Origin of the sequence: Epibacterium sp. Ofav1-8, assembly GCF_022348185.1 — a bacterium.
Lineage (GTDB): Bacteria > Pseudomonadota > Alphaproteobacteria > Rhodobacterales > Rhodobacteraceae > Epibacterium.
The window spans coordinates 1-55,446 of record NZ_JAKRFD010000006.1 but is presented as its reverse complement, the minus strand read 5'-3'; the positions used below and the strand labels follow the sequence as shown (position 1 = coordinate 55,446).

Here is a 55,446-nt window from a genome sequence, read left to right as displayed (position 1 = left end):
GGATCGCCCGGGCATCTGCACGCACGTCGATTTCTGCGCCAAAGGCCTCGGCGATGCAATCGGCGGTAATATCATCATGGGTCGGCCCGATCCCGCCAGAAGTGAACACATGGTCGTAGCTTTCGGACAGAATACGCACCGCCGCGACGATGGCAGGGGCGTCATCGCTGACCACGCGCACTTCTTTGAGGTCAACACCATGCTTGGTCAGCTCGCCCGCGAGGTAGTGCATATTGGCATCGCGCGTGCGGCCCGAAAGGATTTCATCCCCGATCACAAGCATGGCAGCGGTGGGATTGGGCATGGCGTGTCTCCTGTGGGATTTCCGGGGTCTGGCAAAAGGATAGCCACCCCCGTGGCCGGTGCAAGCAGTTCCCTGCGGATCAGGCTTTGACAGGTGGCAGTTTATGGCTCATCAGCTGGCCTCATGAGATTTGCCACGCCCCTGATCCCCGCGACACTGATCAAACGCTACAAACGCTTTCTCGCCGATTGCCGGCTGGAGGACGGGCGCGAGGTGACGGCCCATTGCGCCAATCCGGGCTCCATGATGGGGCTGGCGGAGCCTGGGATGCGGATCTGGCTGGAGCCCAATGACGACCCGAAGAAAAAGCTGAAGTTCGGCTGGCGCCTGGTGGAACACGGCAGCGGCGATTTCACCGGCGTTGATACCTCTGTGCCGAACCGGGCGCTGAAGGCGGCGCTGGAGGCAGGTCAGATCGCCGCACTTGCAGACTATTCCACCGTGCGGGCAGAGGTGAAATACGGCCAGAACAGCCGCATCGATTTCCTGCTGACGGGCGAGGGCCTGCCTGATTGCTATGTCGAGGTCAAAAGCGTGACCCTGTCGCGCCAGCCCGGTCTGGCCGAGTTTCCCGACAGCGTCACCGCACGCGGCGCGAAACATCTGCGGGAACTGGGCGACATGGCGGCGGCCGGGCATCGGGCGGTGATGCTCTATCTCGTGCAGCGCACGGATTGTGATCGCTTCGCACTGGCTGGTGATATCGACCCGACCTATGCCGCCGCTTTTGAGGAGGCGCGCGAGCGCGGCGTCGAACGGTTGGTGATTGGCACCCGCATCACACCCGAAGGCGTGGACGTCGGCCAGCCCTTCGCGGGCTGACCACGTGTCTCAGGCTGCGTCCTGCTGCGGCTCCGGCTCCGGCTCCGGTGCCGCGGGCTGGATGAGGGTGCGGGTCGGGAAGGGGATATCCACACCTTCGGCATCCAGTGCCTCTTTCACCTTGCGGGTCATGTCGGCCTTGTACTGAAAATAGTCACCGGCATCGACCCAGACCCGCACCAGGAAATCCACCGAACTGTCATTGAGGGTGCTGACCTGAATGAACGGCTCCGGATCGCTGTGCGAGCGTGCGTCGGCCATGATGGTGTCGCGGATGGTGCGCTCGGCCACCGCGAGGTTCGCGCCATAGCCGACACCAAAGCTCCATTCGGCGCGCCGGGTGGGGTATTCGGAATAGTTGGAGATGGTATTGCCCCAGACCTCGGCATTGGGAATGATGACCTTCACGTTCGACAGGTCGGCGAGGACGGTGTTGTTGAGGGTAATTTCCTTGACCGTGCCCATGGTGCCGTTGACGTCAATGAAATCACCCAATTTGAACGGGCGGAACAGGATGATCATCACCCCTGCCGCCACATTCGACAGCGCACCCTGCATCGCCAGACCGATCGCCAGCCCCGCAGCACCGATCGCCGCAATGATCGAGGTGGTCTGCACGCCAAAGGTGTTCAGGACAATCAGAACCGCAAAGCCGAGAATGCAGTAGCGCACCACGTTTCCGAGGAAGTGGAACAGGGTCTTGTCCAACCGCGCATGGCTGTCGCTCAGGGCTACGATACGGCGCTTGGCCCAGGATCCCAGGATGAACCCCACAAAGAGGATGAGCGCAGCGGCGACCACGCTGCCCAACACGCTGGCAAGAAACTCCAGCGTCACCAGATCGGCGAGCGTCCTGCCGCTGTAAATTTCGGTCTGCATTACACTGTCGAGGCTTTCCATGCGGTGCTCCTTGATCCCTGCTATTCACGTCTTTTCAGCGTGAAAACGCCGGTCAGAAGGGAAAGTTCCCCAAAACCCACCCGCAGACAGAAGCGCCCCCTCTGGCCCTTTGGGTCAGAAACGCTTACATAGCGGCAGAGAGACCTGTGAACACGCGACGGAGCATGCCCCGATGAGATCCAAGAACGGCCGCACCACCAAGGATGGCATCCGCATCTACGAGCAGGCCGACTTTGCCGGCATGCACGCAGCCGGTGCCCTGGCGGCGCGGATTCTGGACGACATCGCCGCGCATGTGTTTCCCGGTCAGACCACCGGCGAGATCGACCGGATCATCACCCAGATGGTGGAGGACGCCGGTGCGACCTCCGCGACCATCGGCTACAAGGGCTACCAGCACGCCAGCTGCATTTCGATCAACCATGTGGTGTGCCATGGCATCCCCGGCGACAAGAAACTGAAGGATGGCGATATTCTGAATATCGACGTCACCGTCATCGTCGATGGCTGGTTCGGTGACACCAGCCGCATGTATGTGGCCGGAAAATTGCCCCGCAAGGCCGAGCGTCTGATCCAGATCACCCATGACGCCCTGATGAAGGGCATCGAAGTGGTCAAACCCGGCAACACCTTTGGCGACATTGGCCACGCGATCCAGTCCTATGCCGAAAGCCAGCGCGTGAGCGTGGTGCGCGATTTCTGCGGCCATGGTCTCGGACAGGTCTTTCACGCCCCGCCCAACGTCCTGCACTATGGTCGCCCCGGCACGGGTCCGGTTCTGGAAGAGGGCATGTTCTTCACCATCGAACCGATGCTGAACCTCGGCCGCGCCGAAACCAAGGTGCTGGCAGACGACTGGACCGCCGTCACCCGTGACAAATCCCTGTCGGCACAGTTTGAGCACTCGGTGGGGGTCACCTCAGATGGGGTCGACATCTTTACCCTGTCGCCCAGCGGCCGGTTCCATCCGACATACGACACGGACTGATCCCTGCCCCGGCGGGTTGTGCGCAGACGCGCCCGTGGGTCAATCCAGCCCAAGCCGCAGCGGCAGATCGGCCATGTCGTGAAAAACCTCGGCCCCTTCGGCCGCAAGCAGATCACCGGCGTCGTGGGCCGCATAGCCGAAACACTGCATGCCCGCGCGATACGCGCCCCGCGCGCCAGTCGCGCTGTCCTCGATCACCACGCACTGCCGGGCTTCCACGTCGAAATGCGCCGCCGCTGCGAGGAAGATGCCGGGGTCCGGTTTTGCAACCTTCATTGTATGGGCGGAAAACATCGCGTTCGGATGAAACCGATCCCAAAGCCCATGTGGACCGAGGGTGATCCGCATCTTTTCCTCGCTGCCGTTTGACACCACGCAGGTCGGAATGCCGGCAGCATCCAGACGGTGCAGGACCGTCATGACGCCCGGGATCAGCGGCACGCCCTGCCGCAGGGTCGCATAGGCGATTTCGTAAACCTCCGCGATCCAGGTCTCCGGCAGGGTTGCCCCCATCTCGGTTGCCTTCTTGGCAACTTCCGGCATCGCAAGCCCCGCAAAGGTGGGCAGGCTGACCTCGGTGGTCATCGCCAGCCCGCGCGACGTGAGATCCTCGGCCAATACCGCGTTGAACACCCGCTCGCTGTCGACCAGGACCCCGTCACAGTCAAAGATCACAAGATCGGGGCGCGGATAGGTCTTGGGCATCGGCGGGTTCTTTCCGGGGTGGGCTGACTGGATCAGTGCGGTGACACGGGCGCGGCGGCCCAGAGGAGTGTAATATGGGTGTCGCCATATTTGCGACTGTCTTCAAGCTCATAGCCTTCGGGAGGTGGCATCGGAGTGTTTTCCTCCCAGACGATCAATGCGTCCTCGGCCACCCAGCCGCCGGCCCGCGCCACGTCGATCGCCGCCTCGCCCAGCGCCTTGCCGTAAGGCGGATCCAGAAAGATCAGACTATAGGGGGCATCCGGGTTTTCGCCCAGTTTCAACGCGGACCGACGGATAAGCCGCGCGCGATCGCGGGCGCGGCAGAGGTCGATATTCTTGGTGATGAGCCCCTGTGCGACCCGCCCGTCATCGACAAAGGTGACGGACTCGGCGCCGCGCGACAGCGCCTCCAGCCCCAGCGCACCGGTGCCCGCAAAAAGGTCAAGCGCCCGCGCGCCATCGAAGTCGATCTTGTGAGTGAGGACGTTGAACAGGCTTTCCCGCACCCGATCCGTCGTGGGCCGCAGATGCGCCCCCGCATCCCCCTTGCCGACGCTCGCCAGGGCCCGGCCGCGAAAGTCGCCCGCGATGATCCTCACGCCTTCAGGAGCGGCTTCAGATCCGCCTCCGGGTTGGACACCGTCGCCTTGTCCGCGGTCTTGCCCGCCTCGATCAAGCGTTTGGCCACCATATAGGCACGCGGATCGTTCATCGCATCCACCGCCACCAGCTGGTCACCCTGATAATACCAGAACGAGACCTGGCGGCCCTCGCCCTGCCGCGTGACGACGGTATCGTACCCTGAATTCAGCCCGGCGATTTGCAGTTTCACGTCATATTGGTCGGACCAGAACCACGGCGTCGCCACATAGGTTTTCTCCGCGCCAAGCATGTTCTGCGCCACCACTTCGGCCTGGTCGATCGCATTGGGCACGCTTTCCAGCCGAATGCGCTGGCCCTTGTAGGGGAAGGAGGCGCAATCCCCCGCCGCCCAGACGGACGGATCAGAGGTGCGCCCGAATTCATCGGTGCGGATACCGTTCTCGATCTCGATCCCCGCAGCCTCCGCCAGCTCGGCGGCAGGCGCGATCCCAACCCCGACCACGACAAAGTCCACATCCAACGTGCTGCCATCGCTCAGCACCGCGCGGGTGACTTTGCCCGCCTCGCCTTCCAGATGGTTGAGGCCGATACCTTCGCGGATTGCCACACCGTGATCGCCATGAAGCTGGCGGAAATACTCCGAGGTCTCCGGCGCGGCCACCCGCTGGAGAATCCGATCCGCCATCTCCACCAGTGTCACGGAGACCCCGCGCTTGGCGCAGACCGCCGCCGCTTCGAGGCCGATGTAGCCCCCGCCGACGATCAGCGCCCGCGCCCCTTCCCGGACATGCGGCGCCATGGCATCGACATCCTTGAGGTCGCGCACAACAAAAACACCGTCGAGATCCCCGCCGATCGAGGCTGGCAGACGACGCGGATGCGACCCGGTGGTCAGCGCCAGCTGGTCATAGGCGATGACCTCGTTGCCGATGTGGATTTCTTTGCTTGCCGTGTCGATCGCATCCACCCGGGTGCCCAGACGCAGGGTGATGTTCTGCTCGGCGTAGAAGCTCTCGGGGCGCAGAAACAGCCGTTCCAGCTCCATCTCCCCCAGCAGATACGCCTTTGACAGAGGTGGGCGCTGATACGGCAGGGCCTCCTCGGCGCCAATCAGGGTGATGTCACCGTCAAACCCGCTATTGCGCAGCTTGGCCACCAAAGATGCGCCTGCCTGCCCTGCGCCAATCACTGCGATATGCGTCATCTGCCCTCTTGTCTCCTGATGCAGTTCCAGTACCGTCTGCGCAGGACCCTACATGCAGGGCCGGTTGCGACGCAATTGCGCAAAGACGTCGTGACGCATTTGAAATGAGCACAGAGGATGGACCTGATGATTGCCGTTGGAGACAAGCTGCCCGCCGCCACCCTGACCCGGTTGGGGGATAACGGTCCCGAACAGGTCGAGATTGCCGACCTCGCCAAAGGACGCACCCTGGCGATCTTTGCGGTCCCCGGCGCCTTTACCCCCACCTGCCACTCGGCCCATGTGCCGAGCTTCATCCGCACCAAGGATCAATTCGCCGCCAAAGGCATCGACGAGATCATCTGCGTCGCGGGCAACGATCCCTTCGTGATGCAGGCCTGGGGCGACGCCACCGGCGCGACCGCTGCGGGAATCACCATGCTGGCCGATGCCGAGTGCAGCCTGACCGAAGCGCTTGGCATGCGGTTCGACGCGCCGCCCGCCGGATTGATCGCCAGATCGAAGCGCTATGCCATGATCGTCACCGATGGTGAGGTAAAAATCCTGCACCTCGAAGAAAGTCCGGGCACTTGTGAAGTGTCTGCTGGCGAAGCACTGCTGGATGCGTTGTAATCACATCAGATCACGAATACGCCAGCAGACCTAAGGCCTTGAACGAAGACGAATGACCGACGCGCAAAAGCCTGCGATCCACCCCGCCACAATCATGGCGGAGGTTATGGATGAGATCGACGCCGCCCGCGCCTTCGTGGCGCGGGATGATTCCTTTGACAGTGCGCAAGCGCTACGGGTGGCGTTGCGACGCCTGCGCAGCGGGCTGACCCTGTTCCGTCCGCTGCTCCCGCCCGATCACAACAAGGCACTTCTGGAGGAGGCCAGATGGTTGGCGGCCGAGGTCACCCGGCTGCGGGACCTCTATCTGCTCTGGCAGGACACCCTGACCCCGGCGCGGGTTGCGTTGCCCGACAACAGCGCCCTGCAGGCTCTGGAAGAACGGGTGCTCGGCCGGATCGACGCAGAACGCACGGCCTTGCGCGCCTTGCTCGACGAGAGCCGCGTGCGTGACCTGATCGCCCGCGGCAGCGACATGCGCGATCCCGCCTTCTGGCGCCCGGCGGCGGAGAGCCGTGAGAAACTGGAGACCCTGTGCCTGGAAACGCTGGAGTTGCGGCTCAATCAGGCCATGAAGCATGGCGAAACGCTGAAACGTCTGGACAGCCAGGCCCGTGACAGCTTTCGCAAGAGCCTGCGCAAACTGCGCGCTACGGCAGAGTTTACCCAGGCGCTGTTTGCCTCCAAGAAAACAAAGGCGTTCCTGAAACAACTGAAGAAGCTTCTGGACTCCATGGTGGCAGCCCGCGATGCCAGTGCAGTTCGGGATCGGCTTGAAGAACTGATGGACGATATGGACGAGGGCTCTGGCGAACGCCATATCGCACAGGAGCTGATCAAGGCGAAAGAGGCAGGCGTTGGTCTCGACCACAAACGCCTGCAAAAGATGTGGCGCGCAACGGTGGGGCTCCCGCTTCACTAGCACCGTCGGGGCTGTCCGCGCCACGGTACGAGATCTGCCCGCACATGCCGCTGCGGGTTATCCCTCCTGCGAAGCGCCACAAAAGGCAGCGAGGGGCGCGCTCCCGCCCCTTTCCTCATCAGCCGGAGGCTGCTGCAAAAGCGTTGGGCCCGGCGGGGGCCGCGCCAAAGGCGCGGCCCCCGCCCCCCCGCGATGCGCAAAGCGCAGCGCAATACCTCTTGCCGCGTCCAGGCACCGCGGATTGGGATGCGGCCAGCGCCATTTGTCTCAGACCAGACCATCCATCTTGCGGGCAAGTTTCGCGTCCAGCGCGCTGAGCCCCTCGACGTCATGTGTCGTCAACACCACCGTGACGCGGTTGTAGACATTGCTCCATTCCGGGTGGTGGTTCCATTTCTCAGCCCAGATCGCAGCTTTTGTCATGAATGCAAATGCATCGACAAAATCGTCGAACTTGAAAGTCTTGCGGATCGCATCCCGTCCGTCTTCCAGTTGCCAGCCGGTATCAAACAGCGGCTTCAGCAAGGGACCTCGGGTCTCCTCGGAGAGTTTCTCGGTCATTCCTGTTCCTCCACATATGTTCTTTTGAACGGACCATACCGGGTGAGGATCTCGATCTCCTCGTCCACCGCTGCCCGTTCCGCCTCGAGATATTGTTCGACCGCAGCCCGAAAGCCCGGATCCGCAATCCAGTGCAGGCTGTGCGTCTCCGCAGGAAGGTAGCCCCGCGCCAGTTTGTGTTCGCCCTGCGCGCCTGCCTCGACCCGCGCCAGCCCCATCTCGATGGCGAGATCGATGGCCTGATAGTAACACAGTTCGAAATGCAGACAGGGATGATGCTCGGCGCAGCCCCAGTAGCGGCCATACAGCACGTCCGACCCGATGAAGTTCAGCGCCCCTGCAACCGGCACCCCGTCCCGTTCGGCCAGCACCAGCGCCATATCATCCGCCATCGTCTCATGCACGATGTCGAAGAAGGCCCGCGTCAGATATGGGCTGCCCCATTTGCGGCTGCCGGTATCCTGATAGAACTCCCAGAAGGCGTCCCAGTGTTCCGGTCGCAAATCAGCGCCCGTGTAGGTCTCGATGATACCGCCAAACCCTTGCGCCTGCCGCCGTTCCTTGCGGATGTTCTTGCGTTTGCGGGAAGACAATGCGGCAAGGAAATCGTCAAACGTCTCATACCCGTTGTTCAGCCAATGAAATTGCTGGGTGCTGCGACTCAGTAGCCCGATATCGGATCCGTTTTTGACTTCGCGCTCGGTGCAAAAGGTCACATGCAGCGACGATAGCTGATTGTCAGAGGCAAGCTGCACCGCCCCCTGCACCAGCGCGGAGGTTCCGATCTCCTCATACTCCGGACGCACGAGAAACCGCCGCCCCGTCGCCGGCGTAAACGGCACTGCAATCTGCAACTTCGGATAATATCGACCACCGGCCTGCTCGTAGGCATGTGCCCAATTGTGATCGAAGACATATTCACCCTGACTATGCCCCTTGGCATAGAGTGGCGCGCAGGCGATCAGGTCACCTTCGAGATAACAGGCCAAATACTGCGGCTGCCACCCGGTTTCCCGACCGACAGAGCCGCTCTGTTCCAGCGCACTCAGGAAACGGTGGGTTGTGAACGGATCATAAGGACGGCCACCGCGCGCGGCTTCGGGGCAGGCGCAGGCGTCCCAGTCTGACGCATCGATCTGCGACAGGCTGCTCAATACCTGAATTTCCACGCGCGCCTGATCCATTCCGCCTCACACTGCCTCTCCCCTATTTGGGCGCAGGATCGAGCTGATCAAGCACCGAAAGCAGAAAGATAATTTTCAAACGTCACGTTGTCCACGTAGCCTGATACGTCTGCCTCCTGCACGGGCGCGCCAATTGTCCAGCACAGCACCGGCACGCCCGACGCCCGCAGCTCCTGCACCCGGGGGCGGCGAACATCTTTGGCCTCATGGCTGACGAAGCATGCGCCCACGCGGTCAAAATCGGGAATGCCCCGCAACTCCAGACATCGGGCGGGCGCCAGGGGGGCCCAGTCCGTCGGATCAAAGGCGCTGGTGGTGAGACCGCGCGGCATATCCGGCGCCAGGCGCGCCACTTCAGCCATGCTGTGCGGGTTGAAGGACATCAGCGCCACGGGCCCGGGGTAGTCCCGGAGATCCGCGATCGCAGCCGCCTCGAGCTCTCCGACATCGGGTCCCATCTCACCGCCGACGTCCTTCACCTCGACAAGCAGCGGCACCCGCCCCGAAACCAGCTGCAACACTTCGGCAAAGGTCGGAATGGTCTCGTCACGACTGTGGTTCAGCCTGATCCTGGACAGGGCTTGTGCGCTGCGGTCTCTCACCGGGCCATCCTCGGCGGTCAGGCGGTTGAGCATATGGTCGTGAAAGACCATTGCCCGCCCGTCCGATGACACTTGCAGGTCGATTTCAATCCCATACCCAGCCGCGATGGCCGCGCAGATTGCTGCGCGGCTGTTCTCGGGACAGTGATCTTGCAGCCCATGCAAGGCGCGGTGGGCGATCGGCTGGCGCAAAAAGGCCGCAGGCAGGCATGGGGCAGACATGACCGGGGTCAGACCTCGATTTCGAATACGCCGTCGATTTCGACCGCCACACCAAGGGGAAGCGACGGCGAGCTGACCGCAGAGCGCGCATGCCGCCCGGCGTCGCCGAGGATTTCGACCAGCAGGTCAGAGGCGCCATTCACGACCTGCGGCTGTTGGGTGAAATCGGCGGTGGAGTTCACAAAGGCCCCCAGCTTGACCACGCGTTTCAGCTTGCCCAGATCGCCACCACACGCCGCTTTGACCTGCGCCAGCAGCGACAGCGCGCAGCGCTTGGCAGCCGCCTGCCCTGCGGCAACATCGAGGTCATCCCCGAGGGTACCGGTGATCAGCCCATTTTCGTCGGCAGAGATCTGGCCGGAAACATAGACCATGTTGCCGGACACCACGAAGGGCACATAGTTGGCCGCCGGCGCCGGGGCATCGGGCAGGGTCAGACCAAGAGATTGGATTTTGGCGTCAACGCTCATGGGGCGGGCTCCTTTATCAGAATTCAGCAGTCATTGGCGCGGACGCTACAGCGGAAGGCAGCACCGGGAAAGGGACAAATGCGACCCCTTCATTCAGCTTTCCGCGAACCGTTCAACTCTCGCGGAAGGCCTTCACAAAATAGTCTGCGAGCGGCTTCACCAGATAGGCCAATGGCGAGCGATCCGCCGTGCGAATAAAGCTTTCCACCGGCATGCCCGGGATGAGGACCGTGCCCTCCGGCAAACGATCCATCTCGCCGTCGTCCAGCTCGATCTCGGCGCGGTAGTAGGACATCCCGGTGGTGTCATCCTGAAACGCATCGGCCGAGAACAGCGTTACGGTCCCAAAGAGCTCCGGCGTCTGGCGTTGATCCAAGGCGGGCAGTCGAATCGATACCGCCTGGCCGACATGGATCTGGTCGATGTCGGTGGGCGCAACCCGTGCCGCGATCACCAGCGGGCGATCCTGTGGTACGAGGTAGAGCACCGGATCCGCCGGTCGGATCACCGAGCGGGGGGTGCGCACGCTCATCCCATAGACAACGCCGGAGACGGGCGCCGTGATGTCCAGCCGTCCGAGCCGGTCAATCAACGACCGTCGCGTCTCGATCAGTTCCAGTTCCTGATACCGCAGGTCACGCAGACGGCTGATCGCCTGCTCCCGCCGCTGCGTGCGCAGCTTCAGGGTTTCGATTTCCAGTTCGGTGATCCGGCCCCGGGCCTGGGCTTCGGAGGCGATCAATTCGCCCAGCGTGCCCTGGAGGTTGGCCTGATTGCGCCGCAGGTTCAGCACCACAGATGCCTGCGCAAGCCCGCGATCCAACAGCGATTGCTGGTTGCCCAACTCTTCCTCGATCAGGACAAGCTGCTCACGCGTGGCCGCCTGCTGGGCCAGCACCCCTGTGATCTGATCCTCGGTCTGGGCGGCACGCTTTTCCAGCTGCTCCACCTCCCGGCGCACGGACTCGCGCCGGGCCCTGAACAGCCGGTCCTGACCTGCGACCAGCTCAGCCACCTCGGGGCGCTCCCTGGCCAATGCCAGCAGCTCCTCATCAAAGGAGATCTCTTCTGCCTCGTCCCGCTCCGCTTCCAGACGTGCGCGCCGGGCCATCATCTCGAACAGCTGGCCTTCGGTGATCGTGAGTTGCGAGCGCAGATCCGCGGCGTCCAGTCGCAACAGGGTCTGCCCTTCGGTGACCAGATCGCCTTCGTCCACCAGAATGTCGGCCACCACGCCCCCGTCAATATGCTGGACAACCTGCCGATTGCGGTCGACCTCGATCTGTCCGGAAGCAACGACGGCCCCCGCGATGTTGGAAAACACCGCCCACGACCCGAAGCCCCCCAACAGGACAAGAACCCCAATCACACCGGCGATCAACGACCCGCGCACGGACCAGTCATGTGCCTCGCGCCCACTCATTGCGCGCCCCCCTTGCCGGCTGCGCTGCCGCGCGGTGCGCGTGCCTGTTGAATGTCTCGGTGGTTGGAGACCATCTTGCGCAGGACTTCCTCCTTGGGTCCAAAGGCCGACATCTGCCCCTGCTCGATGACCAGGAGTTTGTCGCATTCCTGGATCGCGGCCGGCCGATGCGCCATGATGAGAACCGATTTACCCTGCGATTTCAGATTTTTGATGGCGTTGTTCAACGCGATGGACCCGTCATTGTCGAGGTTGGAATTGGGTTCATCAAGGATGACGATCACCGGGCTTCCATACAGCGCACGCGCCAGGCCGATACGCTGCATCTGGCCACCCGACAGACGCCCACCGCCGGCACGGACCGGCGTGTCATAGCCTTCTGGCAGTTTTACGATCATATCATGCGCCGCAGCCGCCTTTGCGGCGGCCACCACGGCCTCTGCATCCGGTTCAGACGCCAACCGCGCAATATTCTGGGCGATCGTGCCGTCAAAAAGCTGCACGCGCTGCGGCAGATAGCCGATGTGCGCGCCCAACACTGCCGGATCATATTGGGACAACGCCGCCCCATCGAGCCGAACCGTCCCCGCTGCCGCCCGCCAGGCTCCCGTCAGCACACGGGCCAACGTCGACTTGCCGGACCCGGAGGGGCCGATGACGCCGATCGCCTCGCCGGGCTCCACCCGAAAGGTCACATTGCGCAGCAGGGGTCGGGTCTCTCCCGGTGCGGTCGCGGCGATCGCTTCCACATCCAGCAGAGCACGAGGCTGCGGCAATGCGGTGCGCGCAGGCTCGGGGGGCGTTTTGCCCAGCAGGGTTTCGAGGTTCTGCCACCCTTTGCGCGCGCGCTGGACCAACGGCCATTGCCCCAGGCCAAGCTCGATCGGCGACAGGGCGCGCCCCAGAAGAATGGACCCTGCGATCATCGCCCCCGGGCTGACCTCACCCTGAAGGGTCAGATAGGCCCCCAACCCCAGCATGGCGGATTGCAGGAACAACCGCAGCGTCTTTGTCAGCGTGCCAAAGCCACCGGTCACATCCGACGCGGTGACACTGTCCGCCAGCGCCTTCCCTCGGGCCGTTTGCCAACGTCGAAACGCCGCCTCTCGCATGCCCATGGCCTGTATCATCTCGGCCTCGTTGCGAATTTCTTCGGATTGCAGCATCGCCCGATGGCCACTGGTCATTGCAGCCCGTCCTGGTGCGGTGCTCAGAAACTGATTCAGGACAGCGATCGCAATGAGCACGCCGCCTCCGCCCAGTGCCAGCAACCCAAGCCAAGGGTGAAACAGCGCAATGCCGGCCAGAAAGATCGGGGTCCACGGCAGATCAAATGCCGCCATCAGAACCGGCGAGGCGATCAGTTTCTGAATGCTCTCAAGATCGCTCAACCCGGTCTGCGCCTCCGGATCGGCAGCAACCGCCGAGCGCCGGATCATGGCATCAAACACCCGGCGATCAAGTACCGCCTGAAACCGCGCCGCCACCCGGCGCATCACGCGCCCGCGCACCGCATCCAGCAGCCCCATCATCCCGTAGAGAAACACCACCAGCAATGACAAGGCCACCAGCGTCGCCTCGGACCGGCTTCCCAGCACGCGGTCGTAGACCTGCATCATATAGAGCGGTCCGGTCAGCATCAGCAGGTTCACAAATGCACTCAGACCGGCGACCGCCCAAAACAGGCCCCGGCTCTGGCGGCGTGCGGCCAGAAGTTCCTCTCGCCCCGCGTTTGTAAGTGTATTGTTCATATCGTCCCAGTAGAGCGCGCGTTCATACCCGTTATAGAGTCTCGGTTTCGTTTTCAAAGAGTGACTGGTATCTGTTCCAAATCTGTCACATATAGAAGCTTTGCTGAGGTTTGGTCTGGGATCAGGCTCAGGGATCGCTAATTGACCTCTAGGACTCATGTGGCCCGGCGCCGGTCGCAACTGGAAATTGGTAGGCATGATTGCACTGTTGAAAAAACCCTTGACCGCGCTGGCCCTGTCCGCGGCGGTTCTGACCTCCGCCTGTGCCACACAGGATCCGGCAGCCAAGGCTGCGGGAGAGATATTCGATCCGTATGAAAACACCAACAGATCGATCCACCAGTTCAACAAGGGCCTGGACCGCTATGCGTTCCGTCCGGCCTCCAAGGGGTATGTGGCGGTGGTACCGCCGGATATGGTCACTGCCTTTGGCAATTTTGCCGAAAACCTGTCCAAACCCGGTGATGCGGTCAATTTCCTGCTGCAAGGCAACCTGAAAGGCGCCGGCCAGGCCCTGGGGCGTTTTGCCGTGAATACCGTCTTTGGCATCGGCGGGCTCGGCGACCCGGCCTCCGAATTCAAGATTCCCGAAGCGCGCACGGATTTCGGCGAGACCCTGCATGTCTGGGGCGCAGGCGAAGGCGCGTATGTGGAACTGCCGGCCTATGGGCCGTCGACCACGCGCGACGCCGTTGGCATTGTCGTCGATTTCTTCACCAATCCGCTCAGCCAGCTTGAGAACAATCCCGCCGAGGACCTTCAGGTCCCGGCAGAGATCGTGGACCAGCTTGGCAATCGCGGTACATATTCGGACACGATCGACTCGATTCTTTATGACAGTGCGGACAGCTACGCGCAGAGCCGCCAGATCTACCTGCAGAATCGCCGCTTCGAGCTCGGCCAAGAGGACGTCAACTCGGAAATCGATCCGTTCGAACTAGACACCGGAGGGTTCTAACCATGCTTCGCCGCCACTTCCTAGCAGCTCTCGGCGCTGCGGGTGCTGCCTTTGCTGCGCCGCAGCCCGTTCTTGCCCTGAACGAAAACTCCGCCTCGGCCCTCATCAACAGCCTGGTGGGCGACATCAACAACGTGATCGCCTCCGGCAAGTCGGAGCGGGCGATGTACGGCGATTTCGAGCGTATTTTCCAGCGCTACAGCGACACCTCCTATATCGCCGCCTACGCGATGGGTGTCGACGCGCGGCGGGCCACCAATGCGCAGAAACGGGCGTTTTCCAACGCGTTCCAAGGCTATATCGCCCGCAAATACGGCAGCCGCTTTCGCGAATTCATCGGCGGCCGGCTGGAAGTTTCCGGCGTCAAGAAGGTCAAGAGGTGGTACGAGGTTTCCTGCGTGGCGTACCTGCGCGGTCAGTCCCCGTTCGAGGTCACGTTCCACGTCTCCGACCGCTCCGGCAAGGATCTGTTCTTCAACATGTTCATCGAGGGTGTGAACCTCCTGCTGACGGAACGCACCGAAATTGGTGCGATGATCGACCGCAACGGCGGCGACATCGACAAGATGATCGCGGATCTGAAGAAACTGAGCTGACCCCATCAGTTTTCAAATGGCGGAGCCCCGGAAGAGAGATCTTTCGGGGCTCTTCTGTATCGGCGTCCCGGCACCGGTAGCGCCGGGTGTATCAGCCGTGGTCTTTCAGCAAGCGCTGCTTTTGCCGGGACCAGTCTCGCTTGGCTTGCGCCTCGCGTTTGTCGTGGTTCTTCTTCCCTTTGGCGATGCCGATCTTGATCTTCGCCATGCCGCGATGGTTGAAATACAGAACCAGCGGTACAAGCGTCATGCCTTTGCGCTGCGTCGCATTCCAAAGGTTCGCCATTTCCTTGCGCGACACCAATAGCTTGCGGCGGCGGCGTTCGTCATGCTTGAAGACCTTCGCCTGCTCATAGGGCGCTATGTAGGAGTTCACCAGCCACAGCTCTCCCTCCTCGACCGCAGCATAGGACTCCGCGATATTGGAGCCACCTGCACGCAGGGATTTGACCTCGGACCCTTCGAGCACGATGCCGCATTCGAGATCCTGCTCGATGGCATAGTCGAACCGCGCGCGACGGTTTTCCGCTATGACTTTGTAGTTCGGGTCTGTCTTTTGCTTCGCCATGGGGCGCAGATGTAAGTCGCCCTGTCGTCACACGCAAGATCAACTGAGGCACAAAGCAGGCCCGCGGTGCCGCAAAGAGCGGCCTGAGCCCGCGGTCACGGTTGCTTATGACTTCTCAGCAACGTGAAAACACCACTCGCCACAACGACGACAGAGCCAAGGATCGTCATCAGATCCGGACGCTCGCCAAAGACCATGACGCCCAGCGCCATGGCAAACACCAGACGTGTGTAGCGAAACGGCGCCACCACGGAAATTTCCCCCGTCCGCATCGCGCCAGTGAGCGCCATATAGGCCAACACGCCCACACTCACCGCCGCGGCAAGCGCGCCGCTCTGCCCCACGGTGGGCCAGACCGCGCCACCGGTCCAGATCAACAGGATCGCCCCGGCAATCACCAGCATCGCAAAGCCAAAAATGCCCAGTTGTGCGTTGCTCATGGTCTTTGGCGCTGCCCTCGTGGCCAGATCGCGCCCCGCAAACCCAAGCATGCCTGCGACCGCCAACAATGAGGTCGCTTCAAAGCCGCTCATTCCCGGACGCAGGATCATCAAAACACCGACAAATCCAAGACAGATTGCAAGCCAGCGCCGCCAGCCCACCGTCTCGCCAAAAAAGACAACCGCACCGGCGGTGACCACAAGTGGCGTGGCCTGCAAAATGGCCGAGGCCAACGACAACGGCGCGAGCACGATCGCCAGCGTGAAAAACAGCCGTCCCGAAACCTCGGCCACACAGCGCCACAACAGCGGGCGCGTGCAAAAGCCCGGGTGCCACAAGGAAGCCCCCTGCGCACGCGCCATGGCGGCAAAGATCGCCATGCCGCCCAGACCAAAGACAATCAGCACCTGCCCCGTGGGCATCGCGCCTGCTACCGATTTGATGATCATATCCTCGACTGCAAAAGCCGCCATCGCCAGCGCCATCAAAAGGCTGCCACGCAGGGTGTCCCGATCCATAAAAAATCCCGAAATTGAATGACCTTATCTACAATGGTACGCGCTGGAGCAGGCAAAGAACAAGCCCGCGGCGTCAATCTGCCGCGCGGAACAGACCCGCGTTCCGGTAGTGATGCATGTTCAGGAAGGCCGCACCGGTCTCAAGGCTGCGGTACCCATGCGGTTGGTCAGCGGCAAACCTCAGCCCCTGCCCCGGCTCCAACGCGACCCAATCGCCGCCCCGCAGCACCTCCATCCTGCCCTCCAGCACAAAAACCTCTTCGGTGACGCCGCTGTCGTGGGGCTGCGAGTCATGGCTTTGGCCGGGTTTCAGGCTGACATGAAACGTCTCCGCCCCAAGCTGTGGATCAAAGGGAAAGACGATCTTGACCGAGATACTGCCGGGAAACTGCACCGTGCGATAGACCTCGCCGCTCATCCCCGAGGGGCGCGTACTCTCTTCGATCAGGGCCGTCAGGGGCAGGTGAAACCCTTTGGCGATCTTCCAGAGCGTGGCGATCGTCGGGCTTGATTCGCCACGCTCGATCTGCCCCAGCATGGCCTTGCTGACGCCGGTAATCTCGGCGGCACGTGACAGGCTCAACCCCGCGGATGCGCGAATATCCCGCAAGTTCAACGTGATGCTTTCGTCGCTCATGCCACTCCCTCTGGTTCGAGTGGCCAATATTCCACCGCTCGAAAGCCACTCCAAAAAAGGCTTGTGCGTTATAGCGCACGAACTGTAGTGTGCGCTATAACGCACAATACCTACCCCAGCCATCGCCCGAGGAAAACCCGCATGCTGAGCAGATTAAAACTCTCCCATCTCGCTGCGGGAGCGATCGTGGTGCTGGTGGGCTATACGAGTTCTGTCGCGATCATCTTTCAGGCCATCGAGGCGGTGGGCGCGACACAGGCACAAGCCAATAGCTGGCTGGTGGTACTGGGGCTTGGAATGGGGCTGACCAGCCTGATCCTATCGCTGTGGTTTCGGATGCCGATCCTCACCGCCTGGTCGACACCCGGTGCCGCGCTCTTGGCCACTGGCTTAAACGGCGTTCCGATCTCCGAAGCGGTGGGAGCGTTTCTGTTTTGCGGCGCGTTGCTGACACTCACTGGCCTCACCGGTTGGTTCGAGCGCCTGGCCCGACTGATCCCGGACGCGCTGGCCAATGCCCTTCTGGCCGGAATCCTGTTCCAATTTGGGCTTTCGGCCTTTGCAGCGCTTGGCGAGGATGCGGCCCTGGTGGGCGTCATGGGGGCGACCTTCCTCGCTGGGCGGGTCATGTTTCCCCGCTACACCATTCCCGCCGTGCTGGTGGCTGGCTGCCTCTGGGCCGGTTTCTCGGGGTCGTTTGGCGATCTGGAGGCCCTTGATCTCAGCATCAGCATGCCGGAATTCGTCGCACCCGCGTTTTCGCTCCCTGTTCTTATCGGCGTTGGGCTGCCTCTCTATATTGTCACCATGTGCTCGCAGAACATGCCCGGCGTGGTGACCTTGCGCGGCGCAGGCTACACGCCACCGGTTTCCGCCAGTCTGACCGTCACCGGACTGGCCTCGCTGCTCCTTGCACCCTTTGGCGGCTTTGCTTTCAACCTCGCCGCCATCACCGCCGCGATCTGTGCCGGACCGGAGGCGGATGATGACCCCAAGAGCCGCTATCTCTCCAGCGTGGTTGCAGGTGTGCTATACTGCCTCGTGGGTCTCGGCGGCGCGACGGTCATCAGCCTGTTCCTGATTGCGCCCAAGGCGTTGATCGCCACGGTGGCAGGGCTTGCGCTCTTGTCCACCATCGGCAACAGCCTCTCCGCTGCGCTGTCAGACAGCCGGGGACGCGAGGCGGCTCTGATCACCTTCATGATGACCGTCTCGGGTGTCAGTTTCTTTGGAATTGGTGCTCCGTTCTGGGCCTTGCTGATGGGGCTTGCGGTGAATCACCTGTTCAATCCATCGAAACCTCACCCCGTACGCGCCTGACCGGCACCCTGACCATCTTTCGCAAATCCACGAAATCCCAGCCTCAAGAGCAATTTCGTGACCACAACCCGCCCCGACATGTTGCCTTTACTGCGCGAATAGTGTCCCTGTGGGCAAAAATATAGGGAACCAGCATTATGCCGATGTACCGATCAAGAACCTCCACCCACGGTCGCAATATGGCGGGCGCACGCGGCCTCTGGCGCGCCACCGGCATGACCGAGAGCGACTTTGGCAAGCCGATCATCGCGATCGTGAACTCCTTCACCCAGTTTGTGCCCGGCCACGTCCACCTCAAGGATCTCGGCCAGATGGTGGCCCGTGAAGTCGAATCCGCAGGCGGTGTGGCCAAGGAATTCAACACCATCGCGGTCGATGACGGCATCGCCATGGGCCATGACGGCATGCTCTACTCCCTGCCCTCGCGCGAGGTGATTGCCGACAGCGTGGAGTATATGGTCAACGCCCATTGCGCCGACGCCATGGTCTGCATCTCCAACTGCGACAAGATCACGCCGGGCATGATGATGGCAGCCATGCGCCTCAACATTCCGGTGATCTTCGTCTCCGGTGGCCCGATGGAAGCGGGCAAGATCGACATCGAATCCCTCGATGCGAAAAAGGTCGATCTGGTCGATGCGATGGTAGCCGCGGCCAGTGACAAGCTCACCGACGAAGAGGTGCTGCATATCGAGGAAAACGCCTGCCCCACATGCGGGTCGTGTTCCGGCATGTTCACCGCAAACTCGATGAACTGCCTGGCGGAGGCGCTGGGTCTGGCACTGCCGGGCAATGGCTCCACACTGGCAACCCACGCGGACCGCAAGCATTTGTTCCTTGAGGCCGGGCGCAAGATCGTCGAGATCACCAAGCGCCACTATGAGCAGGACGAAAAGGGCTTGCTGCCACGCGAGATCGCCACCTTTGAGGCCTTCGAGAACGCCATGAGCCTCGATATCGCCATGGGCGGCTCCACCAATACGGTGCTGCACCTCCTCGCGATTGCCCACGAGGGCAAGGTGGACTTTACAATGCAGGACATCGACCGCCTCAGCCGCAAGGTGCCGTGCCTGTGCAAGGTCGCTCCCAATACTGAAAACGTCCATATGGAGGACGTTCACCGCGCCGGTGGGATCTTCTCGATCCTTGGCGAATTGAGCCGCGCCGATCTGCTGCACAACGACGTCTCGACCGTGCACAGCCCCACCATGGGCAGCGCCATCGCCAAATGGGACATTGCCGTCGCCAACAACGCCGAGGCCGAAGAGCTGTTCAAGGCCGCTCCCGGTGGTGTGCGCACCACACAAGCCTTCAGTCAGGCCAACCGGTTCAAGGATCTCGACACCGACCGCAAAGGCGGCGTCATCCGCGCCAAAGAACATGCCTTCAGTCAGGACGGTGGTCTTGCCGTGCTGTTCGGCAACATCGCGCTGGATGGCTGTATCGTAAAAACCGCCGGTGTGGATGCCTCAATCCTGAAATTCACCGGCACCGCCTATGTTTGCGAAAGCCAGGATCAGGCGGTCAATGACATTTTGACCGGCAAGGTCAGCGCAGGCGACGTGGTGGTGATCCGCTACGAGGGTCCGCGCGGCGGGCCGGGCATGCAGGAAATGCTCTACCCGACGTCCTACCTGAAATCCAAAGGGCTCGGCAAAGAATGCGCGTTGCTCACGGACGGGCGTTTCTCCGGCGGCACCTCTGGCCTCTCGATCGGACATGTCTCGCCAGAAGCTGCCGAAGGCGGCACCATCGGTCTGGTCGAGCATGGCGACACCATTGAAATCGACATCCCCAACCGTTCGATCCATCTGGCGGTGGATGAGGCCACTCTGGCCGCGCGTCGTGCCGCGCAGGATGAAAAAGGCTGGAAGCCCGCAGCAAAACGCAAGCGCAAGGTTTCCACGGCGCTCAAAGCCTATGCGATGCTTGCCACCTCAGCCGCCAAAGGTGCGGTACGCCAGGTGCCCGAAGACGAGTAAGGCGCTCCTTTGATGCAACACAAAAGGCCCCTCGCGATCTGCGTGTAGGGGCCTTTTTGATTGGACTGCTTCCCCTGCGACGCAGGTGCGTGATCAACACCCCGCTTGATCTGCTAAAATGTCACCTCGCAACAAAGCGCACGCCGGGCGTCAGCCCGGCGCCGGGCCCAACGGGACCATATCATTTCAATGATCGCAGGACGGGCGGGAGCTCCCCCTGCCCCCTTTATCAGTCGCCCAGTTTGGCGTGCAGCTCATCAAGGTCGATCTCACCGATGGGCATTTTATTGGCCGGGTTCTCAAAATCATATTTGAAAGCCTCAAAGTCGCGCTTGTAGATCTCGTAAACCAGATGCATCGACAGGTCGTCGAAGTACTCCTCGACCGGATGAGCGCGCTTGGGGCCGTGACCTTCACTCTCGTTGAAGCGCGGGATCGACGCCAGATCCACCGCATGCGGTGTCTCAACCGCGTCGAGCACATCCTGCATGCCGTCGTTGAACCTCTCGGTCCAGATCACCTTGTCGTAGCGCCCGCCATTCACGATGAAGGTGGACACATGACCCGACGCCGCTGACCAGTGGATGTCCGGATCCATCGGACGGCGCCAGCGGATGGTATCGCGCGCAAACAGCAGAAAGCGCCGAAAGCTCTTGATCTGGTCGAACTCCTCTTTGCCGTCCTCGCCACCGACTTCGATGCCGTATTCGAACATCAGTTTCGGCACCAGATTTCCCCGATAGCGTTTGCCATTGCGCTGGATGCCACAGATCTTGTCGAAGAAAGAACTCAGTATGCGGGTGTAGGGATTGCGCACGCAGGTGAAGGCATAAGTTGCGTGCCCCTTCACATTCGTCTCGATCCGCGGCTTGCTGGCGTCCTGCGCCCATTTGTGCAGCCCGGCGGTCGCGTCATGGATGTCCCCGTCAAAGAACCGGCCGTGATCGGAGTAGAACATGATCTGACCGATCGTGGAACACGCACATTTCGGCACCACGCGGTACACCACGCTTTCGCTTTCTGTCATCCAGGTGCCTGGAAATCCCATCTTTCAGTCGCTCCCCGCGTCACTCTTCCGGCAAGAATGCCCCAGGTGATCGCATTTGCAAAACAATCTGGTTTATTCAGCCCTTGTTCCTCTTTATCAAGGAAACAATCCGACAAAACAGGGTATTGCGTCCCGGACATGGCAAAAATCGCCTATATTCTGCTCTGCCACAAGGATCCGGAGGCTATCATTCAGCAGGCCGAGCGGCTCACCGCGACCGGAGACTGCATGGCGATCCACTTTGATGCGCGTGCAAAGGCACGGGACTATCGCGCCCTGCGTGACGCGCTGGACGACAATCCCAATGTGACCTTCGCCAAGCGGCGGGTGAAATGCGGTTGGGGCGAGTGGTCTTTGGTCCGCGCAACCCTGAACACGCTTCAGACCGCCGTCGCGGAGTTTCCCCGCGCCACCCATTTCTACATGTTGTCCGGCGATTGCATGGCGATCAAAACCGCCGAATATGCCCATGCCTTCCTCGACCGGCAGGACAAGGACTATATCGAAAGTTTCGATTTCTTCGACAGCAACTGGATCAAGACCGGCATGAAGGACGACCGGCTGATCTACCGGCATTACTTCAATGAACGCACGCAGAAGCGACTGTTCTACGGCTCTTATCAGGTGCAGAAATCTTTGGGTCTGACACGGGCCATTCCCGCCGACATCCAGGTCCAGATCGGCAGCCAGTGGTGGTGTCTGCGCCGGCGCACGGTCGAGGCGATCCTGACCATGTCCCGCCAACGGCGCGACGTGATGCGTTTTTTCGCATCGACCTGGATCCCGGATGAGACGTTTTTTCAGACCCTCGTACGGCACTTGATACCGGAAGAGGAAATCGAATGCCGGACGTTGACCTTCCTGTTGTTCAGCGACTACGGCATGCCCGTGACGTTCTACAACGATCACTATGATCTGCTGCTGAGCCAGGATTTCCTGTTCGCCCGCAAGATCAGCCCCGATGCGCGGGAGCTCAAGACCCGCTTGGGCCGGCTTTATGCCGCGCATGACGTCGAGTTTCAGATCTCCAACGAGGGGCGCAATCTCTACACCTTCCTGACCGAACGCGGTCGTACCGGGCAGCGGTTTGCGCCCCGGTTCTGGGAAACCGAAAGCAGCCTCGGACGGGAACGGGAATTGCTGATTCTGACCTGCAAGAAATGGCACGTCGCCAAGCGGATGCTGGACCAGATGCGTGCGCTGACCAACACGCCTGTGATCGAATACCTGTTCAATGAGGAAGGTACGCCACTGCCGGATCTTGGCGGCATTCAACGCACCCTCGAAAAACGCACACGCCATCGGCGGGCGTTGATGCGGATGCTGTTCGACTATTACGAAACCGACAGGCTGATGATCTGCCTCGATCCGTCAGCACTCGACCTGATGCACGACTTCTATTCCGACCGGTCGCATACCCGCCTGTTGCGGATTGATTGCGAGTTTTCAGATGAATATCTGATCGGGCACGCCCACCGCGTCGGCCTTGCGGGCGAGCATACCCCGCCCGCAACCCTGGAACGTCTGCTGCCCACGATCCGCAACGACATCGCCAGCGAGGTCGACCAGATCCGCGACGCTGGGTTTGAACGCCACTGGGCGGTGCAGGAGCGCGCCACGGAACTGGACAATGCCCGCGCCATTGCCCAGTTCCTCGACGTGACGCAGGACACGGCCCTGGAAGTGGCGCGCACACCCTATCTGTTCGCCGACTGATTTATTCGCCAACTGGTCGCTCCGGCCATCTGCGCACAGCCGACGCCGGCCTCACGACAGACGCCACCGCGACCATGTGGGCGCCAAGCCCGGATCAGAGCCCGTGTTTGGCCTTCAACTCGGCGATCACATCCGGATTTGCCGCCATCCATGCATCGAATTTTTCCACCACATCCGGGTGCGTGGCGGACGAAACGTGGTAGTTGGACACGGAATGTGGCAGGCCTTCGTCAAAAACCAGGGCGTCCGCATCCTTGCCAAGATCTGTCAGAACGCGGCGCACAACATCCTGGTTGGCATATGCCCCGTCGATACGACCGGCCAGCGCCTGACGGACCATGCCCGAGAAGTTGGAATTCTCGGTCAATGCAACCGCGCCGCTTTCGATCCGGTCCATCCAGGCAAACGCGGTGAAACCCAACACCGTGCCCAGACGCTTGATCGTGTCCACCGGCTGACCCAGATTTTCGGGCAGCACCATCACACCGTCGATCGCCTCGACCACAGGCTCGGAATAGGTCACGCTCTTGCCCTCCTTGAGGTCGGCAGACCAAAAGGAATTGTCCGGATATTTCAGGTCCACGTCGCCGTTCACCAGCGCCTGCATGAGCCTGGAGATCGGCAGCGCCCGAAAGGTCAGCGTATAGCCTTCGTCCTCGGCAAACCGGTTGAGCACATCCGCCCCAAACCCGGAATAGTTTTCCCCATCCCAGTGATAATGCGGGAGGTATTCGATGTTTTCCACACCGACGACCAGGGTCTCTGCGGAATGCGCCATGGGAACCCAGGACAGGGTCGCAAGGCCGAGCGTCGCGAGCAGCGTTTTCATGATATCTCTCCGTGATGAGGTCTAAGTCACATCAGCAGGGAGTAGCAGTCCGTCGTTACCATCGACTTATGCGCGCCCGGGGGCGAGCCGTAAATTCGGCAATAAAACCAAATAGGACTTTCAAATCAAACCGGCAAACGCGCTGCGGCCGGGCCGCCCCTCAGGGCTTGCGGCGGAACCAACGGCGCAGGCCTCTTGTACGGTCATCAATGGCGTCACCCGCGGCGTAGAAGCCGTCTTCGACGTCATCGAACAGCGGGTCCAAGCGACGGCGCTTGAACCGACGCAACCGCACGAAAATTGCCCAGAAGACGGCGGCGAGCAGCACCAGAATGGAAATAGAAATCCAGTTCACCGGCTTGTCATCCGGCCCGGCAGCGGCCGAGATCGAAACCGCGTTCGGAAACGCCGACAGGAATTCGTTGCGCCAGCCATAGTGCAGGATACGCACCCATTCGGGATTGTCCTTGGTCGAGACCGAGTCGTTGGCTTCGGTATAGAGGTTCGCAGTGTCGAACTTGAAATACGGCGGCCAGCTCCAGCCGGTATCCTCGTTGCGATAGACGATCGCTTTGCCATTCGGACGCACGGCCTGGATGAACTGGACATCGCGATTGTCCAGCGTCGCGCTTTGGGTGTCGGGTTTGGACCAGAAGACACGGGTCCAGTCGCCAAGCTCACGACGCTCCTCATAGGTGTTGACGATGCGCACCACGTCGTATTGCGGCAACGTATAATGCAGGAAGCCTCCGAGCAGGAGCCAGAAGGTCAGAATGAATATCCACTTCACATAGGCCATATCGCCCCTCTCGCAATCCGAACCGCTCTGCGCATTGTCGGGCGAATTGCGCCGCGAAACAATGTCATGGGCCACATATAGCCGGAGTGCCTGGCAGGCTTGGTCCAGGTCAGCACCGGCACACGCTGGATGCAGGTCTCGCGCGTGCCGGTCAAGGTCTTTCAGAGGAATGCGGTGTCACCCAACGACATTGAACTCAGGTCCATAGGGGTATTTGGTGATGTTCTCATTGCCTTCATCGGTGATGATGAGGATGTCATGTTCGCGGTATCCACCGGCACCGGGCTGCCCCTCTGCGAGGGTCAGCATCGGCTCCATCGAGATCACCATGCCGGGCTCCAGCACCGTGTCGATGTCCTCGCGCAGCTCCAACCCGGCTTCACGACCATAGTAATGCGACAGCACCCCAAAGGAATGCCCGTACCCAAAGGTCCTATACTGCAGCAGGTCGCGCTCCTCGAAGAAGCGGTTGATCTTCTGGGTGATCTCGGCGCAGCTGGCGCCCGGTTTCAGCAGTGACATTCCATATTCATGAGCGGCAACGTTGGCCTCCCAGATCCGCAGACTGTCCGCGTCAACTTCCCGGACAAACATCGTGCGTTCCAGCGCCGTGTAGTAGCCGGAGATCATCGGAAAGGTATTGAGCGACAGGATATCGCCGTGCTGAAGCTGCCGTGCGGTGACGGGATTATGCGCGCCATCGGTGTTGATCCCGGACTGGAACCAGACCCAGGTGTCGCGGTACTCGGCATCCGGGAAGCGCCGGGCGATTTCCAGCTCCATCGCATCACGCCCGGCCATTGCCACGTCGATCTCGCGCGCGCCGACCCGGACCGCATCCCGAATGGCGTAGCCGCCCACATCCGCCACCGCGGCACCGGCACGGATCATGTCCAACTCCGCAGCGGATTTATGCATGCGCTGCATCATGGTCGCCTCATAGAGGTCCACCACCTGCGTCGGCGTGAGGAAATGATCCAGCTTGCCCCGCTGCAACAGCGTCAGGTGATCGCTTTCGCACCCCACCACGCGTGAGGGACCGGTCACAGAAAGGATCGCGCGCCAGAAGTTGTCCCGTTGCCAATCCGTATAGGTGATGTTGTCGCAGAACGAACGCCGCCAGGGCTGCCCCGCATCGATGCCGGCGCTGATGGTCACCGCCTGATCCGCCGTCACTACCAGACCATAGGGCCGCCCGAAGGCACAGTAGGTAAAGCCGGAGTAATAAGAGATGTTGTGCATCGAGGTGAAGACGGCCGCCTCGACCCCAAGCTCTGCCATGGTGCTGCGCAGTTTGGCGACTCTGGTTTCATACTCCGCCACAGGGAACTGCAACGGCGCTTTCTCACCATTGTGAAAGCGATACATTTCAGGACGAGCAGTCATGCTGGACTCTCCTTTTGACAAGAAGATCCCGGCGTACAGGATGTGTTTTGGGAATGTGGAACCCGTGGTGCTTCCACGCGCGACGCCATCGCCGGTTCCGCGTGGATACTGTTCGAGAATGTTCCACGCGGCAAGGTTTTTTTCGGTGCCCGCAGCCCGGTCCGCTCAGGCCGTCAGCACCGCAACCAGATCGCTCTCCGGGTCCGCCAGCGGCTCGATCACGTTGAAATGGTGCTTTTCAAAGGCGATGACGTGATCCGCGTCCCAGGCCTCCACCAGCCAGATCGCCTGATCGAGAAAGGCCGGGCGCTCGGCCCCACCGACCCAGACCGTCACATCCGCATCATAGCGGTTCTGCATCTCGACGGGGCTTTCGGCGGCGGCGTCCTCTGCGGTCATGTTGAACTTTTGATTCATGCTGGTCCGCAACAAGGGGCGCAGATCGGACAGCGGCGAAATCGGCACGACGGTTCGAATGCGCTTGCCCACCTCGGCCGGCAGCACGGCCTTGTCGAGCATGCGCGCGACCAGATGGCCCCCGGCCGAATGCCCCGCAAGCGCGATCGGGCCATCGACTTCGCCGGCGATCGCCTGCACCGCCTGCGCCACCTGCTGCGTGATGTCCGCAATCGTCACCGCAGGGCAAAGATCATAGGAGGGCATCGCCACGGCCCAGCCCCTGGCCAAAGCGCCCACCGCAAGATGCGACCACGTGGATTTGTCGAAGTTCAGCCAGTAGCCGCCATGGACAAAGACAAGCACCCCCAAGGGCGCGGATTCGGGCAGGAACAGATCATACCGATGACGCGTTCCTGCCCCATAAGGGATGTCGAGACGGGCACGATCATGCAGGCTGTTACGGAAATCTTCGGCCGAGGCCATCCAGCGCGGCGGATAGTCTGCGGCGCCCTCGATATAGGCTCCGTTGGCATAGGCGTCGTCAAGTTCCATCTTATTCCCTTAATGTGTTAAGTATCTGGACTTATCGCTGTCACTGGACAACATTAGGCCCAACTGCTTTTGATTTGCGAGACTCGAATTTGCGGAGGACACCATGCTAGACGCGACAACCGACCTGAAATCCCTTCTGAAGGATCCCAGCCTTCTGGAGGAGCGCGCCTATATCGGCGGGGCCTTTGTGACGGGCGAAGGCACCTTCGAGGTGACCAACCCGGCGCGCGGCGACGTCATTGCCAATGTGGCCGACGTCAGCCGGATGCAGGCGCGCGACGCCATTGCCGCGGCCAACACCGCGCAAAAAGACTGGGCGAAGTGGACCGGCAAGGAACGCGCGGGCGTGCTGCGCAAATGGTTCGACCTGATGATGGAACACCAGGAAGACCTCGCTGTGATCTTGACCGCGGAAATGGGCAAGCCGCTGGCAGAAGCGCGCGGCGAGATTGCCTATGGCGCGTCCTTCATCGAGTTCTTTGCCGAAGAGGCCAAGCGCGTCTACGGGGAAACCATCCCCGGCCACCAGCGTGACAAGCGCATCACGGTCATCAAGCAGCCCATCGGCGTCGCGGCCTCGATTACGCCGTGGAACTTTCCCAACGCGATGATTACCCGCAAGGCCGGCCCGGCGCTGGCTGCGGGCTGCGCCTTTGTCGCCCGCCCGGCCTCTGAAACGCCGCTGTCGGCGACCGCGCTGGCTGTACTGGCAGAGCGCGCGGGCCTCCCCGCCGGCGTGTTCAGTGTCATTCCCGCCGCGGATGCTGCGGGCATCGGCAAGGAATTCTGCGAAAACCCGATCGTGAAAAAGCTCACCTTTACCGGGTCCACCAACGTCGGTCGCATCCTGCTGCGCCAAGCCGCGGATCAAGTGATGAAATGCTCCATGGAGCTTGGCGGCAACGCCCCCTTCATCGTCTTTGACGATGCCGATCTCGACGCCGCCGTCGACGGCGCGATCATGTGCAAGTTCCGCAACAACGGCCAGACCTGCGTCTGCGCCAACCGGATCTACGTGCAGGCCGGAATCTATGATGCCTTTGCCGCGAAGCTGAAAGAGAAAGTCGAGGCCATGAAGGTCGGCGACGGCCTCGAAGACGGCATCCACTTCGGTCCGTTGATCTCTGACGCCGCCGTGAAAAAGGTCGAGGACCATATCGCGGACGCACGCGACAAGGGCGCCGAGGTGATCCTGGGCGGCAACCCGTCGGAACTGGGTGGCACGTTCTTCCAGCCCACGATCGTCACCGGAGCAACGCCGGATATGGCCTTTGCCCAGGATGAAACCTTCGGGCCGCTGGCGCCATTGTTCAAGTTCGAGACCGAAGACGAGGTGATCGACATGGCCAATGACACCATCTTTGGCCTTGCCTCGTATTTCTATGCCAAGGACCTGAGCCGGGTCTACAAAGTGGCCGAAGCGCTGGAGTACGGCATCGTCGGGATCAACACCGGCATCATTTCAACCGAGCTGGCCCCCTTCGGCGGCGTCAAGCAATCGGGCCTCGGTCGGGAAGGCAGCCACCATGGCATCGAAGACTATCTGGAGATGAAATATCTCTGCATGTCGGTGTAACACCTCAGCAGATCAGGTGGCGGCGGACTCGATCCCCGCCGCCAGACTCTGACACACGCGACGCAGTGCGTCATTCCAGGCAGAGGCCTCGGCTGCTGTCAGATCGTCCCGCAGCACCTCATCAAAGGCCAACAACAACGCGCGCTGCGCCACATACATATGCATCGCGGTCAAACCCAGATGCTGATGCTGGAGCAGAATACGCTCCACCAATGCAGCCAGCTGGCCCTCTTGACCAAGGCTTTTCACACCGCTGACCAGGACCTGGGCAAACATCTCTTTCTGATGCGAGAAGTCCTGCGTGAACAGGTCACGCGTTTCGGGCAGCTCCAGAAACAAGTAGTCATAAAACCTGTCCGTCAGAGCGGCCTTGCGCGCAAACACCTTGCCGATACTGCCCCGCACAAGTCGGGCATCAATCTCATGCAGAATGGCCATGCCCATTCCTGCACCCCCTTATCAGCACAACGATAACGTGATCCGTAGGCTCAAGAGTAGTCAGAATTGGTGAATGCGGCCTTACCCTGCCATCACCAAATCTACAAAAAGTTGTCACAATTGTTTTGCGTCCCGTCGGCAATGCCAAGGCACTGATATTCAACCAACAGGAGCTGCCGATGTCCTTGCGCCTTGTGTGCCTGACTTCCGCCCTCGCGCTGACCGCTGGTTTTGCGCAGGCTGAGAAATCCTTTAACCGGATCGCGTCCTTCCCCGTCATCAAGAACATGGCCGAAGGCGAAGACCAAACCCGTGAAAGCTCGCCAGAGATCATCGACGTCACCGCCGATGGCATGACACTGGTCTACACCGACAGCCCGCTCGGGGTACTCGGCATGATCGACATTACCGACGCCGCCAACCCGGCCCCAAAGGGCAACATCGCACTGCCGGGTGAGCCGACCTCGGTCGCCGTCATCGGCACCATCGCCTACGTCGGCGTCAATACTTCCGAGAGCTACACCCAGCCCTCCGGCCAGTTCATGGCCTTTGACACGACCACTGGCGAAGAGCTTGCCTCCTGCGATCTCGGCGGTCAGCCGGACTCCGTTGCCAAGGCCAAAGACGGGTCCTTCCTGTCCATCGCGATCGAGAATGAGCGCGACGAGGACCTGAACGACGGCGTTATCCCGCAGATGCCGGCGGGCAATCTGGTGATGGTCAACACCACCGAAGGTGGCCTTGATTGCGCCAGCATGAAGATGGTCGACCTGACCGGGCTGGCCGACATCGCCGGTTCCGACCCCGAACCCGAGTATGTGTCGATCAACGGCCTTGGCGAAACCGTTGTGACCTTGCAGGAAAACAACCACATGGTTGTCGTCTCCAAGGACGGCGAGGTCGTCAGCCATTTCTCAGCCGGGTCTGTTGATCTCGACGGGATCGACGCCACGGACGAGCGCGGCGCGCTGATCTTCACCGAGAGCCAGCAGGGCCGCCTGCGCGAGCCTGACGCCGTGACGTGGATTGATGACACTCACTTCGCCACCGCCAACGAAGGCGACTACAATGGTGGCTCGCGCGGTTGGACGATCTTCAACAAAGACGGAACCGTGGTTTACGATTCCGGCGTCGATTTTGAACATGCCATCATCCAGATCGGCCACTATCCGGACAAACGGTCCGATGCCAAAGGCGTGGAACCTGAATCCGTGACCTTCGCCGAATTCGACGGCACGCCCTATGTCTTTGTCGGGGCGGAGCGGGCCTCGGTCGTGGGGGTCTATGACGTGACCGAACCGGCCAACCCGGTTCTGACCCAGCTGCTGCCTTCGGGCACCGGCCCAGAGGGCTATGTCACCATTCCGGAGCGCGGCCTGCTGGTCTCCGCCAACGAGGCAGACCTGATCGAGGACGGCGGCGCGCGGGCGCATGTGATGCTGTTCGAACAGCAGGATGGCGCGCCGGTCTATCCGCATCTGACTTCCGAAGGCGCGGATGACCTGATCGGCTGGGGTGCAATCTCCGGTATGGTCGCCGATGAAGACGGGATGATCTGGGCTGTCAACGACAGCTTCTATGGCTTCCAGCCCTCCATCTTCAAAATCGACCCGTCGCAGACCCCGGCGCGCATCACCGATGTGATCCGCATTCACCGCGCCAATGGCGATGCCGCGCAGAAGCTCGACCTCGAAGGCATCACACTGGACGGCAAGGGCGGCTTCTACGTGGCCTCCGAAGGCCGTACCGAGCGTGCCATTCCGCATGCGATCTATCACGTCACCGCTGATGGTCTGATCAAGACCAACAAGGGCGAGATCACCATCCCGGCAGAACTGCAAGCGGTGGAAAAGCGCTTTGGCTTTGAAGGCATCACCAAGGTCGGCGACACCCTGTGGATGGCGGTGCAGCGCGAGTGGAAAGACGACCCCAAGCACCTCGTGAAACTGGTGTCCTACAACCTGGAGACCAAGGAATGGGGCGCCGTGCACTATCCCAAGGCAGAGCCTGCAACCGGCTGGGTCGGCCTGTCCGAGATCGTGGCACATGGCGACCATGTCTATGTCATCGAGCGTGACAACCAGCACGATGATCGCGCAGTCACCAAGAAGATCTACCGCATCGCCCTGTCTGAAATGACCCCGGCTCCGCTTGGTGGCGAGTTGCCAGTCGTGACCAAGGAAGAAGTCCGCGACCTGCTGCCCGATCTGAAATCCACCGGCGGTTATGTCCTCGATAAAGTCGAAGGGCTGGCTATCATGGCAGATGGCATCGCATGGGTTGCCACCGACAACGACGGCGTCGATGACAGCTCCGGCGAGACCATGTTCTGGTCCTTCAAGGTCGAGTAACCCGCTCGCCCATTCAGCCGACATTCCGACCACGCAAAGAGGCCTCCCAACCGGGGGCCTCTTTCACGTTGTGCACAGGGCGCTTTTCTTTGCCGGTCAGCTTGGCTATGTCTTTTTCACCTCATGAAAGTGAGGTGATATTCTCAGGGCAGGGTGAAAGTCCCTACCGGTGGTCACAGCCCACGAGCGGCCTTTGCCTGCGCAAAGGTGTCAGCAGACCCGGCGCAATTCCGGGGCCGACGGTCATAGTCCGGATGGAAGAGAATGGAGAGCCCCGCACCGCCCCCAATCCGGAGGCGGTACCGGGTCTGTTCGTCTGCCTTGGGTCACATGCGTACCGAGGAAAGGACGACACGCAGATGGCTCAAACGCTCCCCACCCCGCTCAAGGCGGCTGGCCTCATGGTCATCGCCGGAGCCTGTTTCGCGCTGGTCAACACCGCACTGCAATCGGCCACCATGCTTCATGGGGCCTCCGCTCCGACGGTGACCTTCTGGCAGTATCTGATCGCGCTTTTGTTTTATATTCCATGGATCTGGCGCAACCGGTCGGCTGTGCTGTCGACCCGACAGATCGTCTCCCATGTGCTGCGTGTCGCGCTGGCCGTGGGCGGCGTGCAGCTCTGGACACTGGGGCTTGCCCATGTGCCGATCTGGCAGGCGATTGCGCTGATCCTGTTGTCGCCCTTTTTTGTCACCATCGGGGCGGGGCTGTTCCTGCGCGAAGAGGTCTCCTTGCATCGCTGGGGCGCGGTTGTCGTGGGCATCATCGGCGGCATGGTGATCCTTGCGCCGTGGTCGGACCGGTTTCAACTGGCGGCACTGCTCCCGGTGGCTGCTGCTGCCTTCTGGGCAGCGAGTTCCGTCGTGACCAAACAGCTCACGCGCCGCGACAACACCGAGACCGTCACCATTTACCTGCTGCTGCTGCTGAGTCCCGCCAATGCGTTGCTCACGGTCAGCACCGGCTTTACCCTGCCACAAGCCACGCTTTGGCTGGTGATCGGAGCCGGGCTTTTGACCGCACTGGCGCAGCACACGTTGGTGCGCGCCTATACGCTTGCCGATGCGGCGTTCCTGCAGCCCTTTGACCACCTTAAACTGGTGTTTAACGTCGGTCTTGGCGCGATGGTCTTTGGCTTTTTGCCCGATGGCAATATGTGGCTCGGCACCCTGCTGATCCTTGTGGCCAGCGTCTATCTGTTGAACCGGGAGTCCCGCACCCGCCCGGCCTCACCGCCGCAACAGGCCTGAGACCAACGCGGCAGAAATCGCTGCGCACTGAGATCGAGCCGTCTCCACGGTTGCACCGCCAAATCGTGCGAGCAGCGTCGCTTCCGCAGATGGCGGGAGTGACGCAGCGCCAATGAGTTGCGTCACCACGCCCAGCGCCCCGGCAGCGCCAGCCCCCTGCCAGCGCTCGGTTGCCTGCACTGTTGCGACCAGGCTTTCCAGCAAGGTGGCAAAGGCGCCCCCCTCCTGCGTGGTCAGTGCATTATCCAGCAGTTCACGCAACACGAGCTGCCCGGCGGTGGGCCTTGCGCTCAAGAGCAGTTGATAGGAGGCAAAGAAGGCCTCCAGTTGGTCTTCGGGGGAATGGTCCTCATCCATCGCATCAAACAGCAATTGCAGCACCGCTGCCGCCGCCTGCTCGACCGCCAATGAATAGAGCGCGCCTTTGCTGCCAAAGTGGTGCAACAGCGCCTGCTTGCTCAGGCCCAGCTCTCTGGCGATGCTTGAGATCGAAGCCCCGGCATAGCCATGCGCCGCAAACAGGCGGCACGCGCTTTCAATGAGTTGGGTGCGGGTATTGGATGGCGCAACACGTAATGTCATTGCGCCATTAACACAGGTGATCGCGTGGCCGGCAACCTACCGATTGGTAGGAGTGCGCAAATCCACAAATAAAATCGCCCCCAGCCGTAAGACCGGGGGCGCTGCAAACAGGATGCGGATGCACCCCGGGGAGGGATCAGTTCACGGTCGAGCCCGCGATTTCCTTGGGCTTCGATCCTGCGGCGGATGCGATTTCAATCCGGCGCGGTTTCAGCGCTTCGGGCACTTCGCGCACCAGATCGATATGGAGCATACCGTCGGCGTGGCTTGCGCCTTCGACCCGCACGTGATCCGCCAGCGTAAAGCGGCGCTCAAACGCGCGGGTGGCGATGCCGCGATGCAGATAGGTGCGTTCGCCGGCATCCTCGGCCTTGCGCGCGGACACGACCAGCGCGTGTTCCTTCACCTCGACATTCAGCTCGTCTTCGGAAAATCCGGCAACGGCGATCGAGATGCGATAGGCATCGTCCGAGGTTTTTTCGATGTTATAAGGGGGGTAGCTGGGCTGCTGGATATCCGAGCTCATGACCCGGTCCATCAGGTCTGCAATCTGGTCGAACCCGACAGTTGCACGGTGCAGCGGAGCAAAATCAAACGTACGCATGGTTCATCCTCATCTTTGAGCGATAACTGCTATGAAGCCCTCCCAACACGGGACGGGCGGTTTTCGTTCAGAGCCCGATCATTGGCGCCCTGAACACCCTCCGATTTATGAAGGGTCATCGCAGTTTCAAGAGGTTCATGCTCAGTTGGAGATGAATTTTGCGCCGAGATCATTGCGCCGCGGCTCGCCGACCTGCACCCGGCTCACGCCTTGCGGCATGCGGCTGCCGACGTGGGCACCGGTCAGTTGGGCTTCCAACAGCGCCAGCTCTTCTGCAAGTGACGCGCCAAGCGAAACTGCAGATCCCTCCACCCGCGCCTTGGCCGATACCACGGAAACAATCCGGGGACGCTCCCCCTCAAAGGAAAACACCGGCGCGCCGGACGCGCCGAAATCCACATCGCAGGACATCACCAGCACGCCATCCTGACGGGCGATTACCATGCAGACTTCCTGCAGCGACGGGGCTTCGGACCGATCCTGCGCGTATGACACCACACCGACCCGTGCGCCCTTGCGCGGGCGGGCGTCCGTTTCAAACGGTGTGACGGTGGTATTGCGAATGGGGCGTTGCAATTGCAGCAAGGCAATGTCGTTGCGCACCCGTTTTGCCGACAGCGTGCCATCATAGACATAAGACGGATGCAGCACCGCACGTTTTACCGCGCGATAGGCCGAGGCACGCCCATTGCGCCACCCCGCCAGAAACTCGATGGAGGTCGGGTCGATCTGCTCCATCGTATCACGATCATAAAGGCAATGCGCAGCCGTCAAAACAATGTCGGGCGCAATCAACGCGCCTGTGCAAAACCCCTCGCCCTTACGATCCAGACGGCCAACCGCTTCCCAATCACGCCCCGCGTCGGTGGTCTCCAGGCTCTTGAGCCGGGTATTCTCCCCGCCCAGGGTCGTGCCCGCGACCGCGGCAACAGACACGACGCATAAAATACCGCTCAAAATCAAACGCTTCATCGGCAGCACAGACACTCTCCACATCCCTCATGCGGCAGCCTAGCCAACGCTTCGGGCAAAAATTGGGCGCGCGTGGGCGATTCCGCGCATCCCTTGGTGATGCCGTTTGCGCAGGTTCAACGCAAGATGGGAACATCGGATCGGCTGCGCTCCGCCTCCAGCGCAGGCGGTTTGGGTCCCCCGGTTGCCCAGTCCAACAGCTCAACCGTATGCACAATAGGGATGTTGGTCCCAGACCCGATCTGCATCATGCACCCAATGTTGCCTGCCGCAATAATATCCGGGTTCCTTGCCTCCAGCGTGCGCAGTTTTCGCGCCTTCAGTTGCGCAGAAATTTCCGGCTGCAACAGATTATAAGTCCCGGCAGAGCCGCAACACAAATGGCTGTCCGCTGGCTCCACCACTTTAAACCCGGCACGTTTCAGCAAGGTCTTCGGGTGGGTCTTGATCTGTTGCCCGTGCTGCAAGGAACAGGCGGCATGATAGGCGATGGTCAGTCCCTTGTCCGCGCCCTCAGGCAGGTCAAGCTGCATCAGCAATTCAGAGACATCCATCGCAAGACCCGAGACCGTTGCCGCATCCTCCGCCAAGGCATCGTTGCGGAACATGTGACCGTAGTCCTTGACGGTGGTGCCGCAGCCGGATGTGTTGATGACAATCGCGTCCAGACCTTTGCCATTTTTCTCTGCCATCCAAGCGCGGATATTCTTTGCCGCCGCCCCGTGGCTCTCATCCTCGCGTCCCATGTGGTGCGTAAGCGCACCGCAGCAGCCTGCGCCTTCGGCCACCACGACCTCGCAGCCCAAACGCCGCAGCAGGCGAATGGTGGCGTCATTGATATCGGTGTTCAGCGCCTTTTGCGCACACCCCGTCATCAACGCGACGCGCTTTACCTGCGCAACTTCCGGCGCAAAGCTCTGCGGGTCGTCATTGCGGCTCACCGGAGGGATTACTTCGGGTGCCATCTCCAGCATCGCCCGCAGCCGCGCATCCGGCATCCATCCCCGGACGGGACGCGCAATCTTCGCCCCCAGAAGTGCCAGCCGGAAACGGGTCGGATAGGGCAACACACGCGCCAGAATCCAGCGCAGTGCGCGGTCGCCAAAGGGCCGTTTGTAGTGCTTGTCGATATACGCGCGCGCATGATCCACCAGATGCATGTAATGCACACCAGACGGGCAAGTGGTCATGCAGGCCAGACAAGACAGGCAGCGGTCGATATGTTTGACGGTTTTCTCATCCGGAATGCGCTCGTTTTCCAGCATGTCCTTGATCAGGTAGATCCGCCCGCGCGGGCTGTCGAGCTCATCGCCCAGCACCTGATAGGTCGGACAGGTGGCGGTGCAGAAACCGCAATGCACGCATGTGCGCAGGATCTCATTCGCGCGTTGCGTTCCGGGGTTCTGAAGTTGTTCATCGGTAAAACTGGTCTGCATCGTCCTACACCAACGCCTCTGCCACGATCCAAGCTCCCATCATCCCGCCGGGCAAGCTCAGCAGCAGGAACACAATGTACCGCAGGATATTGAGCGCGGGTTCGGGAAAGCTCGGGATATACATGCGGGTCAGATGAAAGAGCGCGGCTACCCCTGCCCCACCGGCTGCCGAGATATGCAATATCCCCCGGTAGCCATTGGACATCGCGTTCCCTGCCGGATCGCTGCCCGTGATCGGCGCCAGACCAAAGCTGTAGGCAATGATCCCGGCCCCGACGATGAGGCTGGCGGCGAGGCCCAGTCTTGCCGCCGGGATCACCGACAGCCCCACAAAGACAGGAACGCCCGCCACAAAGATAAAGATCACATCCATCGCTACCCCATCAATCCTGCATTCAAAATATGTCGCGGATCAAATTGCCGACGCAATCCCGCGGAAATTGCCGCCAGCGGTGCGGGCTCCGGATGGTGGCGCGGCACCGATGTGCCCGCGCGGGACCGGATCAATGTTGCATGACCGTGCACCGTCATGCGCTGCCGCAAGTCCACGCCTTCGGGCATCAAGGCCCAGACCAGACCGCCACCCCAATCACAGAGACATCTCGTTGCCCCCAATGTCGGGATCAACTCAACCGCGTCCGTCGGTTTGACAGACACCCGCCAGATATCGCCCTTCAACCCTGCAAAATCATGCAGATCGCGGAGACCGCGCCACAGCTCGCCCGAGCCAGACACCTCTGTCACCGCGCCATAGCGCCCAAGCTGCTCTCGCAATGCCTTGACGCGATAGGCCACAGACGCCTCAAACCCCTCGAGCCGCACATAGGCCCGTTGCGCATCCGGGTCATATGCGGCCCCGGTCACATCAAACGGCGAGCCTAGGGCTGCCGACAAACAGGCAATCCCGGCGGCAAGATCAATCTCTTCAATCGCCAGAGTGGCCTCCGTCTCGGAACGTGGCAGCACCTTGAGAGCGACCTCCGTCAAAACCCCAAGCGTGCCATGTGATCCCGCCATCAGCTTGACCAGATCATAGCCGGTGACGTTTTTCATTACCCGGCCACCATTGCGCAGCACCTCGCCGCGCCCATCGACAAACCGCACGCCAAGCAGAAAGTCCCGCGCAGCCCCCCCCTGAATGCGCCGCGGGCCGGAGGCATTGGTGGCAACAACGCCACCGATTGTCGGCTCCCCTTCGGTCCCCAGCACAGGACGGAAATCCACAGGCTCGAACGCGAGACGCTGGTTTTCCGTCGCCAGCAGCGCCTCGATCTCGGCCACCGGCGTGCCCGCCTGTACCACCAGCGTCAGAGCCCCCGGCTCATAGAGCGTCACGCCTGACAGACCGCTTGTACTCAGCCGCTCACCAGGCACCTCAATACCCCGTGTACCGCCTCCCTCGATGCAAAGAGGCCCATTTGCCCCAGCAATGATGTCGGCCAGTTCAGCCTCACTGTGCGGTGTCATCATTTCATCTTCTTCCAAATATCCTTGGGGGTCTGGGGGCAAAGCCCCCATGGCGTGTCACTCTGCGGCAAGACAAACGGTGCGGCGGCTCTCTGTGCTCGACAGAGGAAAAACCTTCGCCGGGTTGAGCAGCCACTTCGGATCGAACACATCCTTCACACGCACCTGCGCCTCGATGTCCGCAGCCTCATACTGATGCAGCATCAGATCGCGTTTCTCGATCCCCACACCGTGCTCTCCGGTCAGGCAGCCTCCCACCTCGACACACAGCTTCAGAATTTCGGCTCCAAAGGCTTCGCACCGTTCCAGATCGCCGGGTTTGTTGGCGTCGAACAGGATGAGCGGATGCATATTGCCGTCCCCCGCATGAAAGACATTTGCAACTTTCAGGCCAAAGTCTGCACTCATCTCCTCGATACGGCGCAAAACCTGCGGCAGGGCAGACACCGGGATGGTTCCGTCCAGACACATATAGTCGTTGATTTGACCCATGGCCCCAAAGGCCGATTTTCGCCCCAGCCAGATCCGCGCGGCCTCATCGGCATCGCCCGCTTCGCGCAGCTCCACCGGGCTATGCTGTTGCGCGATCTCGACGATCAGCCCCAACTGATGCGCAATTTCCGCCTCGGCCCCCTCGACCTCGATGATGAGCAGCGCCTCGCACATCGGATACCCCGCCTTGGCAAAGGCTTCGCAGGCCTCGATACAGGGGCGGTCCATGAACTCGATCGCAACTGGCAACACGCCGGCCTTGATGATGTCCGACACGCAGGCCCCCGCGACCTCATTGCTGTCAAAGGCGATGAGCACGGGGCGCGCGCCTTCGGGTTTGCGCAGGATACGCAAGGTCGCCTCGGTCACCACGCCCAGCTGCCCCTCGCTGCCACAGATCACACCCAGCAGATCCAGCCCACCTGCGTCCAGATGCGCGCCACCAATCTCGACCACGGTGCCATCCATCATCACCATCGTCACCCCAAGGAGGTTGTTGGTGGTCACACCGTATTTGAGGCAATGCGCCCCGCCAGAGTTCATCGCGATATTGCCCGCGATCGCGCAGGCCAACTGCGAGGACGGGTCGGGCGCGTAAAAGAAATCCTCTTCTTCCACCGCGCCAGAGACCGAGAGGTTCGTGCGTCCGGTCTGCACCCGGATGATGCGATTGGCGTAATCGGTTTCCAGAACCTCGTTCATGCGTGCCACACCAAGGATCACACAATCGGCGGTTGGCAATGCCCCACCGGCAAGAGACGTCCCTGCCCCGCGCGGCACCACCGGCACATTCATGTCGTGACAGATCCGCAGCACGTCCGACACCTCTTGGGTCGAGCGTGGCAACACAGCCAGCATCGGCGGGCATTTGTAGGCCGTCAGCGCATCACACTCATAGGCGCGCGTCTCCGCTTCATCCGAGATCAACGCATCATCGGGCAACACCTGCTGCAATCGTTTCAGCAACTCGGCCTTTCGGGCCAGGATGGCGGCATTGGGGGGGGGCATCTCCATGCGGGCTCTCCTATTTGGTAAAGTATTATTACCAATTCATCCCTACTGGCAAGGACGAACTGACTGGGCTAGGGTCGGGCCATGATGTGGATTGACCGACTGACCCTGTTTTCTATGTGGGATTTCATAAGCCTGGCCTGTTACATACTGGGCTGGCTATGGATCGGCTGGCGCATTGAGAACCCCAGCAAATCACGGCCCTCGGTCTCGCTTCTGATGGCGGATTTCAGGCGCGAGTGGATGAAAGAGATGGTGACCCGGTCTCCGCGCATCTTTGATTCGCAGGTAATTTCCTCATTGCGGCAGGCCACCGCCTTTTTTGCATCGGCCACCATGCTGGCGCTTGGGGCCGGGCTGGCGCTAATCGGCAATACAGAACAGCTCGCCGGCGTGGCGCAAGATCTGGCGCTGGGGCAAACCCCGGATTTTGTCTGGGAGATCAAGATCCTGTTGGTGTTGGCCGCGCTCACCAACGCGTTTCTTGCCTTTGTCTGGTCGCACCGGCTGTTTGGCTACTGCTCGGTTCTGATGGCCGCAGTCCCGAATGAGCCCAGCGACCCCCGCGCCTATCCGCGGGCGCAGCAGGCCGCTGAAATCAACATCACGGCAGCACGCAGTTTCAATCGCGGTCTGCGGGCCACTTATTTCTCGCTTGCCGGGCTGGCGTGGCTGGTGGGCGCCGAGGCGCTCATCCTCGCCACCGTGATCACCCTTGCGGTGCTGTATCGTCGCGAGTTCATCTCGCGGTCCCGCCGCATTCTGATGCAGTCAGAACCCAAAATTGTCGCCCCCACCAAAATGTGACCGCACGCCCTCGGGGAATTGGATAGCCTGAGTGCATGTTGAAACATGTCCTCCTATCGCTGCTATTTCTCGTCGCACCACAGATGGCCCTGGCGGCAGATCCCGTTGTCGAAAATGCAACCGCAGTGAAGCGTGGCGACAGCTGGAGCTTTTCCGTCACGCTGTCCCACCCGGACACGGGCTGGGATCACTATGCCGACGGGTGGCGGGTTCTGGATATGGAGGGCAACGAACTTGGTCTGCGCGTGTTGGCGCATCCGCATGTAAATGAACAACCCTTCACGCGTTCGCTTGGTGGCGTTCAGGTGCCCGAAGGCGTCAGGAAAGTGCAGATACAGGCGCGGTGCAGTGTCGACGGCTGGGCGCAGAACACCACGGTGATCGACCTGCCCTGAAGCCGATCAGACCCGGTGATAAGGGCTGCCGGACAGGATGGTCGCGGCCCGATAGATCTGTTCCGCCAGCATCAGGCGCACCATCATATGCGGCCAGACCATTTTGCCGAAGGAGATCGAATAGTCCGCCTCGGCCCGCAGTGAGGGATCGATCCCGTCTGCACCGCCGATAATCAGCGCCAGATCCTGTCGCCCCATGTCGCGCCACCCTGCAAGCCGATCCGCAAAATCCGGTGAAGAGATCACTTTGCCACGTTCATCCAGCGTGCAGATCAAGGCCCCCTTGGGCAGCGCCTTGCGCAACAGATCCGCCTCCGCGCCCATACCGGCGTTTTTCTTGTCCTCAACCTCGATAACCTTGGCCGGGCCAAGACCGAGTGCTCGACCGCTGCGATCAAATCGCTGCAAATAGTCATTGATCAATGTCTTTTCCGGCCCGGCGCGCAACCGCCCGACCGCGCAGATATGCACGCGCATGAAGGATTCCTGATGTCAGAAGGGAAGGCCCGGCGGTTGCATGCGTGCTTGGCAGGACCAAGACTGCAATGCCGGGATATAACAAAGGCCTTTCGGGTCAGGCAACGCCCGACCCGCGACGGGCCTCGGGTACAACCGTCTTTTAGCTGGCGACTGCGCCTGCGGGCAGCCACATCTTCTCGATCTGGTAGAACTCGCGCACTTCGGGACGGAAGATATGCACGATCACATCACCGGTATCGATCAGAACCCAGTCACCTGCGTCCTTGCCTTCAACTTTGCAAGAGATGCCGAATTCATGCTTCAGCTTCTCGGTCAGTTTCTCGGACATCGCCGCGACCTGACGGGTCGAACGGCCAGAGGCCACGACCATATAGTCGCCAATGGACGTCTTGCCGCGCAGATCGATCCGCGTGACATCTTCGGCCTTGTCGTCATCGAGAGAGGAAAGGATGCGCTCCAGCAGGTCCTCGCTGGAGAATTGCGGTGCAGAAGCGGCCATCACGGCTGCTCCGGACGGGGCGGCAATCGCCGCCTGAGGTTGGGGTGCCAGGACATTGTCCTCCTTGCTGCGCGCCGACGGACCCCCGGCGCTGGGGATACCTCAAATGTAGCAACAGAACGCCCCCTTTTCAATCAAGCTGCGCCGCACCGCCGCGTGACTGTGACCCAAGGTCATCGCCGTCCTCCGGCGTGCTCTGTCCCTCTGCCATCTGCACAGCCAGTCGATCATTCAAAAGGCGCAACTCCCGCTGCGGGAAGGGAATGGAAATCCCCTCGGCCTTGAACGCATCCCAGAGCGCCAGAAAGACATTGCCGCGGATGTTCGTCAGCCCCCCCGTCGGGTCGGTGATCCAGAAGCGCAGGATATAGTCCACGCTGCTGTCGCCAAACCCAACGATATGGCACACGGGCTTCATCCCCTCGCGCTCCAACACCCGATCAACGGTCATGGTCGCCGCAATCGCCACCTTGCGGACCAGATGCGGGTCGTCGTCATAGCTGGTGCCGAAATTGATATCGAGCCGGACAAACCGGTTGGAATGCGACCAGTTCACCACCTGCGAGGTGATCAGGTCCTCGTTCGGGATCAGGTATTCCTTGCCGTCCCGCGTCACCACCGACACGTAGCGCGCGCCCAGCGCATTGATCCAGCCGAAGGTTTCCCCAAGGGAGATCACATCGCCCGGCTTGATGGACCGGTCCATCAGGATGATGATGCCCGACACAAGGTTCGAGACCACCTTTTGCAGGCCAAAACCGATCCCAACGCCGACAGCACCGGACAACACCGCAAGCCCGGTCAGGTCGAACCCGATGGAGCGGATCACGATCACAAAGGCGATCCCGTACAGGAGCACCTGCACCGCCTTGCCCGCCAGCACCTTCATCGAGGGCGAGAGGTCCTCGTTTCCCTTCAGCCCCCGCTCTGCAAGGCCCGACCCCATGCGCGCCAGCGTCAGCATGGCCGTCGCCAGCACCACCGCCTTCAGCACCACAAGCAGCGACAGATGCAGTGACCCGATGTCAAAGGCAATGGAATCAAGGATCTGCGCCGCGTCGTCGACGAGGTTGAACACCGCGAGCGTCGCATAGATCCACAACAGCCAGGCGGCGAGCTTGCGCAGGGTCGGGTTGGCGATGAACCGGGAGATCAGCGCGATCGCCAGCCACGCCGCCGCCAGTTTCGCCACCGCCCCGATCAGGTAGCTGCGCGAGGGCCAGGTGACCTCTCGCATGATGGCATAGACTGTCCAGGCAAACACCGTGAAGTAGATCAGCGACAACCGCCTCAGCACTTGCACCAACAGCCGCAGGCGCCATTTCGGCCAGCCCTCCCGGGCGCGGGCCCAATGCTCCCACCGGGCATGCGTGAGGTGTCGCATCAGGATCGAGACCGCAATCAAGGCCAGCACGATCAGCACCTGATACTGACGCCAGCCGGGCGTCAGTGCCATATCCCAATAGATCTGCGCCTGCGTCATCAGATAGTGCAGGGTGCCCTGTACCGCCTCGGGCAGAATGTCTTGCTCCATTCCGGTCCTCCTTCCCGCCAGCATGTCCTGCACCGGGGGACCAAGGCAAGGGAAACACCGGGGCGGGCGTGATCACATGCCAGAGAACGAATCTTGATTGTCGGGAGGTGTGGATATATGCCACAGGGCATGACTCACGTATTGGCTCAGACGATTGCCCTTCAGGACCGCGCGCGCTTGCGTGAACGGTTCTTTGGTGCCGCCCGCACGGTTCTCGCACGCCTATAAGGTCGTGCCGCCAGACCAGTTACGCCAGCACTTTTACCCATATACGGGAGAGGACCGATGTCCCCCAAAACACTCTATGACAAGATCTGGGATGCCCATGTCGCCCATGAGGCGGAGGATGGCACTTGCCTTCTGTACATTGATCGCCACCTCGTTCACGAGGTGACCAGCCCGCAGGCGTTCGAGGGCCTGCGCATGGCCGGTCGCAAGGTCCACGCACCGGACAAGACGATCGCGGTTCCCGATCACAACGTGCCGACCACTGCCGGGCGCGACGATCCCGAACAGATGCCCGAGGACAGCCGCATCCAGGTGGCCGCGCTGGACACCAACGCCCGCGAGTTCGGCGTGCATTACTACCCGGTCAGCGACATCCGCCAGGGCATCGTGCACATCGTCGGCCCTGAAAACGGCTGGACCCTGCCCGGCATGACCGTGGTCTGTGGCGACAGCCACACCGCGACCCATGGCGCGTTCGGCTCGCTGGCCCATGGCATCGGCACCTCCGAGGTGGAGCATGTTCTGGCGACCCAGACGCTGATCCAGAAGAAGTCCAAGAACATGAAGGTGGAAATCACCGGCACGCTTGCGCCCGGTGTCACCGCCAAAGACGTGGTTCTGACCATCATCGGCGAGACCGGCACCGGCGGCGGCACCGGCTATGTCATCGAATATTGCGGTGAGGCGATCCGCAACCTGTCGATGGAAGGTCGCATGACCATCTGCAACATGGCGATCGAAGGCGGCGCACGTGCCGGTCTGATCGCACCTGATGAGACCACCTTCGACTACGTCAAGGGCCGCACCCACGCCCCCAAAGGCGCGCAGTGGGAGGCCGCCGTGAACTGGTGGAAGACGCTCTATTCCGATGACGACGCGCATTGGGACAAGGTTGTCACCATCCGTGGCGAGGACATCGCCCCCACAGTCACCTGGGGCACCTCGCCGGAGGACGCATTGCCGATCACCGCGACCGTCCCCGCACCGGAAGACTTCTCCGGCGGCAAGGTCGAGGCCGCAAAACGCGCGCTGGACTACATGGGCCTCACCCCGGGCATGAAGCTGACCGACATCGAGATCGACACGGTCTTTATTGGCTCCTGCACCAACGGGCGGATCGAAGATCTGCGCGCCGCTGCCGAGGTGGTCAAAGGCAAGAAGATCAAGGATGGCATGCGCGCCATGGTGGTTCCGGGCTCCGGCCTTGTCCGCGCACAGGCCGAAGAGGAAGGGCTCGCCGAGATCTTTACCTCGGCCGGTTTTGAATGGCGTCTGGCGGGCTGCTCCATGTGCCTGGCGATGAACCCCGACCAGCTGAGCGAAGGCGAACGCTGCGCCTCGACCTCCAACCGGAACTTCGAGGGCCGCCAGGGCTTCAAGGGGCGCACCCACCTTGTCTCCCCTGCCATGGCTGCCGCTGCCGCCGTCACCGGCAAGCTGACCGACGTCCGCGAGCTCTGAAGGAAGAAACCCATGAACAAGTTCGAAACCTTCACCGGGATTGCGGCGCCGATGCCGCTGGTCAATATCGACACCGATATGATCATCCCCAAGCAGTTCCTGAAGACCATCAAGCGTTCCGGCCTCGGCGTGCACGCCTTTGACGAGATGCGCTATGATCGGCAGGGCAACGAAGTCCCCGATTTCGTGCTGAACAAGCCGCAGTATCGGGACACTTCGATCCTGATTGCGGGCGACAACTTCGGCTGTGGCTCCTCGCGCGAACACGCGCCCTGGGCTCTGGCGGATTTCGGCATCAAGGTGGTGGTCTCCACCTCCTTTGCCGACATCTTCTTCAACAACTGCTTCAAGAATGGCATGCTGCCCATCGTGCTGCCGCAGGAGCAGGTCGATCTGTTGATGTCGGATGCGGAAAAGGGCGAAAACGCCCGCATGACCGTCGATCTGGAAACCCAGCAAATCACCACCTCCGATGGCGAGGTCATCACGTTCGATGTCGACCCGTTCCGCAAGCATTGCCTGCTGAACGGTCTTGATGACATCGGCCTGACCCTGGAAAAGGCGGACTCGATCCAGTCTTTTGAGGCCAAGGCCGCGCAGGAACGTCCCTGGGTATAAGAGCCTTGACCACAATCGCGAAGAAGGCCGCCCCCGGGCGGCCTTTTTTCATATCACCGGACGCGATCCGCACAATTCTGCCCCAATACCTAACGCCGCCCTGTCCCGGCGCGTTGCGCGTGCCCGGACCACGGGAGACAGGCAAACGGGCGATAAGATGATGATTTGACGGATTAAGATTGATGCATGTCAGCACCACTTACCTGCCAGTCCATCAAATTTGACGCATTTCCTTAACCCGATACTTGAGAAATCTGATGCCCCCGTGCAGGATTGGGGCAAAAATGAGGCAGCGCAGTCTGGGCAAACCCGGGGTGCATCATACCGGGTCATTCCACCAAAAAAACCGGAAGACCCCAGGGCAAAGGGAACATAGAGTGCTTGCACGCATGACAAGCGCGGCAATTCGCGGGCTATTGGTGGCACTGTTGGTGGTGCTGCCATCGCTATTGTTGCCAGTCGCGGCGACGCAATCCCCTGAGATCGTGGCCTTCACCGCCCTTCTGGCCGGCGGGTTGATTTTTGCCGAGTACTTTACGCATTTCCCAAGCTTCGTTGAATTCCGGGACGCTCCCCCTCTCAATCGCAGCCGCTTCGTTTTTGCCTCCCTGTGCATGATCCTGCTCAGCCTGCTGGCGGGCCATCCCTTCCAGCCGACCGGCTTTTCCGCCTTGGTTCACAAACTGGCCTATACCATCGGCGACACACTGGATTTTGCCTACTCGCCCGTGCAGTTGAGCCGCCTCATGATGCCCGAGCATGTGCCGCAGTATACGGTGGATCTGGTGCGTGCGGCGGCGGGACTTGCCTATTTGCTCTCGCTCATGTCCATCGCCTATTTCGCGCTCCTGATCCGGCTGCGCAACTGGCCGCTGGCCAATGGCGCGTTCAACGTCTGGGTCAACCTTCCCCTGTTTGATCCCACCACCGGCGGGGATGTGGTGGCGCGCCTTCAGCGCGATGCCAAGCTTCATATCATTGCCGGTGTCCTGCTGCCCTTCCTGCTGCCGGCGCTGGTCCAGATGGGGGGCAGCCTGTTCGATCCGGCGCTGCTGGGCAGCCCGCAATTGCTGATCTGGTGTGTCACCGGCTGGGCCATGGTGCCCGCCAGCATGATCATGCGCGGCATGGCCCGCCTGCGCGTCGCGGATCTGATCGCGCAGAAACGCCGCGCCTTTGCCCACGACCTGCAAACGGTATGAGGGGCGTAACAGCCGTTCTTGTTTTCCTGTTGCTGGCCAGCACCCTCCGGGCCGAACCCCTGCGGATCGCAACCTTCAACACCGAACTCAGCCGCAAGGGGCCGGGACTGCTGTTGCGCGACCTGCGCCGGGATAATGCTCAGGTGGCGGCGGTGGTCGACACGATCCGGCGCGCCGAGGCAGATATCCTCGCAGTGCAGAGCCTGGATTGGGATCACGATCAGGAGACGCTGCGCGCCTTCCAGGCCCTGCTCTCCGAGGCGGGAATGACCTACCCGCATGCCTTTGCCCTGAAACCCAACGCTGGGATTGCATCCGGCCTCGACCTGGACGGGGACCAGCGCTTGGGCGAGCCAGAGGATGCCTGGGGCTGGGGGCGCTTTACCGGACAAAGTGGCGTCGCCCTCCTGTCGAGATACCCGATCCTTGCAGATCGCGCCCGGAGTTTCACCGGCCTGTTGTGGCAGGATCTGCCGGATCACCGCATGCCGCGGACCCAGGACGGTGGCCCCTTTCCGGATGCCGATGTCGCCGCCCTGCTGCGCCTGTCATCCACCAACCACTGGATCGTGCCCGTGCGTCTGCCCGATGGCACCCTTCTGCAGGTCATGAGTTTTCACGCCGCGCCGCCGGTCTTTGATGGCCCCGAAGACCGCAACGGCCGCCGCAACGCGGATGAAATCCTGCTCTGGCTGCATCTTCTGGACGGCTCTCTCGGACCGGCTCCGGCCCCGCCTTTTGTGCTGCTTGGGGATGCAAACAATGATCCGCATCGCGGTGAGGGGCACAAGGACGCCATCACCCGGCTGCTGCGCGATCCACGTCTCCAGGACCCGCTGCCAAACGACGCCAACGCGGCCAGCCACACCGTCACCTGGAAGAGCACCGGCCCGATGCGGGTGGACTACGTGCTCCCCTCCGCAGGGCTTCAGGTCACCGCGTCCGGCATCCTGCGCAGCGACGGCAGCCGCCACGGGCTTGTCTGGGTCGACATTCGTCGCTGAAAGCACCACCAGCGCAGCATAACTGCGCCGCCATTATTGACCCCGCGACAGCAGCCCGCTACGCCCTTTTCCAACACGTCAAAGGAGTTTGCGAGATGTCCAATCCATCGATTCTGATTTTGCCTGGCGACGGGATCGGCCCCGAGGTCATGGCCGAAGTCAAAAAAGTCATTTCCTGGTTCGGCGACAAGCGTGACCTGCAGTTCGATGTGAGCGAGGACCTCGTCGGCGGCGCCGCCTATGATGCCCATGGCACACCGCTGCACGACGACACCATGGCGCGCGCGCAAGAGGTCGATGCGGTTCTGCTTGGCGCTGTCGGCGGGCCCAAATACGACAGCCTCGATTTCTCGGTGAAACCCGAACGCGGCCTGCTGCGCCTGCGCAAGGAAATGGATCTCTACTCCAACCTGCGCCCCGCGCAGTGCTTTGACGCGCTCGCGGATTTCTCGTCGCTGAAGAAAGACGTCGTTGCCGGCCTCGACATCATGATCGTGCGCGAGCTGACCTCCGGCATCTACTTCGGCGAGCCTCGCGGCATCATCGAAGAAGGCAATGAGCGCGTCGGTATCAACACCCAGCGCTATACCGAAAGCGAGATCGACCGCGTTGCGCGTTCGGCGTTCGAGCTGGCCATGCGGCGCGGCAAGAAGCTCTGCTCCATGGAAAAGGCCAACGTGATGGAGAGCGGCATCCTGTGGCGCGAAGTCGTGACCGAAGTTGCCAAGGACTACCCCGAGGTGGAGTTGTCGCATATGTATGCCGACGCTGGCGCCATGCAGCTGTGCCGCTGGCCCAAGCAATTCGACGTCATCGTCACCGACAACCTCTTTGGCGACCTGCTGTCGGATGCGGCCGCCATGCTGACCGGTTCCCTTGGCATGCTGCCCTCCGCCTCGCTCGGAGCGCCCATGAACAATGGCCGCCCCAAGGCGCTCTACGAGCCCGTCCATGGCTCCGCTCCGGATATCGCCGGTCAGGGCAAAGCCAACCCGATCGCCTGCGTGCTGTCCTTTGCCATGGCCCTGCGCTACAGCTTTGACATGGGCGCAGAGGCGGACCGGCTCGAACAGGCCGTTGAGAAAGTGCTTGCCGACGGGGTGCGGACCGCTGACCTCCTGGGCGAAGAAGGCGTCACTCCGGTCACCACGTCTGAAATGGGGGATGCGATTCTGGGCGCGCTTGACGCCAGCCTCTGAGTCAGAACTCATCTGTTGTATCGATGACAGGCCGGGGATCCCTCGGCCTGTTTGCTTTTGGGCCACCGCAAAAGCGGGGCAACATCGCCATTCCCCCCTTGCAAGTCGCCCCCCGGCAGCGTTAGCGCTATAGGGGAGGCGCCAGGTGTCGCCGCTTACAGACAGTTCGGTGACCGGATGAATATCAAAGCAGCCCTGTTGGCCCTGCTGGCCTATGTGATTTTTTCCACCCACGACGTGGTGGTGAAATATGTCAGCGCCGAGGTCTCGGCCTTTCAGATCGTGTTCTTCTCCAGCCTGCTCTCCTTTCCGTTGCTGACGATGATGATGGTGCGGGATTCGACCCCCGGCACGCTGCGGCCACAGCACCCCGGCTGGATGGCGCTCAGATCGTTGTCGATGTCGGTGGTCCCCGCCAGCGCGTTTTATGCGTTTTCGGTGCTGCCATTGGCGCAGACCTATGCGCTCCTGTTTGCCACACCGCTGCTGATTACGCTTCTGTCCATCCCGATCCTGGGAGAGAAGGTCGGCCTGCCCCGCATGGCGGCCGTGCTCCTGGGCTTTGTGGGGGTTCTGGTGGTCCTGCGCCCCGGTCAGACCACATTGGGCCCCGGCCACGCTGCCGCCTTGCTTGCCGCCTTTGGCAATGCGTTTCAGTCCGTCATTCTCCGCAAGCTGAGCCATGTCGAGCGGCGAGTCGTCCTCATGCTGTTTCCGATGCTGACCACCGTCGTGGTCATGGGGCTGACCCTCCCCTTTGTCTATGTTCCGCTGACCGGACCGGAGCTGGGCGGGCTTGCCATTATCGCCGCCTTCGGGTTCTGCGCCACGCTTCTTCTGGTCACGGCCTACTCCTTTGGTGAAGCCGCCGTCGTGGCACCGATGCAGTATTCGCAGATCATCTGGGCGACCATCTTTGGCGCTCTGCTATTTGACGAAAGCGTCGATCTCCTGACGCTGGTGGGCGCGGCGCTCATCATCGCAAGCGGTGTCTTCATCGTTCTGAGAGAGGCCCGCGGAGGCCGCTCCTCCAACACCCCGGTGCTGCAAACACGCAGCCGAGCGGTTACCACAGGTGGCTTGAACGTATCGTTCTTTCTTAAGCGAAATTCCTCGGATGATCGTAGCGAATAGTGCTTGCAAACTCCCGGATCTGGGTATACTTCACGCGCCACGGTCGGAGCGTAGCTCAGCCTGGTAGAGCACTGTCTTCGGGAGGCAGGGGCCGGAGGTTCGAATCCTCTCGCTCCGACCAATAAAACAAGGTGTCGATTGCAGAGGTATTCTGCCTGTCGGGCACATAATTTACCTTTATGCAGTGATGTTGACCCATCTAAGGTGTCCGATGAAGCCGTCGAGAGCGCTGAGATCCTGTATGACGTAGTTTGAACGGCCCACTCCTGCCGTTCATCAAAGATGCCTTTGCTGCGGTGCAGCTTCAGCGGACCGGCTGTTCGCCGTGGTTGCAAGACCGAGGCACGGGCAAACTTGTGCTTGGAATTTCTGGACGTTCGTCGTTAGCGCCCCAAAGCAAACCGTTGCTCAGGGCCCGGCCTCGGAGCGCCGGACCTCGGCGAACAGCCATCGCCGCGCGGCCACCACAACAGGTGGCAATGCGGTTGCCTTCAGCCAGTGTAGTCCGCGTCGGAGACCTTTTCCAGCCAGGTTACCGGCGTGCCGTCGATGCTCTCCTGAATGGCGATATGTGACATGGCGGTCTCGGGGGCGGCGCCATGCCAGTGCTTCTCGTCCGCGGGGAAGAAGATTACATCGCCCGTCGACACCTCTTCGATCGGGCCGCCTTCGCGTTGCACCCTGCCGCGGCCGAAGGTGATGATGATCGTCTGTCCCGCCGGATGGGTGTGCCAGGCGGTGCGGGCGCCGGGTTCGAAGGTCACATGGGCACCGCTGGTGCGGCCGGGGGCGTCGGCTTGGAACAGGGGGTCGATCCGCACGGTTCCGGTGAAATAGTCTTCGGGACCGGGGGCGGAGGGCGTGCTGCCAGCTCGGATGATCTTCATGGAATGTCTCCGTTGGTGAGGCGGCGGGGCCGTGGCCGCGCCGCAGGATTTCAGTCTGCGCGGCTCTCGAACACCTGCCGCGCCACGGGCATCGCCGAGAACACCTTGGGCCAGCCCGCATAAAAGGCAAGATGCGAGAGCATCGCGCCTGCCTCTTCCTGCGTCAGCCCGTTGTCCATTGCGCGGTTCAGGTGAAAGGTCATCTGCTCGGGCTGGCCGGCGGTGATCAGCGCCGCAACGGTGACCAGGCTACGGTCGCGGGGCGCAAGGGCCGGGCGCAGCCAGAGGTCGTTGAACAGCAGCTCGCGCGTGGTATCGACGACGCCGGGGCTGACATGGGCGAAATTGGACTGAACCGCCTCTTCCCGCGCAGCTTCGGCCTCTTCGTCCAGCGGCAGGAGATCGGGCGCGAGAGCAGGCAGGTCTTCGGCGGTCACGCCGCGCGCGTCATAGACCGGGGCCATGGCCTCGGCTGCTGCGGTGGCGTTGCCCCAGCCGGTGTAAAACGCGAGATGCGTGATGGTTTCCGACAGCTCCGCCGGGGTCACGCCCGCGTCAAGCGCCAGTTCGGTGTGACGTCCAAGCGTATCCGCCTCGTGGCGTGTGACCAGCGCCGCAAAGGTGACAAGCGCGCGGTCGCGTATCGAGAGCGCCTCGTCGGTCCAGACCGAGCCGAAGAGGTCTTCGGTGGCATAGGCGGCGAGCGCCGGAGCCACCGCATCGGCGGCGGCAGGAAGGGTTCGGGCCAGGTCCTGTGCCGAGGCGGCGGTACTGGCGAGAGCGAAGGCGGAGGCAATGATCTGGGTCTTCATGGGAGCATCCTTAATATCGGTGATTTGGCGATCAGGCGGGGACCGGTCACACCGGTCTCCAGTTGCAGGCGTTCGGATTCAGCTTCCGTAGTCCTCGTCGGAAACCAACTCCCCCCAGGTTACGGCAGAGCCGTCCTGAACCGCCTGAATCGCGTAATGGGTGACCGAGGTGCTTTTCGTCGCGCCATGCCAGTGGTTTACGCCCGCTGGGGCGAACACCACATCGCCGGTGCGCATCACCTGTTTGGCGTGACCTTCTTCCTGATACCACCCGGTCCCCGCCGTCACGACGAGGTATTGCCCCACCGGATGCCTGTGCCAGGCCGAACGCGCACCGGGCAGGAAGGTCACTTCACCTGCGCTGACATCGTTCATGTCGGGGGCGAACACCGGTGCGACAAAAACTGTTCCGGTGAAGGTGTCCGGACTGCCCATCTGGCCGCCTCGCTCCAGGGCCGTGGACTGTGTCATCTGCTGGGCGAGGACCGCGGGCGCGGCGAGGCTCAGGGCAAGTGCTGCAAATGTCGTCTTCATTGGGGTGTCTCCATAATCGGTGCAAAAACAACGAGACCTGCCCCCGCGCGCGAGGGCAGGTCCGGGGCCTTAGGTGAGGTGACCTTCGAAGAACGCCTGAAGGCGGTCGAAGGGGATGATGTCCTTCTGGTCGTAGAGATCGCAGTGATCCGCGCCGTCGATGATCACCAGCTCTTTGGGGTCGCGCGCCGCCGCGTAGGCGTCTTCGCTGAAGTAGCGGGAATGCGCCTCGGACCCGGCGATGATCAGTGCCGGGCGCGGCGAGATCTCATGGATGTAGGTGAGCTGCGGCATGTTCATGAAGGACATGGCCGAGGTGACGTTCCAGCCGCCGTTCGAATTCAGGGAACGCGCGTGATAGCCGCGGTCCGTCTTGTAATAGGCGTGATACATGGCGATCACCGGGTTATCGATGCCGTCCAGCGTGTCCGGCAGACCACCGGCCAGCTTCGGAGCCCCCTCCGAGGCGGCGTCTTCCCAGCGTTGCAGGCTCATGGCCGTCAGCGCCTCGGTGCGATCCTCCTCGGTCATCGCATCGAAATAGCCGCGGGCGTTCACCCGGCTCATGTCGTACATCGAGGTCACCGCCACCGCCCTGACCCGCTTGTCGGGGGCGGCTGCGTTCAGCGCCATGCCGCCAAAGCCACAGATGCCGATCATACCGATACGGTCGCGGTCCACCACGTCCTGCAACCCGAGGAAATCGACTGCCGCCATGAAGTCCTCGGTGTTGATGTCGGGCGATGCAACGTAGCGCGGGGCTCCGCCGCTTTCGCCGATGTAGGAGGGATCGAACGCCACGGCGGCAAAGCCGCGCTCGGCCATTTCCTGGGCATAGAGGCCCGCGGCCTGCTCCTTGACGGCGCCAAAGGGGCCGGCGACAGCAAGCGCGGGAAGGGGCGCCTCGCCACGGTCTTTCGGCAGATAGAGATCGCCCACCAGCGCGATGCCGTAGCGGTTGGTGAAGCTCACTTTGCGGTGGTCGACGCGGTCGCTCTGCGGGAAAGTTTTATCCCACTCGGTGCTCGCCTGCGCCAGTGCGGCCTCGGCGCTCAGCGATGCCATGCTAAGCGCGGCAGCGCCTGCTCCGGCAGTCAGCAGCAGCTCTCGGCGGGCGGGGTCTTGGGGATCGGTCGGGGAGATTGGGGTGGTCATGTCGGAAACTCCGGTTCGAATGTGTCGTCTGCCCCCAATCTGGACCTGCATCCGGAGCTGGATAAGGTCACCCTGCCTTATCGGTTCCATGAACTGAATTCATGCTAGAGCGGTGTTTTTCCTTTGCACCGCGCTATTCTTTGCCCCAGACAACCGCGAACTACAGCAGGAGCGCGCCATGGACCGTGAAATGCTCGGCGATCTGTCGACTCTTCTCGCCGTCACCGAAGAGGGCAATTTCACCCGCGCCGGACACCGCCTCGGCGTGTCCCAATCCGCCGTCAGTCACACGATCCGGCGGCTGGAGGACAAGATCGGCGTGCGATTGCTGAACCGCAGCGCGCGCAAGGTGACCCCCACCGACGCGGGTGAGCGGCTTCTCGAAACGCTGCGCCCAAGCTTCCGGCACCTTGACAACAGGATCGAGGAAATCCGCACCCTGGGCGAACGCCCCTCGGGGCTGGTGCGGGTGACCTCCAGCGTGCCAGCCACGCGCGATATCCTCTGGCCGGTGGCCTCGCAGCTGGTGCGCGACTATCCCGACGTCCGCATCGAGATCAGCAGCGAGGGTCGCCTTTCTGACCTCGCCGAAGACCGTTTTGACTGCGCGATCCGGCTCGGAGAGCATCTCAGCCCCGACATGATCGCGGTCCCCGTCGGGCCACAGTTGGAAATGGCAGCGGTTGCCAGTATCGACTACCTCGCGCGGCGTGGCACCCCACGCCACCCCGACGATCTCGATGCCCATGACTGCATCCTGATGCGGCACCGCTCCGATGGGCCAGTCTATGACTGGGAATTTGAGCTCGCGGGCGTTGAGGTGGTGAAAAAGTTGACCGGTCCTTTCATCCTGAACGACCCCGGCCTCGTGATGGAAGCGGTGCGGGCGGGTCACGGGGTTGGCTACCTGCCGCTGCCGGAAGTCCGCGCGGACCTCGACACCGGACGTGTCCACCGTGTCCTCGCCAACTTCTGCCCGCCCTTCGACGGCTACCACCTGTGCTACATGGGGCGGCGAAATCTTAGCTCGGCTCTACGGCTTTTGATCGACCGGCTGCGCTCGGCAAGATCATGACATGCGTTCATGGAGGTGTGCTTCGGGTCACCAGAAGATGACGCCGTCGTTTGACTTAATCCGAGGCTGCACCACCGATGCGCTGCTCGCTGGCCGCACTGGCACTTAAGGGACATTCTTGCAAATCAAGCCGCCTGATCTGTCGACCCATCGTCGAAAAAGGGCTTGGAGGGGCCTTGCGGCGGCGCAGAAAATCCCAGCTTAGGTCCGCTCCTAATGCCGGCTTTTTACCTTTGTTGGATGGTCGGATTGTCGTCGCAGTTAAAATCCGTATTCAGCGCGTTGGCCGTCTCCTCTCAGCCTCAAGCGTGACGGAGACCGGACCTTCCCGTGACCTTTCCCCGAGGTTAGGGCCGGTTTGACCTGGAATCTTCCGGTTGGGTTTGAGTGTTTAGCGGCAGCGTGGAAACCGCAAGAGTCGCAAGCGCTGGCGCGGCGGTTTTCATCAGGAACTCCGTTGGGGATAGGTATCCGAGCGCCGAATGTGGGCGCTTGGTGTTGTAGTGATTTCGCCATCGTCCGATTTCATCGCGGGCATGGCGCAGGGATCGGAACCAATGCAAGTTCAGGCACTCACCTCGGAACTTGCCGTTGAAACTCTCCACGAAGGCGTTCTGCACCGGCTTCAGGGAGCTTCCTCCTTCATCCATTCAAAGGTGGAAATCTCCAGTTCGCAATGGCCCGGATACCGGGGGGGAAGGTCAGCCGCACTGAAGTGGACCTCCGCTGGACGTGTCGCGATGTCATGCTGCTCCTTCGATTGCATTTATAGCAGCCAAGGAGACGAGCGATGGGAACGAAACGGACGGGCGCATTCCGCGTTGATGCGGTGCGGATCGCGTTGGCAAGCGGGCTAACAAGCAAGCAGGTTGCATCTGAATTAGGTGTTGGTCTACCGAATCTACAGCGAAGAGGGGCTGACTGTGCGCAAGCGAGGCGGCCGAAAACGCGCGACTGGAACGAGGACCCCCATGACGATCTCGAAAGGGTCCGATCAACGATGGTCACTGTGTTTTGGAGGTTGAGGCTGTTGCGAACTAAAGAAGCCGCCCATTTGGCGGCTGTAACGTCTTTATATTTATATGTAATTTGGTTGCGGGAGTAGGATTTGAACCTACGACCTTCAGGTTATGAGCCTGACGAGCTACCTGGCTGCTCCATCCCGCGGTGTTTGTTTTTGTGTTTTGTTTAGAGAGTTTTTTGTTTTTGGGGTGA

The 55,446-nt window shown here is 61.5% G+C and carries 55 protein-coding genes, 2 tRNA genes, 3 pseudogenes and 1 riboswitch (1 of these 61 only partly in view); of the genes and pseudogenes, 24 read left to right on the top strand and 36 right to left on the bottom strand.

Going from position 1 to position 55,446, the window contains the following annotated elements:
• On the bottom strand, nt 1-304 hold the 5' end (the start) of the coding sequence (locus MHM97_RS11200) for a competence/damage-inducible protein A (RefSeq protein WP_239322449.1). Its footprint begins 419 nt before the window's first position; only the first 304 of its 723 coding nucleotides appear in the window; the start codon lies at nt 302-304; its stop codon lies off the left edge, out of view.
• Between the two features lie 123 nt (nt 305-427).
• Here MHM97_RS11200 and sfsA point away from each other — a divergent pair, with 123 nt between their 5' ends.
• The gene (gene sfsA, locus MHM97_RS11195; protein ID WP_239322448.1) at nt 428-1,126 is read left to right on the top strand and encodes a DNA/RNA nuclease SfsA; all 699 of its coding nucleotides are present in this window, start codon (nt 428-430) and stop codon (nt 1,124-1,126) included.
• A gap of 9 nt (nt 1,127-1,135) precedes the next feature.
• On the opposite strand, the gene MHM97_RS11190 is transcribed toward sfsA, so the two are convergent.
• Nucleotides 1,136-2,026 carry a mechanosensitive ion channel family protein gene (locus tag MHM97_RS11190; protein WP_239322447.1) on the bottom strand — a complete coding sequence of 297 codons (891 nt, stop codon included), beginning with the start codon at nt 2,024-2,026 and terminating at the stop codon, nt 1,136-1,138.
• A 172-nt stretch (nt 2,027-2,198) separates the two neighbouring features.
• On the opposite strand from MHM97_RS11190, the gene map reads away from it, so the two are divergent.
• Nucleotides 2,199-3,014, top strand: coding sequence for a type I methionyl aminopeptidase (gene map / locus MHM97_RS11185; protein WP_239322446.1), 816 nt, complete (start codon nt 2,199-2,201; stop codon nt 3,012-3,014).
• Between the two features lie 39 nt (nt 3,015-3,053).
• On the opposite strand, the gene MHM97_RS11180 is transcribed toward map, so the two are convergent.
• The 3 genes from MHM97_RS11180 to MHM97_RS11170 are packed head-to-tail and all read right to left on the bottom strand — an operon-like array spanning nt 3,054 to nt 5,529.
• Nucleotides 3,054-3,719, bottom strand: a complete 666-nt coding sequence (locus MHM97_RS11180) for an HAD family hydrolase (protein ID WP_239322445.1) — start codon at nt 3,717-3,719, stop codon at nt 3,054-3,056.
• A gap of 32 nt (nt 3,720-3,751) precedes the next feature.
• Nucleotides 3,752-4,321 (bottom strand): 16S rRNA (guanine(966)-N(2))-methyltransferase RsmD, encoded by a 570-nt coding sequence (rsmD, locus tag MHM97_RS11175; RefSeq protein WP_239322444.1) that lies wholly within the window; start codon nt 4,319-4,321, stop codon nt 3,752-3,754.
• Nucleotides 4,318-5,529 (bottom strand): NAD(P)/FAD-dependent oxidoreductase, encoded by a 1,212-nt coding sequence (locus MHM97_RS11170; protein WP_239322443.1) that lies wholly within the window; start codon nt 5,527-5,529, stop codon nt 4,318-4,320. Before MHM97_RS11170 ends, rsmD begins: the two co-directional genes overlap by 4 nt.
• A 126-nt stretch (nt 5,530-5,655) precedes the next feature.
• Between MHM97_RS11170 and MHM97_RS11165 the strand changes: the two genes are divergently transcribed.
• Nucleotides 5,656-6,141: a peroxiredoxin gene (locus tag MHM97_RS11165; RefSeq protein ID WP_239322662.1), complete on the top strand. Its 486-nt coding sequence runs from the start codon at nt 5,656-5,658 to the stop codon at nt 6,139-6,141.
• A 52-nt stretch (nt 6,142-6,193) separates the two neighbouring features.
• On the top strand, nt 6,194-7,063 hold the full coding sequence (locus MHM97_RS11160; protein WP_239322442.1) for a CHAD domain-containing protein: 870 nt from the start codon (nt 6,194-6,196) through the stop codon (nt 7,061-7,063).
• 267 nt (nt 7,064-7,330) lie between these two features.
• Here the strand turns inward: MHM97_RS11160 and MHM97_RS11155 are convergent, their stop codons facing one another.
• The 6 genes from MHM97_RS11155 to MHM97_RS11130 form a co-directional block, all read right to left on the bottom strand.
• On the bottom strand, nt 7,331-7,624 hold the full coding sequence (locus MHM97_RS11155; protein ID WP_239322441.1) for a 4a-hydroxytetrahydrobiopterin dehydratase: 294 nt from the start codon (nt 7,622-7,624) through the stop codon (nt 7,331-7,333).
• Nucleotides 7,621-8,808, bottom strand: a complete 1,188-nt coding sequence (locus MHM97_RS11150; RefSeq protein ID WP_239322440.1) for a GNAT family N-acetyltransferase — start codon at nt 8,806-8,808, stop codon at nt 7,621-7,623. Before MHM97_RS11150 ends, MHM97_RS11155 begins: the two co-directional genes overlap by 4 nt.
• Before the next feature lie 47 nt (nt 8,809-8,855).
• Nucleotides 8,856-9,632 carry a glycerophosphodiester phosphodiesterase family protein gene (locus tag MHM97_RS11145; RefSeq protein ID WP_239322439.1) on the bottom strand — a complete coding sequence of 259 codons (777 nt, stop codon included), beginning with the start codon at nt 9,630-9,632 and terminating at the stop codon, nt 8,856-8,858.
• Nucleotides 9,633-9,640: 8 nt separating this feature from the next.
• Nucleotides 9,641-10,102, bottom strand: a complete 462-nt coding sequence (locus tag MHM97_RS11140) for a RidA family protein (protein ID WP_239322438.1) — start codon at nt 10,100-10,102, stop codon at nt 9,641-9,643.
• Nucleotides 10,103-10,214: 112 nt separating this feature from the next.
• The gene (locus MHM97_RS11135) at nt 10,215-11,525 is read right to left on the bottom strand and encodes an HlyD family type I secretion periplasmic adaptor subunit (RefSeq protein ID WP_239322437.1); all 1,311 of its coding nucleotides are present in this window, start codon (nt 11,523-11,525) and stop codon (nt 10,215-10,217) included.
• Nucleotides 11,522-13,276, bottom strand: coding sequence for a type I secretion system permease/ATPase (locus MHM97_RS11130; RefSeq protein WP_239322436.1), 1,755 nt, complete (start codon nt 13,274-13,276; stop codon nt 11,522-11,524). Before MHM97_RS11130 ends, MHM97_RS11135 begins: the two co-directional genes overlap by 4 nt.
• A 196-nt stretch (nt 13,277-13,472) precedes the next feature.
• Between MHM97_RS11130 and MHM97_RS11125 the strand changes: the two genes are divergently transcribed.
• Entirely contained in the window at nt 13,473-14,234 is a 762-nt protein-coding gene (locus MHM97_RS11125) for an MlaA family lipoprotein (protein ID WP_239322435.1), read from the top strand.
• A 2-nt stretch (nt 14,235-14,236) separates the two neighbouring features.
• The gene (locus MHM97_RS11120) at nt 14,237-14,830 is read left to right on the top strand and encodes an MlaC/ttg2D family ABC transporter substrate-binding protein (protein WP_239322434.1); all 594 of its coding nucleotides are present in this window, start codon (nt 14,237-14,239) and stop codon (nt 14,828-14,830) included.
• A 91-nt stretch (nt 14,831-14,921) separates the two neighbouring features.
• On the opposite strand, the gene smpB is transcribed toward MHM97_RS11120, so the two are convergent.
• The 3 genes from smpB to MHM97_RS11105 all read right to left on the bottom strand — a co-directional run bounded on the left by smpB (nt 14,922) and on the right by MHM97_RS11105 (nt 16,994).
• Nucleotides 14,922-15,398, bottom strand: a complete 477-nt coding sequence (smpB, locus tag MHM97_RS11115; protein ID WP_239322433.1) for an SsrA-binding protein SmpB — start codon at nt 15,396-15,398, stop codon at nt 14,922-14,924.
• A 95-nt stretch (nt 15,399-15,493) separates the two neighbouring features.
• The gene (locus MHM97_RS11110) at nt 15,494-16,357 is read right to left on the bottom strand and encodes a DMT family transporter (RefSeq protein WP_239322432.1); all 864 of its coding nucleotides are present in this window, start codon (nt 16,355-16,357) and stop codon (nt 15,494-15,496) included.
• Nucleotides 16,358-16,430: 73 nt separating this feature from the next.
• Nucleotides 16,431-16,994 (bottom strand): helix-turn-helix domain-containing protein, encoded by a 564-nt coding sequence (locus tag MHM97_RS11105; RefSeq protein ID WP_239322431.1) that lies wholly within the window; start codon nt 16,992-16,994, stop codon nt 16,431-16,433.
• A gap of 141 nt (nt 16,995-17,135) precedes the next feature.
• Between MHM97_RS11105 and MHM97_RS11100 the strand changes: the two genes are divergently transcribed.
• Complete coding sequence (locus MHM97_RS11100; protein ID WP_239322430.1) at nt 17,136-18,314, top strand: benzoate/H(+) symporter BenE family transporter; 1,179 nt, start codon at nt 17,136-17,138, stop codon at nt 18,312-18,314.
• A 137-nt stretch (nt 18,315-18,451) separates the two neighbouring features.
• The gene (gene ilvD / locus MHM97_RS11095) at nt 18,452-20,296 is read left to right on the top strand and encodes a dihydroxy-acid dehydratase (RefSeq protein ID WP_239322429.1); all 1,845 of its coding nucleotides are present in this window, start codon (nt 18,452-18,454) and stop codon (nt 20,294-20,296) included.
• Nucleotides 20,297-20,525: 229 nt separating this feature from the next.
• Here the strand turns inward: ilvD and MHM97_RS11090 are convergent, their stop codons facing one another.
• A complete protein-coding gene (locus MHM97_RS11090) occupies nt 20,526-21,344 on the bottom strand; it encodes a sulfotransferase family protein (protein WP_239322428.1) in 819 nt (272 codons plus the stop codon).
• A gap of 138 nt (nt 21,345-21,482) precedes the next feature.
• Here MHM97_RS11090 and MHM97_RS11085 point away from each other — a divergent pair, with 138 nt between their 5' ends.
• The gene (locus MHM97_RS11085; RefSeq protein WP_239322427.1) at nt 21,483-23,060 is read left to right on the top strand and encodes a DUF5928 domain-containing protein; all 1,578 of its coding nucleotides are present in this window, start codon (nt 21,483-21,485) and stop codon (nt 23,058-23,060) included.
• A gap of 94 nt (nt 23,061-23,154) precedes the next feature.
• On the opposite strand, the gene MHM97_RS11080 is transcribed toward MHM97_RS11085, so the two are convergent.
• From MHM97_RS11080 to MHM97_RS11065, 4 genes are all read right to left on the bottom strand, one after another.
• Nucleotides 23,155-23,889 (bottom strand): substrate-binding periplasmic protein, encoded by a 735-nt coding sequence (locus tag MHM97_RS11080; protein ID WP_239322426.1) that lies wholly within the window; start codon nt 23,887-23,889, stop codon nt 23,155-23,157.
• Between the two features lie 160 nt (nt 23,890-24,049).
• A complete protein-coding gene (locus tag MHM97_RS11075) occupies nt 24,050-24,688 on the bottom strand; it encodes a DUF1523 family protein (protein ID WP_239322425.1) in 639 nt (212 codons plus the stop codon).
• A gap of 177 nt (nt 24,689-24,865) precedes the next feature.
• Nucleotides 24,866-26,074 carry an aminopeptidase P family protein gene (locus tag MHM97_RS11070; protein WP_239322424.1) on the bottom strand — a complete coding sequence of 403 codons (1,209 nt, stop codon included), beginning with the start codon at nt 26,072-26,074 and terminating at the stop codon, nt 24,866-24,868.
• A gap of 165 nt (nt 26,075-26,239) precedes the next feature.
• A complete protein-coding gene (locus tag MHM97_RS11065) occupies nt 26,240-27,025 on the bottom strand; it encodes an alpha/beta hydrolase (RefSeq protein WP_239322423.1) in 786 nt (261 codons plus the stop codon).
• Nucleotides 27,026-27,128: 103 nt separating this feature from the next.
• Here MHM97_RS11065 and MHM97_RS11060 point away from each other — a divergent pair, with 103 nt between their 5' ends.
• A complete protein-coding gene (locus tag MHM97_RS11060; RefSeq protein ID WP_239322422.1) occupies nt 27,129-28,601 on the top strand; it encodes an NAD-dependent succinate-semialdehyde dehydrogenase in 1,473 nt (490 codons plus the stop codon).
• 12 nt (nt 28,602-28,613) lie between these two features.
• On the opposite strand, the gene MHM97_RS11055 is transcribed toward MHM97_RS11060, so the two are convergent.
• Nucleotides 28,614-29,039: a globin gene (locus MHM97_RS11055; protein WP_239322421.1), complete on the bottom strand. Its 426-nt coding sequence runs from the start codon at nt 29,037-29,039 to the stop codon at nt 28,614-28,616.
• Between the two features lie 179 nt (nt 29,040-29,218).
• Here MHM97_RS11055 and MHM97_RS11050 point away from each other — a divergent pair, with 179 nt between their 5' ends.
• The gene (locus MHM97_RS11050) at nt 29,219-31,390 is read left to right on the top strand and encodes an esterase-like activity of phytase family protein (RefSeq protein ID WP_239322420.1); all 2,172 of its coding nucleotides are present in this window, start codon (nt 29,219-29,221) and stop codon (nt 31,388-31,390) included.
• Nucleotides 31,391-31,525: 135 nt separating this feature from the next.
• Nucleotides 31,526-31,660: riboswitch (FMN riboswitch) on the top strand.
• An 89-nt stretch (nt 31,661-31,749) separates the two neighbouring features.
• Entirely contained in the window at nt 31,750-32,643 is an 894-nt protein-coding gene (locus MHM97_RS11045; protein WP_239322419.1) for a DMT family transporter, read from the top strand.
• Here MHM97_RS11045 and MHM97_RS11040 read toward each other — a convergent pair.
• The 7 genes from MHM97_RS11040 to MHM97_RS11010 all read right to left on the bottom strand — a co-directional run bounded on the left by MHM97_RS11040 (nt 32,623) and on the right by MHM97_RS11010 (nt 39,210).
• Entirely contained in the window at nt 32,623-33,225 is a 603-nt protein-coding gene (locus MHM97_RS11040) for a TetR/AcrR family transcriptional regulator (RefSeq protein ID WP_239322418.1), read from the bottom strand. The two genes, MHM97_RS11045 and MHM97_RS11040, sit on opposite strands and share 21 nt — an antisense overlap.
• A 136-nt stretch (nt 33,226-33,361) precedes the next feature.
• Complete coding sequence (locus MHM97_RS11035; RefSeq protein ID WP_239322417.1) at nt 33,362-33,829, bottom strand: Hsp20 family protein; 468 nt, start codon at nt 33,827-33,829, stop codon at nt 33,362-33,364.
• Between the two features lie 141 nt (nt 33,830-33,970).
• Nucleotides 33,971-34,825, bottom strand: a complete 855-nt coding sequence (locus MHM97_RS11030; RefSeq protein ID WP_239322416.1) for a trypsin-like serine peptidase — start codon at nt 34,823-34,825, stop codon at nt 33,971-33,973.
• Nucleotides 34,826-34,917: 92 nt separating this feature from the next.
• Nucleotides 34,918-36,237: a glycolate oxidase subunit GlcF gene (gene glcF, locus MHM97_RS11025; RefSeq protein ID WP_239322415.1), complete on the bottom strand. Its 1,320-nt coding sequence runs from the start codon at nt 36,235-36,237 to the stop codon at nt 34,918-34,920.
• Between the two features lie 4 nt (nt 36,238-36,241).
• Nucleotides 36,242-36,610: a hypothetical protein gene (locus tag MHM97_RS11020; RefSeq protein WP_239322414.1), complete on the bottom strand. Its 369-nt coding sequence runs from the start codon at nt 36,608-36,610 to the stop codon at nt 36,242-36,244.
• Nucleotides 36,611-36,612: 2 nt separating this feature from the next.
• A complete protein-coding gene (locus MHM97_RS11015) occupies nt 36,613-37,704 on the bottom strand; it encodes an FAD-binding protein (RefSeq protein ID WP_239322661.1) in 1,092 nt (363 codons plus the stop codon).
• Between the two features lie 57 nt (nt 37,705-37,761).
• The gene (locus MHM97_RS11010) at nt 37,762-39,210 is read right to left on the bottom strand and encodes an FAD-linked oxidase C-terminal domain-containing protein (RefSeq protein WP_239322413.1); all 1,449 of its coding nucleotides are present in this window, start codon (nt 39,208-39,210) and stop codon (nt 37,762-37,764) included.
• 81 nt (nt 39,211-39,291) lie between these two features.
• On the opposite strand from MHM97_RS11010, the gene MHM97_RS11005 reads away from it, so the two are divergent.
• The gene (locus MHM97_RS11005; protein WP_239322412.1) at nt 39,292-40,014 is read left to right on the top strand and encodes a DUF599 domain-containing protein; all 723 of its coding nucleotides are present in this window, start codon (nt 39,292-39,294) and stop codon (nt 40,012-40,014) included.
• A gap of 35 nt (nt 40,015-40,049) precedes the next feature.
• On the top strand, nt 40,050-40,409 hold the full coding sequence (locus MHM97_RS11000; protein ID WP_239322411.1) for a hypothetical protein: 360 nt from the start codon (nt 40,050-40,052) through the stop codon (nt 40,407-40,409).
• Nucleotides 40,410-40,415: 6 nt separating this feature from the next.
• On the opposite strand, the gene rlmH is transcribed toward MHM97_RS11000, so the two are convergent.
• The 3 genes from rlmH to MHM97_RS10985 all read right to left on the bottom strand — a co-directional run bounded on the left by rlmH (nt 40,416) and on the right by MHM97_RS10985 (nt 42,922).
• Nucleotides 40,416-40,886 (bottom strand): 23S rRNA (pseudouridine(1915)-N(3))-methyltransferase RlmH, encoded by a 471-nt coding sequence (gene rlmH, locus MHM97_RS10995; protein ID WP_239322410.1) that lies wholly within the window; start codon nt 40,884-40,886, stop codon nt 40,416-40,418.
• Nucleotides 40,887-41,028: 142 nt separating this feature from the next.
• Nucleotides 41,029-41,388, bottom strand: coding sequence for a ribosome silencing factor (gene rsfS / locus MHM97_RS10990; RefSeq protein ID WP_239322409.1), 360 nt, complete (start codon nt 41,386-41,388; stop codon nt 41,029-41,031).
• Between the two features lie 130 nt (nt 41,389-41,518).
• Nucleotides 41,519-42,922 carry a mechanosensitive ion channel family protein gene (locus MHM97_RS10985; protein WP_239322408.1) on the bottom strand — a complete coding sequence of 468 codons (1,404 nt, stop codon included), beginning with the start codon at nt 42,920-42,922 and terminating at the stop codon, nt 41,519-41,521.
• Nucleotides 42,923-43,207: 285 nt separating this feature from the next.
• Here MHM97_RS10985 and leuC point away from each other — a divergent pair, with 285 nt between their 5' ends.
• The 7 genes from leuC to MHM97_RS10950 all read left to right on the top strand — a co-directional run bounded on the left by leuC (nt 43,208) and on the right by MHM97_RS10950 (nt 49,889).
• Nucleotides 43,208-44,611, top strand: coding sequence for a 3-isopropylmalate dehydratase large subunit (gene leuC, locus MHM97_RS10980; protein WP_239322407.1), 1,404 nt, complete (start codon nt 43,208-43,210; stop codon nt 44,609-44,611).
• A gap of 12 nt (nt 44,612-44,623) precedes the next feature.
• Complete coding sequence (leuD, locus tag MHM97_RS10975) at nt 44,624-45,229, top strand: 3-isopropylmalate dehydratase small subunit (protein WP_239322406.1); 606 nt, start codon at nt 44,624-44,626, stop codon at nt 45,227-45,229.
• Between the two features lie 377 nt (nt 45,230-45,606).
• The gene (locus MHM97_RS10970; RefSeq protein WP_239322405.1) at nt 45,607-46,431 is read left to right on the top strand and encodes a hypothetical protein; all 825 of its coding nucleotides are present in this window, start codon (nt 45,607-45,609) and stop codon (nt 46,429-46,431) included.
• Nucleotides 46,428-47,435, top strand: coding sequence for an endonuclease/exonuclease/phosphatase family protein (locus tag MHM97_RS10965; protein WP_239322404.1), 1,008 nt, complete (start codon nt 46,428-46,430; stop codon nt 47,433-47,435). The genes MHM97_RS10970 and MHM97_RS10965 overlap by 4 nt, the downstream gene beginning before the upstream one ends.
• A gap of 95 nt (nt 47,436-47,530) precedes the next feature.
• Nucleotides 47,531-48,634, top strand: a complete 1,104-nt coding sequence (leuB, locus tag MHM97_RS10960; RefSeq protein ID WP_239322403.1) for a 3-isopropylmalate dehydrogenase — start codon at nt 47,531-47,533, stop codon at nt 48,632-48,634.
• Nucleotides 48,635-48,811: 177 nt separating this feature from the next.
• Entirely contained in the window at nt 48,812-49,768 is a 957-nt protein-coding gene (locus tag MHM97_RS10955) for a DMT family transporter (RefSeq protein WP_239322402.1), read from the top strand.
• Between the two features lie 44 nt (nt 49,769-49,812).
• A tRNA-Pro gene (locus MHM97_RS10950) sits at nt 49,813-49,889 on the top strand.
• 370 nt (nt 49,890-50,259) lie between these two features.
• On the opposite strand, the gene MHM97_RS10945 is transcribed toward MHM97_RS10950, so the two are convergent.
• From MHM97_RS10945 to MHM97_RS10930, 4 genes are all read right to left on the bottom strand, one after another.
• Nucleotides 50,260-50,655 (bottom strand): (R)-mandelonitrile lyase, encoded by a 396-nt coding sequence (locus tag MHM97_RS10945; RefSeq protein WP_239322401.1) that lies wholly within the window; start codon nt 50,653-50,655, stop codon nt 50,260-50,262.
• Between the two features lie 50 nt (nt 50,656-50,705).
• Nucleotides 50,706-51,467 (bottom strand): carboxymuconolactone decarboxylase family protein, encoded by a 762-nt coding sequence (locus MHM97_RS10940; protein WP_239322400.1) that lies wholly within the window; start codon nt 51,465-51,467, stop codon nt 50,706-50,708.
• Between the two features lie 78 nt (nt 51,468-51,545).
• Nucleotides 51,546-52,001: a (R)-mandelonitrile lyase gene (locus tag MHM97_RS10935; RefSeq protein ID WP_239322399.1), complete on the bottom strand. Its 456-nt coding sequence runs from the start codon at nt 51,999-52,001 to the stop codon at nt 51,546-51,548.
• Nucleotides 52,002-52,070: 69 nt separating this feature from the next.
• Nucleotides 52,071-53,156, bottom strand: coding sequence for an alpha/beta hydrolase (locus MHM97_RS10930; RefSeq protein ID WP_239322398.1), 1,086 nt, complete (start codon nt 53,154-53,156; stop codon nt 52,071-52,073).
• A 178-nt stretch (nt 53,157-53,334) separates the two neighbouring features.
• On the opposite strand from MHM97_RS10930, the gene MHM97_RS10925 reads away from it, so the two are divergent.
• On the top strand, nt 53,335-54,231 hold the full coding sequence (locus MHM97_RS10925) for a LysR family transcriptional regulator (RefSeq protein ID WP_239322397.1): 897 nt from the start codon (nt 53,335-53,337) through the stop codon (nt 54,229-54,231).
• 347 nt (nt 54,232-54,578) lie between these two features.
• Here the strand turns inward: MHM97_RS10925 and MHM97_RS10920 are convergent.
• Nucleotides 54,579-54,857: pseudogene (locus MHM97_RS10920) on the bottom strand (integrase core domain-containing protein); the annotation flags it as partial.
• A 164-nt stretch (nt 54,858-55,021) separates the two neighbouring features.
• On the opposite strand from MHM97_RS10920, the pseudogene MHM97_RS22870 reads away from it, so the two are divergent.
• Nucleotides 55,022-55,141, top strand: a pseudogene (locus MHM97_RS22870) (IS3 family transposase); the annotation flags it as partial.
• A pseudogene (locus MHM97_RS10915) lies at nt 55,122-55,247 on the top strand (IS3 family transposase); the annotation flags it as partial. The pseudogenes MHM97_RS22870 and MHM97_RS10915, both read left to right, overlap by 20 nt.
• A 74-nt stretch (nt 55,248-55,321) precedes the next feature.
• On the opposite strand, the gene MHM97_RS10910 reads toward MHM97_RS10915, so the two are convergent.
• Nucleotides 55,322-55,398, bottom strand: a tRNA-Met gene (locus tag MHM97_RS10910).
• Nucleotides 55,399-55,446: the final 48 nt, after the last annotated feature.

Coding starts and splice junctions, on each gene's coding strand:
- sfsA (WP_239322448.1), top strand. CDS start 428: ATGAGATTTGCCACGCCCCTGATCCCCGCGACACTGATCAAACGCTAC.
- MHM97_RS11190 (WP_239322447.1), bottom strand. CDS start 2,026: ATGGAAAGCCTCGACAGTGTAATGCAGACCGAAATTTACAGCGGCAGG.
- map (WP_239322446.1), top strand. CDS start 2,199: ATGAGATCCAAGAACGGCCGCACCACCAAGGATGGCATCCGCATCTAC.
- MHM97_RS11180 (WP_239322445.1), bottom strand. CDS start 3,719: ATGCCCAAGACCTATCCGCGCCCCGATCTTGTGATCTTTGACTGTGAC.
- MHM97_RS11170 (WP_239322443.1), bottom strand. CDS start 5,529: ATGACGCATATCGCAGTGATTGGCGCAGGGCAGGCAGGCGCATCTTTG.
- MHM97_RS11165 (WP_239322662.1), top strand. CDS start 5,656: ATGATTGCCGTTGGAGACAAGCTGCCCGCCGCCACCCTGACCCGGTTG.
- MHM97_RS11160 (WP_239322442.1), top strand. CDS start 6,194: ATGACCGACGCGCAAAAGCCTGCGATCCACCCCGCCACAATCATGGCG.
- MHM97_RS11155 (WP_239322441.1), bottom strand. CDS start 7,624: ATGACCGAGAAACTCTCCGAGGAGACCCGAGGTCCCTTGCTGAAGCCG.
- MHM97_RS11150 (WP_239322440.1), bottom strand. CDS start 8,808: ATGGATCAGGCGCGCGTGGAAATTCAGGTATTGAGCAGCCTGTCGCAG.
- MHM97_RS11145 (WP_239322439.1), bottom strand. CDS start 9,632: ATGTCTGCCCCATGCCTGCCTGCGGCCTTTTTGCGCCAGCCGATCGCC.
- MHM97_RS11140 (WP_239322438.1), bottom strand. CDS start 10,102: ATGAGCGTTGACGCCAAAATCCAATCTCTTGGTCTGACCCTGCCCGAT.
- MHM97_RS11135 (WP_239322437.1), bottom strand. CDS start 11,525: ATGAGTGGGCGCGAGGCACATGACTGGTCCGTGCGCGGGTCGTTGATC.
- MHM97_RS11130 (WP_239322436.1), bottom strand. CDS start 13,276: ATGAACAATACACTTACAAACGCGGGGCGAGAGGAACTTCTGGCCGCA.
- MHM97_RS11125 (WP_239322435.1), top strand. CDS start 13,473: ATGATTGCACTGTTGAAAAAACCCTTGACCGCGCTGGCCCTGTCCGCG.
- MHM97_RS11120 (WP_239322434.1), top strand. CDS start 14,237: ATGCTTCGCCGCCACTTCCTAGCAGCTCTCGGCGCTGCGGGTGCTGCC.
- smpB (WP_239322433.1), bottom strand. CDS start 15,398: ATGGCGAAGCAAAAGACAGACCCGAACTACAAAGTCATAGCGGAAAAC.
- MHM97_RS11110 (WP_239322432.1), bottom strand. CDS start 16,357: ATGGATCGGGACACCCTGCGTGGCAGCCTTTTGATGGCGCTGGCGATG.
- MHM97_RS11105 (WP_239322431.1), bottom strand. CDS start 16,994: ATGAGCGACGAAAGCATCACGTTGAACTTGCGGGATATTCGCGCATCC.
- MHM97_RS11100 (WP_239322430.1), top strand. CDS start 17,136: ATGCTGAGCAGATTAAAACTCTCCCATCTCGCTGCGGGAGCGATCGTG.
- ilvD (WP_239322429.1), top strand. CDS start 18,452: ATGCCGATGTACCGATCAAGAACCTCCACCCACGGTCGCAATATGGCG.
- MHM97_RS11090 (WP_239322428.1), bottom strand. CDS start 21,344: ATGGGATTTCCAGGCACCTGGATGACAGAAAGCGAAAGCGTGGTGTAC.
- MHM97_RS11085 (WP_239322427.1), top strand. CDS start 21,483: ATGGCAAAAATCGCCTATATTCTGCTCTGCCACAAGGATCCGGAGGCT.
- MHM97_RS11080 (WP_239322426.1), bottom strand. CDS start 23,889: ATGAAAACGCTGCTCGCGACGCTCGGCCTTGCGACCCTGTCCTGGGTT.
- MHM97_RS11075 (WP_239322425.1), bottom strand. CDS start 24,688: ATGGCCTATGTGAAGTGGATATTCATTCTGACCTTCTGGCTCCTGCTC.
- MHM97_RS11070 (WP_239322424.1), bottom strand. CDS start 26,074: ATGACTGCTCGTCCTGAAATGTATCGCTTTCACAATGGTGAGAAAGCG.
- MHM97_RS11065 (WP_239322423.1), bottom strand. CDS start 27,025: ATGGAACTTGACGACGCCTATGCCAACGGAGCCTATATCGAGGGCGCC.
- MHM97_RS11060 (WP_239322422.1), top strand. CDS start 27,129: ATGCTAGACGCGACAACCGACCTGAAATCCCTTCTGAAGGATCCCAGC.
- MHM97_RS11055 (WP_239322421.1), bottom strand. CDS start 29,039: ATGGCCATTCTGCATGAGATTGATGCCCGACTTGTGCGGGGCAGTATC.
- MHM97_RS11050 (WP_239322420.1), top strand. CDS start 29,219: ATGTCCTTGCGCCTTGTGTGCCTGACTTCCGCCCTCGCGCTGACCGCT.
- MHM97_RS11045 (WP_239322419.1), top strand. CDS start 31,750: ATGGCTCAAACGCTCCCCACCCCGCTCAAGGCGGCTGGCCTCATGGTC.
- MHM97_RS11040 (WP_239322418.1), bottom strand. CDS start 33,225: ATGACATTACGTGTTGCGCCATCCAATACCCGCACCCAACTCATTGAA.
- MHM97_RS11035 (WP_239322417.1), bottom strand. CDS start 33,829: ATGCGTACGTTTGATTTTGCTCCGCTGCACCGTGCAACTGTCGGGTTC.
- MHM97_RS11030 (WP_239322416.1), bottom strand. CDS start 34,825: ATGTGGAGAGTGTCTGTGCTGCCGATGAAGCGTTTGATTTTGAGCGGT.
- glcF (WP_239322415.1), bottom strand. CDS start 36,237: ATGCAGACCAGTTTTACCGATGAACAACTTCAGAACCCCGGAACGCAA.
- MHM97_RS11020 (WP_239322414.1), bottom strand. CDS start 36,610: ATGGATGTGATCTTTATCTTTGTGGCGGGCGTTCCTGTCTTTGTGGGG.
- MHM97_RS11015 (WP_239322661.1), bottom strand. CDS start 37,704: ATGACACCGCACAGTGAGGCTGAACTGGCCGACATCATTGCTGGGGCA.
- MHM97_RS11010 (WP_239322413.1), bottom strand. CDS start 39,210: ATGGAGATGCCCCCCCCCAATGCCGCCATCCTGGCCCGAAAGGCCGAG.
- MHM97_RS11005 (WP_239322412.1), top strand. CDS start 39,292: ATGATGTGGATTGACCGACTGACCCTGTTTTCTATGTGGGATTTCATA.
- MHM97_RS11000 (WP_239322411.1), top strand. CDS start 40,050: ATGTTGAAACATGTCCTCCTATCGCTGCTATTTCTCGTCGCACCACAG.
- rlmH (WP_239322410.1), bottom strand. CDS start 40,886: ATGCGCGTGCATATCTGCGCGGTCGGGCGGTTGCGCGCCGGGCCGGAA.
- rsfS (WP_239322409.1), bottom strand. CDS start 41,388: ATGGCCGCTTCTGCACCGCAATTCTCCAGCGAGGACCTGCTGGAGCGC.
- MHM97_RS10985 (WP_239322408.1), bottom strand. CDS start 42,922: ATGGAGCAAGACATTCTGCCCGAGGCGGTACAGGGCACCCTGCACTAT.
- leuC (WP_239322407.1), top strand. CDS start 43,208: ATGTCCCCCAAAACACTCTATGACAAGATCTGGGATGCCCATGTCGCC.
- leuD (WP_239322406.1), top strand. CDS start 44,624: ATGAACAAGTTCGAAACCTTCACCGGGATTGCGGCGCCGATGCCGCTG.
- MHM97_RS10965 (WP_239322404.1), top strand. CDS start 46,428: ATGAGGGGCGTAACAGCCGTTCTTGTTTTCCTGTTGCTGGCCAGCACC.
- leuB (WP_239322403.1), top strand. CDS start 47,531: ATGTCCAATCCATCGATTCTGATTTTGCCTGGCGACGGGATCGGCCCC.
- MHM97_RS10955 (WP_239322402.1), top strand. CDS start 48,812: ATGAATATCAAAGCAGCCCTGTTGGCCCTGCTGGCCTATGTGATTTTT.
- MHM97_RS10945 (WP_239322401.1), bottom strand. CDS start 50,655: ATGAAGATCATCCGAGCTGGCAGCACGCCCTCCGCCCCCGGTCCCGAA.
- MHM97_RS10940 (WP_239322400.1), bottom strand. CDS start 51,467: ATGAAGACCCAGATCATTGCCTCCGCCTTCGCTCTCGCCAGTACCGCC.
- MHM97_RS10935 (WP_239322399.1), bottom strand. CDS start 52,001: ATGAAGACGACATTTGCAGCACTTGCCCTGAGCCTCGCCGCGCCCGCG.
- MHM97_RS10930 (WP_239322398.1), bottom strand. CDS start 53,156: ATGACCACCCCAATCTCCCCGACCGATCCCCAAGACCCCGCCCGCCGA.
- MHM97_RS10925 (WP_239322397.1), top strand. CDS start 53,335: ATGGACCGTGAAATGCTCGGCGATCTGTCGACTCTTCTCGCCGTCACC.